This is a genomic window from Haladaptatus caseinilyticus, assembly GCF_026248685.1.
GTDB classification, from domain to species: domain Archaea; phylum Halobacteriota; class Halobacteria; order Halobacteriales; family Haladaptataceae; genus Haladaptatus; species Haladaptatus caseinilyticus.
In genome coordinates this window covers 343,904-401,574 of the sequence record NZ_CP111041.1, presented here as the reverse complement: position 1 = coordinate 401,574, position 57,671 = coordinate 343,904, and the positions used below count along the sequence as shown (strand labels likewise).

At 53.5% G+C, this 57,671-nt stretch carries 50 protein-coding genes (2 of these 50 running past the window's edge); 18 read left to right on the top strand and 32 right to left on the bottom strand.

Features of this window, described 5'->3' with window-relative positions:
- The 4 genes from OOF89_RS21915 to OOF89_RS21900 form a co-directional block, all read left to right on the top strand.
- On the top strand, nt 1-148 hold the final stretch of the coding sequence (locus OOF89_RS21915; RefSeq protein WP_407661680.1) for an SDR family NAD(P)-dependent oxidoreductase. The gene continues 623 nt to the left of window position 1, outside the view; only the last 148 of its 771 coding nucleotides appear in the window; the start codon falls outside the window, past its left edge; the stop codon is at nt 146-148.
- An 861-nt stretch (nt 149-1,009) separates the two neighbouring features.
- Nucleotides 1,010-1,576 carry a pyridoxamine 5'-phosphate oxidase family protein gene (locus OOF89_RS21910; protein ID WP_266082037.1) on the top strand — a complete coding sequence of 189 codons (567 nt, stop codon included), beginning with the start codon at nt 1,010-1,012 and terminating at the stop codon, nt 1,574-1,576.
- Between the two features lie 235 nt (nt 1,577-1,811).
- Nucleotides 1,812-3,194 carry an Nramp family divalent metal transporter gene (locus tag OOF89_RS21905; protein WP_266082035.1) on the top strand — a complete coding sequence of 461 codons (1,383 nt, stop codon included), beginning with the start codon at nt 1,812-1,814 and terminating at the stop codon, nt 3,192-3,194.
- A 144-nt stretch (nt 3,195-3,338) separates the two neighbouring features.
- Nucleotides 3,339-4,436 (top strand): TrmB family transcriptional regulator, encoded by a 1,098-nt coding sequence (locus OOF89_RS21900; protein ID WP_266082033.1) that lies wholly within the window; start codon nt 3,339-3,341, stop codon nt 4,434-4,436.
- 7 nt (nt 4,437-4,443) lie between these two features.
- Here OOF89_RS21900 and OOF89_RS21895 read toward each other — a convergent pair whose 3' ends face one another.
- The 3 genes from OOF89_RS21895 to OOF89_RS21885 all read right to left on the bottom strand — a co-directional run bounded on the left by OOF89_RS21895 (nt 4,444) and on the right by OOF89_RS21885 (nt 9,127).
- Nucleotides 4,444-5,631 carry an MFS transporter gene (locus OOF89_RS21895; RefSeq protein WP_266082031.1) on the bottom strand — a complete coding sequence of 396 codons (1,188 nt, stop codon included), beginning with the start codon at nt 5,629-5,631 and terminating at the stop codon, nt 4,444-4,446.
- A gap of 1,448 nt (nt 5,632-7,079) precedes the next feature.
- A complete protein-coding gene (locus OOF89_RS21890) occupies nt 7,080-8,276 on the bottom strand; it encodes an MFS transporter (protein WP_266082029.1) in 1,197 nt (398 codons plus the stop codon).
- 140 nt (nt 8,277-8,416) lie between these two features.
- Nucleotides 8,417-9,127, bottom strand: coding sequence for a helix-turn-helix domain-containing protein (locus tag OOF89_RS21885; protein ID WP_266082027.1), 711 nt, complete (start codon nt 9,125-9,127; stop codon nt 8,417-8,419).
- A gap of 975 nt (nt 9,128-10,102) precedes the next feature.
- On the opposite strand from OOF89_RS21885, the gene OOF89_RS21880 reads away from it, so the two are divergent.
- On the top strand, nt 10,103-10,507 hold the full coding sequence (locus OOF89_RS21880) for a DUF1801 domain-containing protein (protein WP_266082026.1): 405 nt from the start codon (nt 10,103-10,105) through the stop codon (nt 10,505-10,507).
- A gap of 298 nt (nt 10,508-10,805) precedes the next feature.
- Here OOF89_RS21880 and OOF89_RS21875 read toward each other — a convergent pair whose 3' ends face one another.
- Nucleotides 10,806-11,525 carry a class I SAM-dependent methyltransferase gene (locus OOF89_RS21875; RefSeq protein WP_266082024.1) on the bottom strand — a complete coding sequence of 240 codons (720 nt, stop codon included), beginning with the start codon at nt 11,523-11,525 and terminating at the stop codon, nt 10,806-10,808.
- 235 nt (nt 11,526-11,760) lie between these two features.
- Here OOF89_RS21875 and OOF89_RS21870 point away from each other — a divergent pair, with 235 nt between their 5' ends.
- Both OOF89_RS21870 and OOF89_RS21865 read left to right on the top strand, forming a co-directional pair.
- Nucleotides 11,761-12,402 (top strand): helix-turn-helix domain-containing protein, encoded by a 642-nt coding sequence (locus OOF89_RS21870; RefSeq protein WP_266082022.1) that lies wholly within the window; start codon nt 11,761-11,763, stop codon nt 12,400-12,402.
- Nucleotides 12,403-13,266: 864 nt separating this feature from the next.
- Complete coding sequence (locus OOF89_RS21865) at nt 13,267-13,524, top strand: HalOD1 output domain-containing protein (RefSeq protein ID WP_266082019.1); 258 nt, start codon at nt 13,267-13,269, stop codon at nt 13,522-13,524.
- Between the two features lie 364 nt (nt 13,525-13,888).
- Here the strand turns inward: OOF89_RS21865 and OOF89_RS21860 are convergent, their stop codons facing one another.
- The 3 genes from OOF89_RS21860 to OOF89_RS21850 all read right to left on the bottom strand — a co-directional run bounded on the left by OOF89_RS21860 (nt 13,889) and on the right by OOF89_RS21850 (nt 16,541).
- Nucleotides 13,889-15,247 (bottom strand): sodium:calcium antiporter, encoded by a 1,359-nt coding sequence (locus tag OOF89_RS21860; RefSeq protein WP_266082017.1) that lies wholly within the window; start codon nt 15,245-15,247, stop codon nt 13,889-13,891.
- Between the two features lie 462 nt (nt 15,248-15,709).
- A complete protein-coding gene (locus tag OOF89_RS21855; protein WP_266082016.1) occupies nt 15,710-15,904 on the bottom strand; it encodes an HVO_2922 family protein in 195 nt (64 codons plus the stop codon).
- Nucleotides 15,905-16,229: 325 nt separating this feature from the next.
- On the bottom strand, nt 16,230-16,541 hold the full coding sequence (locus tag OOF89_RS21850; protein ID WP_407661665.1) for a hypothetical protein: 312 nt from the start codon (nt 16,539-16,541) through the stop codon (nt 16,230-16,232).
- Between the two features lie 867 nt (nt 16,542-17,408).
- On the opposite strand from OOF89_RS21850, the gene OOF89_RS21845 reads away from it, so the two are divergent.
- Both OOF89_RS21845 and OOF89_RS21840 read left to right on the top strand, forming a co-directional pair.
- Complete coding sequence (locus tag OOF89_RS21845) at nt 17,409-17,885, top strand: DUF7344 domain-containing protein (RefSeq protein ID WP_266082012.1); 477 nt, start codon at nt 17,409-17,411, stop codon at nt 17,883-17,885.
- A 76-nt stretch (nt 17,886-17,961) separates the two neighbouring features.
- On the top strand, nt 17,962-18,345 hold the full coding sequence (locus OOF89_RS21840; RefSeq protein WP_266082010.1) for a HalOD1 output domain-containing protein: 384 nt from the start codon (nt 17,962-17,964) through the stop codon (nt 18,343-18,345).
- 427 nt (nt 18,346-18,772) lie between these two features.
- Here OOF89_RS21840 and OOF89_RS21835 read toward each other — a convergent pair whose 3' ends face one another.
- Entirely contained in the window at nt 18,773-20,200 is a 1,428-nt protein-coding gene (locus OOF89_RS21835; protein WP_266082008.1) for an amidohydrolase, read from the bottom strand.
- A 242-nt stretch (nt 20,201-20,442) separates the two neighbouring features.
- Between OOF89_RS21835 and OOF89_RS21830 the strand changes: the two genes are divergently transcribed.
- Nucleotides 20,443-20,736 (top strand): GYD domain-containing protein, encoded by a 294-nt coding sequence (locus OOF89_RS21830; RefSeq protein WP_266082006.1) that lies wholly within the window; start codon nt 20,443-20,445, stop codon nt 20,734-20,736.
- Between the two features lie 222 nt (nt 20,737-20,958).
- Here OOF89_RS21830 and OOF89_RS21825 read toward each other — a convergent pair whose 3' ends face one another.
- Together OOF89_RS21825 and OOF89_RS21820 are read right to left on the bottom strand one after the other, a co-directional pair.
- Nucleotides 20,959-21,198, bottom strand: coding sequence for a hypothetical protein (locus OOF89_RS21825; RefSeq protein ID WP_266082004.1), 240 nt, complete (start codon nt 21,196-21,198; stop codon nt 20,959-20,961).
- A gap of 41 nt (nt 21,199-21,239) precedes the next feature.
- Complete coding sequence (locus tag OOF89_RS21820) at nt 21,240-21,881, bottom strand: hypothetical protein (RefSeq protein WP_266082003.1); 642 nt, start codon at nt 21,879-21,881, stop codon at nt 21,240-21,242.
- A 465-nt stretch (nt 21,882-22,346) separates the two neighbouring features.
- Here OOF89_RS21820 and OOF89_RS21815 point away from each other — a divergent pair, with 465 nt between their 5' ends.
- The gene (locus tag OOF89_RS21815; protein ID WP_266082001.1) at nt 22,347-24,086 is read left to right on the top strand and encodes a cation:proton antiporter; all 1,740 of its coding nucleotides are present in this window, start codon (nt 22,347-22,349) and stop codon (nt 24,084-24,086) included.
- A gap of 26 nt (nt 24,087-24,112) precedes the next feature.
- Here the strand turns inward: OOF89_RS21815 and OOF89_RS21810 are convergent, their stop codons facing one another.
- A complete protein-coding gene (locus OOF89_RS21810) occupies nt 24,113-25,825 on the bottom strand; it encodes a SulP family inorganic anion transporter (protein WP_266081999.1) in 1,713 nt (570 codons plus the stop codon).
- A 191-nt stretch (nt 25,826-26,016) separates the two neighbouring features.
- On the opposite strand from OOF89_RS21810, the gene OOF89_RS21805 reads away from it, so the two are divergent.
- A complete protein-coding gene (locus tag OOF89_RS21805) occupies nt 26,017-26,475 on the top strand; it encodes an SRPBCC family protein (RefSeq protein ID WP_266081997.1) in 459 nt (152 codons plus the stop codon).
- A gap of 770 nt (nt 26,476-27,245) precedes the next feature.
- Here OOF89_RS21805 and OOF89_RS21800 read toward each other — a convergent pair.
- The 10 genes from OOF89_RS21800 to OOF89_RS21755 form a co-directional block, all read right to left on the bottom strand.
- Nucleotides 27,246-27,944, bottom strand: a complete 699-nt coding sequence (locus OOF89_RS21800; RefSeq protein ID WP_266081996.1) for a glycerophosphodiester phosphodiesterase — start codon at nt 27,942-27,944, stop codon at nt 27,246-27,248.
- Nucleotides 27,945-28,008: 64 nt separating this feature from the next.
- Nucleotides 28,009-28,680 (bottom strand): NTP transferase domain-containing protein, encoded by a 672-nt coding sequence (locus OOF89_RS21795; RefSeq protein WP_266081995.1) that lies wholly within the window; start codon nt 28,678-28,680, stop codon nt 28,009-28,011.
- The gene (locus tag OOF89_RS21790; RefSeq protein WP_266081993.1) at nt 28,668-29,624 is read right to left on the bottom strand and encodes a CDP-glycerol glycerophosphotransferase family protein; all 957 of its coding nucleotides are present in this window, start codon (nt 29,622-29,624) and stop codon (nt 28,668-28,670) included. The genes OOF89_RS21795 and OOF89_RS21790 overlap by 13 nt, the downstream gene beginning before the upstream one ends.
- A 326-nt stretch (nt 29,625-29,950) precedes the next feature.
- Nucleotides 29,951-30,790, bottom strand: coding sequence for an ABC transporter permease (locus tag OOF89_RS21785; protein WP_266081991.1), 840 nt, complete (start codon nt 30,788-30,790; stop codon nt 29,951-29,953).
- Nucleotides 30,787-31,749 carry an ATP-binding cassette domain-containing protein gene (locus OOF89_RS21780; RefSeq protein ID WP_266081989.1) on the bottom strand — a complete coding sequence of 321 codons (963 nt, stop codon included), beginning with the start codon at nt 31,747-31,749 and terminating at the stop codon, nt 30,787-30,789. The genes OOF89_RS21785 and OOF89_RS21780 overlap by 4 nt, the downstream gene beginning before the upstream one ends.
- Nucleotides 31,750-32,786: 1,037 nt before the next feature.
- A complete protein-coding gene (locus OOF89_RS21775; RefSeq protein WP_266081987.1) occupies nt 32,787-33,620 on the bottom strand; it encodes an alpha/beta fold hydrolase in 834 nt (277 codons plus the stop codon).
- 316 nt (nt 33,621-33,936) lie between these two features.
- Complete coding sequence (locus OOF89_RS21770; protein ID WP_266081985.1) at nt 33,937-34,362, bottom strand: nitrile hydratase accessory protein; 426 nt, start codon at nt 34,360-34,362, stop codon at nt 33,937-33,939.
- Nucleotides 34,359-34,976 carry a nitrile hydratase subunit alpha gene (nthA, locus tag OOF89_RS21765; RefSeq protein ID WP_266081983.1) on the bottom strand — a complete coding sequence of 206 codons (618 nt, stop codon included), beginning with the start codon at nt 34,974-34,976 and terminating at the stop codon, nt 34,359-34,361. Before nthA ends, OOF89_RS21770 begins: the two co-directional genes overlap by 4 nt.
- Nucleotides 34,973-35,644 (bottom strand): nitrile hydratase subunit beta, encoded by a 672-nt coding sequence (nthB, locus tag OOF89_RS21760; protein ID WP_266081981.1) that lies wholly within the window; start codon nt 35,642-35,644, stop codon nt 34,973-34,975. The genes nthA and nthB overlap by 4 nt, the downstream gene beginning before the upstream one ends.
- Before the next feature lie 950 nt (nt 35,645-36,594).
- Nucleotides 36,595-37,521: a M23 family metallopeptidase gene (locus tag OOF89_RS21755; protein ID WP_266081979.1), complete on the bottom strand. Its 927-nt coding sequence runs from the start codon at nt 37,519-37,521 to the stop codon at nt 36,595-36,597.
- Between the two features lie 198 nt (nt 37,522-37,719).
- On the opposite strand from OOF89_RS21755, the gene OOF89_RS21750 reads away from it, so the two are divergent.
- Both OOF89_RS21750 and OOF89_RS21745 read left to right on the top strand, forming a co-directional pair.
- The gene (locus OOF89_RS21750; RefSeq protein ID WP_266081977.1) at nt 37,720-38,607 is read left to right on the top strand and encodes a DUF7351 domain-containing protein; all 888 of its coding nucleotides are present in this window, start codon (nt 37,720-37,722) and stop codon (nt 38,605-38,607) included.
- Between the two features lie 314 nt (nt 38,608-38,921).
- Nucleotides 38,922-39,314, top strand: coding sequence for a cupin domain-containing protein (locus OOF89_RS21745; RefSeq protein ID WP_266081975.1), 393 nt, complete (start codon nt 38,922-38,924; stop codon nt 39,312-39,314).
- A gap of 49 nt (nt 39,315-39,363) precedes the next feature.
- Here the strand turns inward: OOF89_RS21745 and OOF89_RS21740 are convergent, their stop codons facing one another.
- From OOF89_RS21740 to OOF89_RS21730, 3 genes are all read right to left on the bottom strand, one after another.
- Entirely contained in the window at nt 39,364-39,768 is a 405-nt protein-coding gene (locus OOF89_RS21740) for a nuclear transport factor 2 family protein (protein WP_266081974.1), read from the bottom strand.
- Between the two features lie 161 nt (nt 39,769-39,929).
- Nucleotides 39,930-40,274, bottom strand: a complete 345-nt coding sequence (locus OOF89_RS21735) for a DUF7344 domain-containing protein (protein WP_266081972.1) — start codon at nt 40,272-40,274, stop codon at nt 39,930-39,932.
- 46 nt (nt 40,275-40,320) lie between these two features.
- Nucleotides 40,321-42,798, bottom strand: a complete 2,478-nt coding sequence (locus OOF89_RS21730; RefSeq protein ID WP_266081970.1) for a PAS domain S-box protein — start codon at nt 42,796-42,798, stop codon at nt 40,321-40,323.
- A gap of 361 nt (nt 42,799-43,159) precedes the next feature.
- Here OOF89_RS21730 and OOF89_RS21725 point away from each other — a divergent pair, with 361 nt between their 5' ends.
- From OOF89_RS21725 to OOF89_RS21715, 3 genes are all read left to right on the top strand, one after another.
- Nucleotides 43,160-43,390: a ribbon-helix-helix domain-containing protein gene (locus OOF89_RS21725; RefSeq protein ID WP_266081968.1), complete on the top strand. Its 231-nt coding sequence runs from the start codon at nt 43,160-43,162 to the stop codon at nt 43,388-43,390.
- A 434-nt stretch (nt 43,391-43,824) separates the two neighbouring features.
- Complete coding sequence (locus OOF89_RS21720) at nt 43,825-45,168, top strand: glutamine synthetase family protein (protein WP_266081966.1); 1,344 nt, start codon at nt 43,825-43,827, stop codon at nt 45,166-45,168.
- Nucleotides 45,169-45,260: 92 nt separating this feature from the next.
- A complete protein-coding gene (locus OOF89_RS21715) occupies nt 45,261-46,361 on the top strand; it encodes an amidohydrolase family protein (protein ID WP_266081964.1) in 1,101 nt (366 codons plus the stop codon).
- A gap of 32 nt (nt 46,362-46,393) precedes the next feature.
- Here OOF89_RS21715 and OOF89_RS21710 read toward each other — a convergent pair whose 3' ends face one another.
- The 8 genes from OOF89_RS21710 to OOF89_RS21675 all read right to left on the bottom strand — a co-directional run bounded on the left by OOF89_RS21710 (nt 46,394) and on the right by OOF89_RS21675 (nt 56,751).
- Nucleotides 46,394-47,785 carry an APC family permease gene (locus OOF89_RS21710; protein ID WP_266081963.1) on the bottom strand — a complete coding sequence of 464 codons (1,392 nt, stop codon included), beginning with the start codon at nt 47,783-47,785 and terminating at the stop codon, nt 46,394-46,396.
- A 114-nt stretch (nt 47,786-47,899) separates the two neighbouring features.
- Complete coding sequence (locus OOF89_RS21705) at nt 47,900-49,423, bottom strand: M20 family metallopeptidase (RefSeq protein WP_266081961.1); 1,524 nt, start codon at nt 49,421-49,423, stop codon at nt 47,900-47,902.
- On the bottom strand, nt 49,416-50,357 hold the full coding sequence (locus OOF89_RS21700) for a DUF6885 family protein (RefSeq protein WP_266081959.1): 942 nt from the start codon (nt 50,355-50,357) through the stop codon (nt 49,416-49,418). The genes OOF89_RS21705 and OOF89_RS21700 overlap by 8 nt, the downstream gene beginning before the upstream one ends.
- The gene (gene glnA2 / locus OOF89_RS21695; protein ID WP_266081957.1) at nt 50,357-51,703 is read right to left on the bottom strand and encodes a gamma-glutamylputrescine synthetase; all 1,347 of its coding nucleotides are present in this window, start codon (nt 51,701-51,703) and stop codon (nt 50,357-50,359) included. Before glnA2 ends, OOF89_RS21700 begins: the two co-directional genes overlap by 1 nt.
- Nucleotides 51,704-51,946: 243 nt before the next feature.
- On the bottom strand, nt 51,947-52,444 hold the full coding sequence (locus OOF89_RS21690; protein ID WP_266081955.1) for a hypothetical protein: 498 nt from the start codon (nt 52,442-52,444) through the stop codon (nt 51,947-51,949).
- A gap of 1,250 nt (nt 52,445-53,694) precedes the next feature.
- Nucleotides 53,695-54,792, bottom strand: coding sequence for a LeuA family protein (locus OOF89_RS21685; RefSeq protein ID WP_266081953.1), 1,098 nt, complete (start codon nt 54,790-54,792; stop codon nt 53,695-53,697).
- 1 nt (nt 54,793) lies between these two features.
- Nucleotides 54,794-56,008: a CaiB/BaiF CoA transferase family protein gene (locus tag OOF89_RS21680; protein WP_266081951.1), complete on the bottom strand. Its 1,215-nt coding sequence runs from the start codon at nt 56,006-56,008 to the stop codon at nt 54,794-54,796.
- Nucleotides 56,009-56,121: 113 nt separating this feature from the next.
- Nucleotides 56,122-56,751 carry a helix-turn-helix domain-containing protein gene (locus tag OOF89_RS21675; RefSeq protein WP_266081949.1) on the bottom strand — a complete coding sequence of 210 codons (630 nt, stop codon included), beginning with the start codon at nt 56,749-56,751 and terminating at the stop codon, nt 56,122-56,124.
- A gap of 318 nt (nt 56,752-57,069) precedes the next feature.
- Here OOF89_RS21675 and OOF89_RS21670 point away from each other — a divergent pair, with 318 nt between their 5' ends.
- On the top strand, nt 57,070-57,671 hold the beginning of the coding sequence (locus OOF89_RS21670) for a sodium:solute symporter family protein (protein WP_266081947.1). It continues 1,186 nt past the right edge of the window; 602 of the gene's 1,788 nt are visible here — the first part of the coding sequence; its start codon is at nt 57,070-57,072; its stop codon lies off the right edge, out of view.

Here is a 57,671-nt window from a genome sequence, read left to right as displayed (position 1 = left end):
CGACCGAACCCCACTCGGTCGGTTCGGTACCCCCGAGGAAGTCGCGAACTGCGCAGCCTTCCTCGCTGAGCGGGAGCATTTCATGACCGGCGAAATTCTCCACCCGGACGGGGGGTGGCTCTCGTTCGGTTGGGGTAGCAAGTCCTGAGCTGATCACGCCGAATCGAATCTATATCGTTTCGTCTTCGGATTCTCGTGTATCGGTTCTCGCATCACGGACGTACGCGTACAATCGATTCTCGACGCATCCTCCCCCCTGAGATTCCCATATTCACCGACGAGTAGACCTTTCACCCGTCGGCGTCTTATTCCGAGGTATTTTCAGGCTATTCGTATCCATTACACCGCAAGAAATCGCGTGACTACGAACTTCCGCACTCGTCAACGACAGTGGTGGAGACACTACGATCCACCAGATCGGTCGAATCGAACACGTACTCACAGCCATCTGTGTTTTTCGTTCTCCCGGATAGAAATCCCAGTCCGAGAGGGCTACTCCGCGGGCATGGTTGCGGGATCATGCCCACGAATCGGTCGGACTGGGAGATACTGTAGGTTGGATGGTAGGTGGGCAGCTGATGTGAACTGAGCGGACAGCTCACGACCCTATCGACGGCTGATGTGCCTCTGACTTCACTTCGATAGGGGGGTGGTGGCCGAGTTTCCTCGAGCCAATTCAACCAATGGACGTACCGGGAAAAGAAATTATGACCAATCTCTCAAAATCAAACTACAACTACGATTCTCTCCGGCGCAAATCGATCGGAACCTCATAGACAGACGACGCGTCCCCCGGTTCTTCCGCAACTGAATCATGATTACGGGTTCAAGTGGCTGCATAACAGCGAGTATAACACTTACTCGCTTGCGAGCGGGATATTGAAGATCTCCTCGCCGTGATTTCTCGGATTGGATCCGTTCCGAAAGAGCTGTCAGACCAGTGGCCGAAATTGATAATTTCGAAGATCTTTCAAAACCATTTTTACCGTCGCTGTCTGCTACAGTAGAGATGACCCAGAACGACCCAAGAAACGTCACCGATTCGATCCGTTATCAAGGAAAGGCAATCGACGATCCGGCATGGATACCTGAGTTTCTTGCCGAGCAGGAAACGGGTGTGCTCGGTCTTATCGATGATGACATCCCTCATCTTGTGACACAACTCTTCGTCTACGATCGAGATGAGGGTGTGATTTACCTCCACGGTGCACAGGCGGGACGTGCCCACGATCTCATCGAGCGCAACGACGATCCGCGTGCTTCCTTCACCACGAGCGAGAAAGGGCGATATATCCCGGCCGATGAGCCGGTAAACTTCACCGTCGAATACTCGAGTGTGGTCGCTTACGGAGCCATCGATCTGCTTGCTGCCAGCGCGGAGAAACGAGCGGTTCTTGAGCAGTTCATGGAGAAGTTTGCACCGCAATTGACCGAAGGCGAGGATTATGAGCGAATCGCTCAGGAGTCAGTCGATCGGACTGCCGTCTACCGTCTTGATGTCGAATCATGGAGTGGTAAAGAAGGCTGGAAGGACCCTGATCATCCAGGAGCGTACAGTCTCGACTCTACCCGGTGAGTACAATCCTTTTATCGACACTCCCTTTAACCATCGGAGAGCCCTTCGGCCCAATGAGCGGATGTTCACCTACTCTCGAGCGTATCCGCTCCTTGGTGATCACGATAGGGACCCCGACCCATAAACATAATACGAATCACATTATACCCGGTCTCATCGTTTACGAGCATCTTTTCTCAGGCTATCGATTAGTATTTATAATACTGTGTATTGGTGTGTTATAACGTGTCAAGGTATGTCAGCAGACACCTCAAATCTCCAGGAGACGAAACCGCAAGCGGAGGACTCAGAACATGCAACACTCGAACTCGAATATCCTGCCGAAAGCTGGGTCGCGTTCATGCGCGAACATTTCGGCCCCTCGATGCTATGGGCCCTTACTGCCATTGGATCGAGTCATATTATTCTCGCACCGACGATTGGAGGTCTCTACGGCGTATTTGGTATTTGGATCGCAGCCGTGATCTTTCTCGTGAAATATGGCGGTTGGGAGCTTGGTGTCCGCTATAGCTATGGTGTTGGACGCAACCCTGTCAAGGGCTATGGGGAATTGCCGGGCCCCAATCACTGGGCACAATGGGTCGCCCTATTTATCATTGTACTCCCCCAAACGATCATTACAGGTGCAGTTGGCACGGGTGCTGCCAGTTTCACTGCGGCTCTCATTCCGGGCCTCAACATGCTTACTGCATACGTCTTACTCATTGGCATTGCAACCGTTCTTGTACTCTTCTCGAGTTATTCTGCTCTCGAAACGATACTCAAACTATTCGTCGTATCCCTTGGGTTATTGGCATTTCTGGGGACCTTTGTCGCACCACCATCACCAAACATCATCGCAGAAACGTCGTTCAAAACGCCCGACTTTGGGTCGACGGTATTTCTCGGTCTTTTCGCCGCAATGGCAGGCTTTGCCCCCACTGGCCTCGGTACTACTATCACTCTTGGAAGCTGGTCCATTGCAAAGAAGCAGGGGGCCCGTGCACTCCGAACCGAAGGACTCGATCCGAACGACGATCGGTATCATGACTATATCGCCGCTTGGATTCGAACCGGACGTCGAGACTTCAACATTGCATACGGGTTTACTTTCATCCTCATCGTCGCAATGATTCTGCTGGCTGCAAACGTCCTCTATCCCAACCCACCAACGAACGAAAATCTCGCTATTGTAACGGGGCAACTACTCCAAAATTCCTTCGGGGCATGGGCGTACTGGGCGATGATTATCGGTGGCTTCGCCGCACTTTATTCGACTGTTATTACACTTCTCGATGGTGCCCCACGAGTTGCCAGTGATATTCTTCCGATGGTTCTCGAACGTGACATGGACACCGAACGGACTCGAAAGATGTTCGTGCTATTTATGGCCGTCGTCAGTCTCGTCCCCGTACTCGCTATTGGTTCACTGCCAGTCACCCTCGTCGTTGGCGCTGCGGTGATGGTCGCAGTTTTCCAGTTCTTTTATTATATCGCGAACTACTACATCGTTCGCAAACATCTCCCTGAGCCGTTCCAACCTGGAACAGCTGCTACGTCTTACTACGCCATCGCGACGCTTCTTGTATTCGTCTTTGGCCTACTCGGAGCGGCTGCTCGATTGGGTATCATCGGTTGAACCGTGATTGTTATCTCTGGAATTGAAACAGTACTTTCGACGTGACAATTGCGACCCAATCTGCCTCGTCGAAAATAGCAAGCGATCGATATCGGCAAAGCCGATGGCGCAGACATAAGTCGAGAGCCGCCGAACGTTGGACCGATGGAGACGAACGAACTTCTTACGATTCTCGAAGAAGCTGGGTTCTCCCCATATCAAGCCAGCGCATACGCGACGCTGCTAGAACTCGGATCCGCATCTGCAAGCGAGATCGCTACGGCTAGCGACGTGCCTCAACCGCGAATCTACGATATACTCAGAGACTTGGAAAACGACGGCTATGTGACCACCTATGATCGTGATCGACTGTATGCTCAAGTGAACGATCCATCGGACGCACTTTCCGGACTGCGGACGACGATAAATCAGTACGAGAACGCGATTTCGGAGATAAAAACGAGATATCAAACACCCGATGTCCAAGATGGTGACGTAAATCTCGTCCGTGGGGTTCGGACCGTTCTCGAACATGCCCAGGAGACGATCGAAGCGGCGACCGACCATATTCAGTTCGCCGCGACACCGGATCAGTTCCGGAGACTCCGCACAGAGCTTCGAAATGCCCACAAACGCGACGTTCACGTTCAGCTCTCGCTCCACGTTTCACCCGACGAGGAACTGCCGTTCGACTCCTCCGACTTCGAGGGTGTCTGTACCGAAGTGCGACGACGTGATCTTCCCGGGCCGTTTCTATTACTGGCCGACCGCCAGCAAGCATGCTATGCGACACACAACCAACTGTCGTCCGAGTACGGCGTTCTCGTCGACGACTACACGTTGGCGTATGTCTTCCATTGGTACTATCTGACTCGATTGTGGGAAGTTTACGAATCGATCTTCGACGGTCGCAGCGATCGGCCACCCTATACATTCGTCGAGATCACTGAATGTATCCGCGGCATCGAACCGGCACTCAACGATGGTGCGATCATCACCGGTCGCATCGAGGGTGAGTTCGTCCGTACCGGCCGCGAATGTATGCTCTCGGGTCGGTTCGGTGGCGTTGAATATACCGGTTCTCGTCCGGACGAAACATCCGCGTCGTTACTCGAACTAGCCGCGGAAGCGAGAATTCGGTTCGAGACTGCCGACGGCAGCTACACTATTGGTGGCCGTGGAGCACTCACCGAAGACGTTGCCGCCAAGCGATTCACGATCAAGCGGATCGACGAATCGTCAGTTGATATCCTACCGTCCTGATGGGCCGTTAGTCCGAAACCTGCGCAGTCGATTCGTCACCGTATGTGGTGTTGCTGACCGTTGGAACGACCGTGAGTAGCGCGATGAGGATGGTGAGTGCGAACGCCGAAACGAATGCCAAGCGCAGTGTCGTTGCCTCGGCGATGCTCCCGATCGCTACCGGTCCGACTGCAAACCCTCCGTAGCCAGCAGTCGAGACGGCGGCGACGGCTGATTCGGTCGGTGTCTCGGGGTCGGCGTTCGCCGCTAAACTGAACGTGACCGGCATGATGCCCGCGAGACCGATCCCCAGTAGACCAAAGCCGACGATCGAGAGCGCGGTTTGAGCGATCAGCGTCAGCGCAACGCCGATCGCAGCGACCCCAGCGGCGATGCGGATGAATCGGTGGGACCCAACTAGTTCGACCACGTGATCGGCCGAGAACCGCCCGACCATCATCATCAGCGAGAACGCTGCGAATCCGAGCGCGGCGATACTCGCACTCGCACCGGTGTAATCTTCGAGGAAGACGGCACTCCAATCGTTGACGACGCCTTCGATGAACAAGGCGGAGAACCCGATGACACAGAACCCCGCTAACTTTCGAGAGGGAAGTGCGAAGGTCCGTCCAGTACCTGTCGTTGCGCCGATTGGGCCGTCGGTCGGGAGTAACCATCGACTCGTCAGAAGTCCAATGGTGAGCGATGTGACACTGACGATCGCGAAGTGGGATTCGACAGAGAGTCCGATATCCGTAGCGACCGCACCGAGTCCCGACCCGACCAATCCTCCGCCACTGAACATCGCGTGGATACTCCCCATTATTTGGCCTGAATACGCAGTTTCGATCCGTACACCTTGCGTATTGGCGGCGACATCGATGAGCCCTTTTCCGAAGCCAAAGAGGAACAATAGACCGACGAGCATGGCAAGCCCGCTGCTGAGTGCGACCAACGGAAGCGATAGACAGTAGATACACAGTCCAGCCCGGATTACGTTTCGACTGCCAAACCGTGAGACGAGAATCCCGCTCAATGGGAGTCCGACGAGGCTGCCACACGCCAACCCGACGAGTGCCACCGCGATGTCACCCGATGAAAGATCGAGCGTGGCGCTTATTGCAGGGATGCGGACCGCCCACGTCCCGAATAGTACTCCGAGGATTCCGAATACGAGGGTGTCGGTGAAACGGGCACGTCGAGCTGTTGTGCTCATTGGCTTGGAAGGGTCGTGTCGGCGAGTGATCGGCGTCCCGAATCGACACGAACGGAGCCGAATTCGGTGTCCGGCGGGTTTCTTCGCCTAGCAACTGTGAGATAGTCCCACGTGTTCATCGATCGCTAGTGGCCACCGAAACCGGATAAAAATTGTCAACGAAAGTAACAATATCTGTTGTAAAGTGGGTATCCGTAAACGTCCACTCACCGTAAAACCGCAGTATTGCGACCGATAATAGTTCAATTTAAATAGAGAAGTGAGCGAACTGAAATGAGACGGAAATCGAACACCAAGTGCGCAGAGACCGTTATATCTCCAGAAAGCTGAATTTACGTCTGGGCGCGTATTTACCTCGTAGCCAGTGATTATCATTTAGAAGGATGTGTATAACAACTTATGATGGTACTATACGGATACTATGGACCACTGGGAAATGCAAGCTGAGCAGCAGAGTATCCTTGATTGCCGCTGGTCGAAGCAGAATGCACCTCCAGCAGATGTTTCACACCACCAATATCGGACGTTCTGGAAGGGTCTGATCATTGCGGCCGTGTTCGTATTCCTGCTTTGGATCGCGTTGTTTTTCTGGTTTGGTGTATAGCGAGTGAGTACAGGTCACGAAACCGCGTCTTTCCCAAGGTTACTACACTATACCCATCGGGACGTGGACAGCGAACACACGACCGTCGTCGAAACTGCGATGGACGACACGCTGACGGCACTCCTGTCCATATGCTGGAAGGCCCAACGAATACTGAACGAATTCCAATAACGCAGTTCCCGTGATACAGAGTCGACACGAGGATGATTCGCACGGGTTGTTGACTGCAGCTTGCGTTCTCACTATTGCTCCTCCTTCATGCTGGAAGTAGTGTCGCTGCATTTTGCATTTCAAGACTTCATGAAATTTATAAACTTTAGTGTAAGGCGATAACCGACTTACTCAAAACCTATCTTGCAACAGTGAATAATTATTATAATTGATGGCGTACTACTAGATTGAGTGAAGCCCAATGACAGTTCCACATTACCCGTCGGACGAACCAGAGGAGGAGTCTCAGCCAGATATCGATGGTATTATTCAGCGCATTCTGGGTCCAAAGCGCCGGTCGTCCCCGCCTCCGGTTCGAATCTGACTCCGGTTTTCTAGTCACGTACTGTTGGCATTCGGACGCTGCAATTCGGCAAGCGATCGCGTAGGAACTTTCGTACGGAGAACTGTGGGCATATTCGCCAATTACGACCGTACTATCATTTGTCGATGATTATACCGTTGTAATCGGATAGGATCGCATTCTCGACCCCATCCGTTTCGCAAAAAACCCACACTTTATCGTTCGATCCATTGCTATCGAGGGTCACCGGTAATACAATGTGCATTTCGAGTGCTGTTGTGGCCAAAATGAGGACTTCGTAAAGCCACTGCGATTAGCGGACGGGGGTTGTCACGGATCGGAAACTGCTATTTGTGATATCCGGGTACTCCGAACGAACAGCCAACTGACCCCGATAAACAACGACATTGCACCACCGATCAACAGTGCTTGCGTGTAGCTGAAAAATGCAGCAACCCCAACGAAGAGGGGTGGCCCGATGGTAGTTCCAAGTCGAAGCACACTGGTTCGAATACTCATAATACTCCCTCGAAATTCATCGGGTGCCAGTTCGTTGAGTGCAGTGTCTGTGATCGGTTCAGCGAGCCCTTGACCCAGTCCAAACAACAAAAGGGCAACGACGATCAGATACACGGAATCAGCGACCGATATCGCGACGAGACCGATACCATAGCTCATGAATCCGAGTGCAATAGATTGGAAGCTCGAAAAGAACTGAAGCAGTCGGTCTCCTTGTACAGCTGTCAGACCCATTGCTACTGCTGGCAAGCCGAGAAGAATCCCGATCGTTCCTGACGAGTACTGGTAGGAATTGGCAAGAATGAAGGGGACTACCGTGAGCTGGGCACCATAGAGAACAAGAAAAATACCGAATATGGCGGTGTAGAGTACGAGGTAGGGTTTCATTGACGTTGAACTGGTCATGAATTCCCAGATATCACTGTCCGTATTTTCGTCGGTGGAGGAAGGCTCTTCCAAAAAGATTAGACCGGGGAAAGCGACAACTACTCCAAGAAAGAAGCAGACAAAAGGTGCCATCCAGGAAACCGTCGCAAGTGCACCTCCAAGTAGTGGATACCCGGCCGCACCCACCGCGAGGATTGCAGCATTCATCCCAATCAGAGTTCGCCGCTTTTCACCGGTGTAGAGGTCACCAAGCAACGTGACTGTAAGTGTCGCAATCGCGCTACTGGCTGCACCTTGGATTGCACGGAGAAAGAGTATTGTCTCGAAATTCGAGAACAGGACGACTCCGGATCCGCAAATCCCGAAGACAACGAGCGATGGGATGAGAATTCGCTTGCGACCGATTCGATCCGCGAGTATTCCGATTGGAATTGTTAAAAATACTCCTGGGAGGGTAAATGCAGAGAGTAACAGACTTGCTTGTGCCTCTGTAATATTCCATGCTTCTTGAACTTCGGGGAGTACAGGACTGATGAGTGACACACCCATGACTGCGACGAGTGTGCTAGCAAATATGACCGTCGTTGCGAGGGACTCTTGGAGGATTTGAAACCGTTTCATCTAGCGTAGGTGGAAATATTTGCGATAGAATGTGGAGAGGGTTTCGGTCTCGGCAATCGTCAGACAGGAACTCCCCTTTGTATCGCTATCTCAGTTTCGCGATAGCATCAGATAGTGACTGATATCCACGATACTCACTGCTACTCGGCCATCGTATCCTCGCCGGATTCGCCAGTGGTCAGTTCCGGTGGCTCCCGGGTTCCGGTACTTTCAACGAATACTTGATCGACGAGATTGCCGTGGGCACGTCGAAGTCGTTCAGAGAGCGCCTGATGTGTGATTCCCAACTCCTCGGCCAAATCATCGGCGGTACTATCGCGAGGCACGGAATAGTATCCGCGTTCAGCAGCAAGCTGTAATGCTCGTTGCTGTGTCTCGGTGAGATCGAACCGGTTTCGATGATCGGTGTTGAACTCGAGGATATTATTGACCGTAAAGTCCAACCCGTTATTCTCGCAGTATTCGGTAGTGTTTCTTACTGCATCGTGATCGGCAAATAGGAGGCGGAGATGCCACGTATCGTCTTGGCCGGTTGCAGCTAGTACGGTTCCGTTCTCCTCGACGAGGATGCGAATGAGATGGTCGATACGAGCCACCCATTCGAGTTGATATAAACACTCCGTGTCCAATTCGGCAATCAGTTGAAAGTCAGCGACGCTCTCATCGTTGGTTAATGCCTCCTCGATGGCGGTGCGTTCGTCCGTTTCGATCCACGCGAAGGGCATCAAGCTGTCCCGATTGGTAGCGACCATTTGCTTGATTTCGAGCGTCACTGTCTCAAGTTCGCCGAGCGTGTGTTCAAGCGCGAACTGTTCGGCAGGGATTGTCACCTCCACGATCGTGCCAGTCATCGGGAAGTGTGTATACGATAGATCTATATCTATCTTACTCAAATCGCCAGCAAGAGTTGGGTTGTAATTTGATACAGGGGCGCCGCTTCGATATCGCAGCGACCAAAGAATGGCGATATTCGGGTGTCGGCGGATCAGTGACTTCCTTTCTCAAGAGGTGTGTTCTGATGGGAATTGTTAGCGGTCGCTGACGACGCCGCCGTTCCCGAGCTGATGTTCTGTTCGACGAGACTAACTGATGTTTTTTGATGCTTCGGACACACGAAAAACCTCAGGACAACGCCTGTGAAAGTGACGCGAGAAGCGTCCTCTCGCCAGTTATCCCGTCCCTGAAGCGGTCGGCTAACCACTTTCACCACGGTGTTCGCTCATGATTATGACGCCCTCAAACGAATGGTTTCTATGATCCGTGCATCGGAGATAGATGTCGTAGAATTCCCTCTCCTCGGGGTCGCATTCGCCAACGAAACTGGTGGGAGAACACACAGTGTCGCTAACAGAGGGGAGAATACGGAACCGGACGAATGTGATTGTGCTGAGCTCGAAGGGCTCCCATGTTGGGAATGTGTGCGGACGGGACGGAAAGGCCTGCCGAACGATTCCGAGTGAGGTGTTTCTTCTTGCCTACATCGCATATCGTCGAGGTGCGGCATGTATCCCTTCAGGAGGGGGAGAACACCCGTCGTCGACGATAAAGCCACCTCAAGTGTTAGGCAGCATTCGTATTCTCGTGCGTCTCCTGAGTAGCTGTGAGTAGTATGAACCAACGAACTACTTCGACAGCGACCGATGAGAGCGGGGGTTACGGACGTAAGGCGCTCCATGAACTGAGCGATACGTCACTCCGCACCCGGGCGTTTTCCCGATCGGCGACGTGGCGCGAGTCGCTGAGAAAATTCCATTCCGGTACACAACTCAGCTATTCAGCATCCCGATTCAACGAAGACGGCTCGAGACTCCGAGAGGAGAGAAGTCATGGCAGGTGATGCCCCGGAGACTGACGAATCCCCCTCCGAGCTCATCGACGCGAGAATCGAGGAGCTGTCCGACTGGCGGGGTACAACGCTTTCCCAGATGCGTGGTCTCATCAAAGAAGCCGACCCGGATGTCGTCGAGGAAGTAAAATGGAGAAAGCCATCCAACCCACAGGGTGTCCCGGTGTGGACCCACAGCGGGAATATCTGTACCGGCGAAACGTACAAGAAGAAGGTGAAATTGACCTTCGCTAAGGGTGCTTCCCTGGAGGATCCGGCAAGTCTCTTCAACGCTAGCCTGAACGCCAAAGTCAGTCGCGCCATAGATATTCACGAGGGGTACGAGATAGACGAGAAGGCATTCAAGTCGCTTGTCCGCGACGCGGTGGCCCTGAACGAGTCGTAAACACGCGATCGACCCAGGGAGATGGCTTCCTTTTCCCATGATTGTGGTGAGGACTCCAAGGGGAGCATCATCGACGTACGCGTCTCAGCCCCGCCGAGACGATGACTATTCCGGCGAAGAGTGCTATCACGCCGATAACCGTCCACTGCACTGATTTTCCAGTGATCGGTTCGCAATCTACGGTGCACAGAATGGGATCTATCTGTATGATTCCGAGACCCTGAACTGACCATACTATACCGAGAAGCGCCACGATGGTGCCGAGAATCATCAATCCGGTCGCTTTCGTCTGCATGTTTCAGTGCGATTCCCGAAATCGTTCATCACTTGACGACTTCAAGGTGACCGAAGGGTCACGTTCGTTTCTCTCGATTCGGCTGTCATTCTCGGTTTGGCTCACTGGCGTGGCACTTCCACGCACGAAGGATCTCGACGGACTAACACCAATGCTCAGCGTTTCGTTTTCTTCGAGGGCGAAGGGACCAGCTGTGATCCACTCGTCCGTTCGACGGTTGAGGTGACAGCCGTTGTCGATTCGCTTCCAGAGTGGTGTTATCATATCCTGAATGTAACCCCACAGACCGTCCGACCGAACGTGTTCGAGAAAACGGAATTCGCCATCCGGCTTCACGACGCGGTGGACTTCTTCGAGGGCCTGTACAGGGTCCTGAACCGTACAGAACACCGCGAAGGCGATGACCACGTCGAACATATCGTCCGCAAAAGGCAAGGATTCAGCCTGTCCTGATCGCAGATCGATGTTCAGATCGTACCTGCTAGCTGTTCGCTTTGCCTGCCTTCGCCTGCCGGGATCCGGTTCGATTCCATACACGTCGAGTGCTGATTCGCGCTGGGTTGCTGTCTGTAGGTACGGAAACATTGCACCGTTTCCCGCGCCGAGATCTAGTACCACCCCTTCAAGATCACGAGCGAAATATCGTCGATGTTCAGCGACGTCAAAGCGCTCGGAAACCGCCGCGGCGATCGACTGACCGGGAATCGGTGGTTTCGTTTCCATTCGGTTCGGGGTGTCTCTTTTGTATTTTCTGTTCGGCATGCGTCGGTGAGATAGACGATCCAGCGATGCATGCCAATAGCGCCGCACATCTGAGGTGGGTTTAAACATGTATACCGCATACTCTCCCTCCGATGCGCGTTCACTCGAGACAGGTGTCCCGCAAAGCTCGGTACATAATTGCGTGATCGAGTTCAGTCGTCCTGGGGATACTGAACACAAAAGCCGGATAGATAGCATGAGATATGTTACGATCGTCATCGCTCAGATCGCTGACGAACGCTGTTCTACCGGTGAGTACGCTACCGATTCAGCGGTGGAAGGGGAAGCGATTCATTACATCAACCTCCTGGATGACGGAACTGGCGTGGCACTGTATCAACTCCGTGGTGACCTCGACCGGAACGAAAAAGCACTGGAGGCGGACCCAGCGGTACTATCTGTCGAACGGTCAGTCGCATCGGACGGGCTCGTCTATCTCCATTTTCGAGCAGATACCCTCATGACCGAGCTTCTCAGTATATTCCGACGGTACGAGGTCGTCGTCGATTGGCCGATGGAATACACCGATCAGGGTGGACTTCGAATAACCATGCTTGGAGGGGATAAGAAGATTCGAGAGGCAATCGCTGAAATCCCCGACGGGATTCGGATTACGCTCGAAGGGACCGGCGAGTATCGGCCGGATATGCGCCAACTCGCGTCGCTGCTGACAGATCGCCAGCGAGAGCTGTTGGAACTGGCGGTCGAAGAGGGTTATTATGACCTGCCGCGGCGTGCGACCCTGAGTGACCTTGCGGAGCAAGTGGATATCTCTGCAGGGACGGTTGGTGAGCATCTGCGGAAAATCGAGTCGACGGTCCTTATGAGACTCGTCTAATTCAACAACCAGTACGTCGGTCGTCGCAATTATAGATGGACGGATAGATCGACGATGAACCACTTACGGACCTACTCGAGCCGAAATCTGTGCCGAAAGCTGAGACCGTCTTTTTAAGAATTCATTTGATAAATAAAAACGGAGGCTGCTATACTATGTACTCGAGCGGGCCATCAGTGACTTCCACTGCATATTGGCTTCAACTATCTCATCGCCAGCAACTTCTCATTTTTCGGCACTACTGCTTCCACCCTTCGCCTGTATCATCAAACCGTGTATCAAGTCGCTCCGCCGCCGATGCGATACGCTCCAATGCACGAACTGCTCGCCACACTAGATAGAATGTCAACGCTGAAGACGCCATCCCGACCCATAGCAACGGCGAGCCTGCAATCAGAACACTGTATAGGAACGTGACTATCGCAACAACGGTGAGGCCAATTTTGTATGTCGATCTTCGAGTCTTCACGGACATGTTGTGGCTGATGTTATAAAATTTATACTGTTTTCGACAATATCGAGATGATTATTTGACTGGTAGGATTTAGTGTGAACTCGAAAACGCGAGATTCACACCAGTAGAAGGAGTTGGAAGAAAGAGACACACGTTCACTCCACGCGATGAGCGAATTGCGAATACTTCGACCGGAAAATGTGGACAAATGACTACGTAGTAGTCGACGAGGGAAGACACTGATACTGGGACCTTACTCAAGAGCAGATCCGACGATGGTCGGTGGGAGTTGGATTAGTACAGTTATCGAGAAGAAGGGAAGTCTTCCCACAGAGGTCGATCGAAACACGTGCGATACGTTACCAATAGACCCCCAAAAACTATTAGCGCACCTTCCATGGTCAGAGCATATGGAAAACGCGTCGTCTTTGCAGCCAACGATACGAACGAAACTTACGGACGCCGAGTCGATCACCACCGCCATCGTGACTGCAGTGACTGAAGCGAATGGAACGAAGCCTGCAACACCGCTCTACGAGGCGATCAATCCTGATGCCCTCGAAGAACTCTATGAGCATGGCTCACCGAAAGTGAACTTTGAATATATCGGCTACCGCGTTACGATTCATTCTGATCGCACGGTTTCCGTCTCCGACTTGGATCCGTAGAACGCTGCCGGTCGCAGTTGACCTCGTTCTATCTGGTACAGTAGTGCTCCATGTTCTGGTGGTCTTCGGAAAAATCGCAGGATGACTCGTGAGGGGTGGTGCCACCAACGCTTAGACCATGTAGTGAATCGAGGCTGCGGAATTCGCGCGATATACGCGTGTCTTTCCGTTCTCAGTGGTACCAGCTTTACTCGACACGCCAATTCGAAATCCGCCGTACGCTTGTTATTCCCTCATATTGTGAAATATGGACATTTCCCAGCGTTTTCGTGAAGTCTTCGACGCTAACTGTCGGGGTTGGTTTGGGCTCGCTGTGCACTGATGACGCACTTGTGGTATCGGAAGAGGGAGAATCAACTTGGGATTAATATGATCTAAACAGCACATTCTGGACGCTTGAAGTCGTGTGGTTAATGAGTTCGCGGAAACTCCGCTGGCGCTTGATGAACAGCCCGACACCGAGGAGGATATAGACCGCAGTGTAGGCATACAGGATACTAAGACTCAATTTCACCGCAGTCGGGTCGGCATACGTCTGAATGATAACGAACTCCGCAATGACCTGTGAAACGAATAACACGAGCAGCGCGACTGCTTCGCGGATACTGATTTCGAAGTTCGTGAGGATGGCAAGAGCGAACAAGCTCTGAGCGGCGGTGATCCAAATTTCAGCGGCTTGTTTTTGATCGAACGAGAGTGTGCCAAGATGACCGGCGGCGATAGAATACACGAGGGCGAGCGTGCCGATGAGGAGCGTCCATTGGTTGAGTTTCGAGGAGATCAGAGCATTGAAGCCAGCGGTTGAGCGTGCCTTGTTCACGAGATAGGCGACGACGATGAGTTCAGGACTCTCACTCGCAAGCGGCGCGAGCCACTGAATCATGAAGAACGGCGGGACACCAAGAGAGGTTCCGAGCTCTTCGAGACCCAACGCGAATGGGTGAACTGCTTCGAAGATGATCAAACCAGAATATATGAACAAGAAGAGGACGACCGCGATGCGTCGCCTCTTCGAATACCCTTGGAAGTATGCGGGAACCCCGACGTGCGCTCCACCTTCCTCGACATCTCCCCGAATAACGATCCCAATATAGAGACCATACAGACCCACCAGAATGATCGTATCAAAAATACCGATTCCACCACCAAACGGAACGAAAAACGCGTACGCCGTCGCAACGAGCAAAAACCCGATCTCGAGAGAGATATCTCGATCGATCGTAACAGCGTCCGTGAGAAACCCTGCACGTTTAGTGACCGCTGGGTCGTTGGAGCGCTTCGCTCGATAGATCGTGAATAGTGCAATCCCAGACCAGCCAATCCCGATCAAGATTCGATTCGCTCCTGTCATATTTGCGATGGCGAGGTTGGCTGCGTCCGCCCCCTGCTGGGTTCCTTCGAACGCCCCGGCATTCCAGGCGTACAACGCGTCGACAGCGTACTCAGGAGCGACGGCAAGCACCGCGAGGACGGCGATCGCAAATGCGGTTGGAACGTCCTTTTCGGCGGTTTCTGCCCCCCACGCGAGTAAAAACGCTGCCCCAAGAATAGCGAGTCCCCCGACGAGAACCGCCATACCAGGTGCAATATTCGCACCCGGATCCTCCGGCGTCGACGCCGGATCAAGGTGATAACCGTGCGTAACGAACAGCAGGACAAACGGAAGCGTCAACAGCAGTGCTATCGCGACGGCAACAAGCGGATGACGGAAGCGGCCTTTCATTGTTCTATTACGGAGGAAGCGGGAAATTGTTCGCTCGTTGTCCCATCCGTTATGCAGGACGTTGATTCTTCATCATTGTATGTTGATAAACTTACGGCTGAAGGAAGGTGAAGTGTCGAGGGTGGGGACCGAGGACGCGATTCCGACTGCCACCCTACTATGAATCGGGATGTTCGGTACTTGGTGAATCGTTTCCCTATCCCAATTTTGTGTTTTTCCATGGTCTGTAGTGTACCCACGAGCGGATACATCAAAAACCACAAGATAGAGCGCTAGATGCCGATATCTACGGAGAAACCGGGACGAGAAGGCAATATCAGTGGTTCAGCGGTGAATCACGTATATGCCGTTGTTAGACCTCGCCGGACGGTTTCCAGCCGTTTTTAGGTTTAGCGAGCCCGATGACCCACTGTCCGTCGTCTTAGGAGATGTACATGTAGTGTGGGACCTCGAACAATCGGTTTACGATTGATCCGACTCGATAACTTGGGCGTTCGAGGCGCTTTTTTTCACACTTTGAATTCCGCGCTTAGCGCCTTGTTTTGACGTATATCCTTCGCCGCTATCCGCGATGATATTCCCATTCGTAGCGACTAGTCGCCAACGCCATTCATCAGCGGTATCTTGGTACAACTCAAATCTCGGTTTTCTAGGCATGAAACGTACTCAATGTTTTGTCGTGGTAATGATTTCGGAACGGTACCTGACTCTGTATCGCGTTTTATCAAGGAGCATTGTTTCAAAGCGAGCGTTCTGAACTCGCTATCTGCCCCCTGTGCATAGCCTGATCGGGGCAACTAGATGTTATCTAACCAACTGCCTATTGGCTTACTTACTACAAACCAAGCGACTCCTCCATGTGGGTTTATTCACATACCATCACAAATCCTATGAACGACTGTTACAGCGAATATAGCGATTCCCTTGAACTGAGACACCTAACGGTTTGCGATCATGGTTTGGTACTACTTCCATATTCTCTTCAGGGGACCAATTCCCGTAGAGACGGTGCGATCCCTCCGACGATGAGACCCTCTACAGTAAATAAGGGGATAATCATCAATCCTACGACGACCGAGACGTAGGCTCCGATTGCCCCTGCAGCGTTTACATCTCCGGTCGAGAGAACGACATTGAGAGCTCCCAATCCTACGACAACTGCAAGGGTCAAGATACCGCCAAGAAGTCCAGCGAGCCCCCCATTATAGAGTCCATCAGCCGTTGTGTTTGCTGTCCATCCAGCGACCAACCCGCCGAGAACACCCCACGGAGCAAGGGCACTGCTACCACTCACAACGCCGATTACGCCCCCGACAACTGCTGAGAGTAGCGCCCCGTAATAAACATATTTATTAACCATTATGAATTATTTGTTGTCTATCACTATAGTATTTGCCCCTGTATAACTTATCCAATTAACTATTTTGGCGCTCGTTTTGTCCGTATATTCCGTTTATGCGGATGAATGTATCTATCACCACTCAATGAGAGCGAGACAGACACGGAAAGTGTAGCGGGAGCGATAAGGTCCTTAAAACGAGAGATGAACCATACGACGAGGAACGAGCTGGTCGACAGTACCGACAGCAAGACGTGCAGCCGTGCGAGAGGACGACGCAGAGTCTGCCAAAGTAGGGGAGTGCCAATAGAAGAAATACCGAGGTTTCAATGAAGGTAAGAGTAGCTGGTAGTGAAGAGTACTACGGAACCGTCCACCGGCGATGACGAGGTACTGATGGGTGAGATTGATGAATTCCGGACTGTTCGGCTCTAACCTGTAAAACAGAAGGGTGTAGTCTTACCCCCCGTGGGACTATCATTGGGAGTAAGATAGTAGGACTGTCCGTGAGATCGAAGATAATTGTGGAAGGAGAGAGCGTTTCCCGATAGTGTATAGGCGATTTACTCCGGATCTATAGTGTGGTAGTAGTGGACAGTCGGGGGGCCTGTTTCTTTCCGGCCGACTATCCACAGATAGGACACACCGGCGGTTTTAACCACTACTGCTGGTCAGTATCGAGTCGTTCCAAATAGTCGCACTGAAAACATGCCAGTATCCATGAGCAGTGCAATACGGCGACGAGGTTCGAATCTGCTCAATATAGTCGAGGTACACACTTTTCACCATGCTTTTAATACCTTCCACGCCAGACCATCGACTATGGCGGGTGAGAATCAACCTCCTGACGAGTGGGAGACACACCCCGGTCGAACCACCGAGGAGAGCGCCGCCGAGCGCGATCTCGACGTCGATGTTTCGAAATCCATCCTCGAATTACAACCCGTCTTCGAGGCGATTGCGCATCCACGACGACGCTACCTCGTCTACACCCTCGCCGAAGAGACCAAATGGTCGTTAGAGGACCTCGCGACCAAACTCGCTGCTTGGGAGACCGATACTGAAGAGGAGAACATCGCGACGCTTACGCGCGAAGAGATGTATACGTCGCTCTATCACTCCCACGTACCAAAACTCGTTGACTTGGACGTGATCGAGTTCGACGCTACTACCGAGACTATCACCCCTGGTCCGCATGCGATACAGGTGTTGACCGCGTTGGAGGGCGCAGGTGGCAGTCTCGACAATCGGCAAGAAGAGCATGCTCGCAGCGAGTTCGACCGGGAGGATACGCGGTAATCTATGGCTCGGCAAAGAGGGATCACTGCCTCGGCAATGATCTAACAGTAGAACACTTTCACACGGAGGACGACAGATGACCTCAAGTAATGACCACACCGATGATGGCACCAAACTTGCACAGGACGGAACCGAACCCGACGATACCGATATGACGTTTGTGGCGCAGGCTCACTACGAACGAGAGAGCCACCGCGATCTCACTACCGAAATAATCTTTGCAATCGCGGACGCCGCAGACGTCGCTCCCGTAGATATCAAGGATCCCCCGTTATACGAGGCTGTGGATATTGCTGCGATCGAAGACGGCTTCTTCGGTCCGAAGGTCGCCGGAAAGACCCGCGATAGTGAGGGAAGTGTTACATTCCGGTATAATCAGTATCACGTCGAGGTTGGCAGTGATGGATGGATTACGGTGTCCGAGCCTGCTGAGTATGAAGACCTTCCGGACCCGGAGTGACGGTATTCGTTCTATCCACAGCAGTCGTGTTCGATTCCCTGCCAGACCTTAATGTACGTGTTGTGTGGTAATCTTTGACTGAGAAGCAAGAGCACCCTGTGTATCCGGTTCCACGGTCTGGAAACGAACTTTTCAGAAACAGTCTGACTGTTTCACATGCCGTATGTGGGGTGCTTTCTATAGTTAGCACTTCTCGCAACCTACCATGACAAAGCATACTCCCTCGTCTGATGAGATCAACAATGCAGATTTGCGGTTAGCGTTGCGGTGGGCGTAGTGGGGGACACGTACCCTCTCAGTCACATTATCGATGGAGACCACGTATTGGTTTTCTGCACGGTTCTCGTAGCTCTCGTCAATGACTTATATTTGAATCCGAACAGCAATTGCGATCCTGTTTGTCACAAAGAAGCCTAAGACCTCCAAGTTAGCGGTTCACGAGTTTGTATGGATCTGCTCCTTCGGGAAGCGGGCTCTCGTATTCATGAGTGGCTGATCGTTCTTCGAACTCCGCGCGTGCCTGCTGGCGGAGTTGGGGATCTTCGAGCAGATCTGCGAGTGTCGCCGCGATTGTTTTTGCAGCGAACTCCATCCCGACTGTTCCCAAATCCTTTCCTGCCGCAACGGCTTGCCAAGAGTGAGCGGGCGTCCCGACAGGCCATGTCGCAGCCCTGAACCGCCCGAGCGGGACATTCCACGAGACATCACCTGAGTCCGTCGAATATGAGCCAGTTTGCCCCTCATCAGGCGCGTTGATGGGTCGGGAGAACATTGCCACATCACGAGCGGCTTCGCGCTCAGACGCAGGAATATACTGAAGCGAATCCTCTACGTCACCAAGGGTATCACGAAGCTCTGCAGCGAATTTCGCCTGCTCGTCATCGAGGGGAAAATCGGCATGATCCATGTTTCTACGGATTGCGTCGGCGAGAGTATGGTTCGGTAAGACACCATACATTCCGGAGGTTTTCGTCGTAGCAAGGTCAGTTCGACTCATCTGAGCAGCTGCCGAAGCGATGTCACAAACCCATTCGGAGATGCGCTCGACCTCCACACGCTCGGGCGCGCGCACGAGGTACTCTACACTTGCTTCGCCTGGGACAACGTTAGCTGCGGAGCCGCCGTTTTGGATAACGTAGTGGATGCGGGCGGCATCTGGTATGTGTTCGCGCATGAATTCGACGCCCATGTTCAGAAGCTGTACCGCATCAAGCGCAGATCGTCCGGAGTCTGGTGAGGCTGCGGCGTGAGAGGTCTCTCCTCGAAAAGTGAAATCGAACGCATCGACAGCAAGACACGACCCCTTTCCGGGTGCGTTGTACCAACCTGGATGCCATGAAATGATCGCGTCTACATCGTCGAAGGCGCCGTCACGAACCATATACACTTTCCCACCACCAGCTTCCTCAGCTGGCGTGCCGAAGAAGACAACCGACCCAGACAGATCATTGTGTTCTATCGAACGCTTGATGGCGATGGCTGCAGCGAGGCTGCCTACGCCGAAGAGGTTGTGTCCACATCCATGGCCAGGCGCACCAACCTCCACTGGTTCACGTTCAGCTTTCGCTTGCTGGCTCATCCCTGGCAAAGCATCGAATTCGCCCATGGTGCCGACGATGGGATTTTCGTCTCCGTATCGGGCAACAAAGGCGGTTTCAATGCCGCCAACACCAGTCGTTATTTCGAATCCTTCCTCGTGTAGGACAGACTGGAGCCGTTCGCTTGATTCGGACTCTTGTAGGGCCACCTCGGGGTTCTCCCAGATCTCCCGCGCGATCATCTTCAGTCGATCACGTTCGGCCTCGATGGTATCGAACAGTGTCCGTTTCACGGACTCGGATTCTTGTTCTGCCATATGTTACCATCCATAGAAGGCGCTAAAAGGGTTCGCTCACCGGCAGTCGAATCGAGGTCAATTGAGACATAAAGGTAGCCAAGTCACTCCGTCTGCCTTGGTTGTGTGTTTGAGCGAAAATCCACGGCATAATAGTAAACGAGGGGAACTGTCGGTACCCTCAAAGCAATCATTAACCTTCTGCCGATCGTACCTAGCGTGCCCCAGTCAACTGAGGGGATAGAACCTGAGGGGGTGGAACGATGGCAACATACATTTGCTTATTCGACTATACACAGCAAGGGATCCAGAACATCGAACAGAGTCCAGCGCGACTCGACTCGTTCAAAGAGGTCGTCGACGAAGAGGGTGGTGAACTGAAGGGATTTTACCTCACGATGGGACGACACGACTTAGTGGCTGTCCTTGAGCTTCCCGACGATCAAACAGCGGCACGAGTGATTCTTCGACTCGGAAGCTTAGGAAATGTAACGACAGAGACTCTCAAAGCATTTCCTGAAGAAGAATTTAGGGAGGTCATCGACGGCCTCCCATGAAAATAGGCATTTATTTCGACCTGATGCTATAATAGCTGCACTCCTGTGGTCACTCGTGTGAGCGCAAAAGTCGTCTCCCTGCAATCCGGAACAACTCACTTTTGCTGAGAGTCGTCAAACGATGAAAAGGAGGTTCGAGTGAGGTTAGTTCGGCAGGCTCTTTCGACCGGTGCGTACCACTCCCAGCGCGGGAACCCATCGTGGCCGTCACAGTCGCAGCTTTCAGGTTCGGCATCGTCTTCGTCGCCTTTCCGATGGGAACGCCTCGTGTGTGCCGTCGTCAGTTTCGGGTTCGACAGCAGCCATGTGCTTGCACCCAGCGTTGCAGTGGACGTAGTGCGGACAGATGTAGGCTATCTCGTCTTCGGTCACGTGATCCGGTGTGACAACGTACTGGTACTCATTCGGGTTGTCGTTGCTCTTATTGATACCGTCGATGAGTCCCGTGATTTCTAACAGCATCAATAAAAATAGATGCGAGAATCCTATTCCGAATGGAAAATTTATAGAGAACTGATATTCAACCGATTGACCTCCACACATCGATTGTTTGGACTTTGTGTTGGAAGGTTGTTAAAGAAGTCTGCAACTGAGCCTGCCCCAAATGGCTCATCGCATGAGACCTTGATCTCTACACCAACATCATACGTAGTAGACCCGGAGAGTTCAAAGCCTGCTGTTTGGGTCGTAGTGCCGACCGTTTTCCCACTGGGTGATTCGACTTGATCGCGTTTGATTCCTTGGCCGTCTCCGCGGACGAAAAGGGAAATATCCGCTGTGGCACTTCCCGAACCACCAGTATAGGTTCGTCCCGCTCGATAATACTCCGCTGTGACGTCATAGGAACCATTACTACTTGGATTAAATCGGCCGTATAATCGGGCAGTCGCAGAACCGTTTCCGATACCTGAGGCATTTGCAAGGGCCCCCATCTCGTTATCATTTGGACGCGCATAAGATCCGACACGCGTGTTGCCACTACCGCTTTTACTACTGTCGCCTTTTGTTATGCCGATACTCGTCGCCGCTGCAGTGGAATCGGCCATGCTCCCGATTCCTGCGAGGGAAACACCGACGGTACCAATTCGTTTGAGTGCTGTTCGACGCGTCGTCTGATCGACGTTTGTCGAGTTGTTTTCCGCCATCGCATTATGAATATAAATCTTAGAAATAAATAAAGTTATTCTAATTTAAATTATATTCGAATAAGAATGTAAGATCTAATCATTAGTGATCTACAATTCGGTGAGCAGACCACTTTCAGTTGGGGCCGGAACACAAATCGAATCGGTAGACGAGCACTCGAGCGTATGGGATTCGCGCTAGGACAGACGGGTTGGTACTTGGAGAAACCATCGTGTCGAGAGCCCAGAACAGTAGGAATGGACTGCCACGAGCAGTGAAATCAGCGCATATCCAGTAGCCGAGTGGCACCTTGTAGGACGAGCAGAAATCGAAGATATACTGCGTCGACATAATCACAGAGTTCGTGACTTGGGCTTTCCCCGTGAGCGACTGCGACAGCGGTGGTATTTTCGCTAGATCCGGGAATTCATGGCCTGTCGATCGACGGGTGCAAGAATAATGATGTTGGGAGTGATATATCACATATGGGTGGGATTGAAGAGCAACTTATCGTCATTCTGTATCTCTTCGCGATTGCCGGTGTCGTCGGCATCGTCGTCGCGAAATATACCCAACTGCAGTACACGACGGGTCTTCTCGTCGCGGGTTTAGTCATCTCTATCCTCGGTTCACCAGTCGAAGTCGACCCGTCGTCCGAGTTCATCTTGCTCGCCTTGCTTCCGGCGCTGATTTTCAACGACGCGATCAACATCAACGTCGAAGCGTTTCGCCAGAATCTGATCCCTATTCTCGTCCTCGCCATTCTGGGAATGCTCCTTTCCATCGCTATAATTGCCGTTGTCGGGCAGTTCGCGTTCGGCTTCTCGCTTGCGGTTGCTATCCTCTTCGGTGCTATCATCATGCCAACCGATCCCGTCTCGGTCCTCGCAGTCTTCGAGAACCTCGGTGTCCCCGAACGTCTCAACATCCTCGTCGAGGGCGAGAGCCTCCTGAACGACGGCGTCTCAATCGTTGTCTACTCGTCGATTTTGGCGGTCATTATCGAGGCAGAATCGCAGGATTTGGCGACCCAAGAGTTCGTCATTCCAAGCGCGTTTCTCTTCGACGTCGGTGTCGGCATCCTCGTCGCACTCGTCGGTGGCGCGCTCGTCGGTGCCGCGGTCGGGTATCTCTCGTACGAACTGATCGCCTTCGTGGATGACAGTCAAACAGCGGTGGTCGTCACGTTGGTCGCCGCCTATGGTGTCTACCTGTTTCTCGATGTTCTCGGAACCAGTGGTGTCATCGGAACGCTCACCGCCGGTATCTTCCTCGCATCCCGTGCCGACCGAACGGATATCTCCCCGGAGACGCATTTCAGCGTCGAAGCTATCTGGGAGTACGCGGATTTCATCGCAAACACGCTGATTTTCGTGGTCGTCGGCATCATTACCCCATTCGACCTCCTCGTCGAATACGGCGTCCAGATCGTCATCGCCATCGTCATCGTCTTCCTCGCACGCGCCGTCGTTATTTATCCGCTGGTCGGTCTCCTCAATCGATGGCAGGCAAGGCCGATTCCACGTTCCTACCAACACGTCCTGACCTGGAGCGGTATCCATGCGTCGGTCTCGATTGCGCTCGCACTGAGTATCGCCGAAACGTTTCCTGGCCGAGCAGAACGGCTTTCCGCGCTCGTTTTCGGTGTCGCTGCGTTCACCCTCCTCGTCAACAGTCCGACGATGGGACGACTCATCACCCGAGTCGGAATCCGACAGCAGACGCCAGCACAGCAACTCTACGAGGCACTCATCGGACGTCTCAACGCTGTTTCTGCTGCTCTTACCTCCGCAGAACGCCTCCTGGACCGTGATGAGATACCGACGAGCGCCTACGAGGACCTGACCACGGTTTCCAAACGGGAACGTGCGAAACTCGAGGCTGCAATCAAGTCGTTACTCGATCAACATCCCGAGATCGAACGCCACGAAGAACGACTCGGACAGCACCGAATCCTCGTAGCGGAACACGACGCCATCGAGGACGCGATACAGCGGGGCGAGATAAGCAAAGACGTTGGTGAACGCCTACTAGCGGACGTCGAAGTCGAACTCGACCGCGTTCAAGCCGACCGGTGGACCGTGGAGGAACCGACACCGCCGGGCTTTACGCCGTACTGGCGCAAGCAACTCGGGAAGGTGGACCTCGGCGACGGTGCGGCCACCCAGACGGGTACGTCTCAGCCAGAAGACCGCTCGCGAGAGGGTGGTCGCTCCGAGCGGTGAGTGGAGCGTCATTGTCGTCCCGTCTTTCACCGAGTCGGGTTTTTCACCGTATCGATGATCGACGCCACCGTCTCTTCCTCGTGGATATCACCGAGTGTCTCGTCTAAGGACGCTGCCTCGAACATTTCCAGTACTTGTTCGTTCACCCCCGCCAAACGGAGGTCGATTCCACGCGGCTCGAGTGTCCGGTGCAAGTCTTCAAACATCTCCACGGACGCAAGATCCACCATGGGTGAAGAGGACAAGTCGAAGACGATGAGGTCGACCGGCGTCTCGTGCTCCTCGATTCTCTCGAGGAGGTCGTCCTGAACACTATTCGTGTTCGCGTAAAACAACCCGGCATCCACGCGGTACACGAGGACGCCCGGTTCCTCTATCGCTTCCGAGTGTTGCTCTCGGCTGGCGAAATGGTCGGTCCCAGGAATTCGCGCGAGCACCTCTTTCTTGGGATTACTCGCTCGTGAGATGGCGATCGCGAGCGAGAGAAAGACACCGATGAACACGCCCCAGAGCATCCCGAGGGCGAGCACACCGAGCAACGCCGCCAATGCGATGATGAATTCGTTCTGGCTGATGGAACGGAGTCGCTGCATCCCATCAACATCGATGATGCCAAGGACAGCAACAGTAACCACGGCTCCCAACGTAGCATCCGGGAGCGTCGTGAACAACCCGGTCAGAAACAAGAGGACGACGACGAGAACGCCGACGACCACCGCGCTGACGAGCTGCGATTTCCCATCCATCGAGTCGTTGAGTGCCGACCTCGACATGCTCCCTCCGACGACGAATCCACCGAACAATCCGGCACCGACGTTCGCAGCCCCATCAGCGAGGAGTTCTTGGTCGGGGTCTGCCCGGTAGTTGTTTCGACGTGCAAACGTTTGAACAGCCCCGATTCCTTGCACATATGAGAGGATAAAGAGTGCCAAGGCCACCGGGACGAGCGACTCGACGACGCCGATCGACGGAATTAGGGGGGCCGTGACCGGGGGGAGACCACTCTGGATTTGGCCGACGATCGTGACACCCTGTGCTTGAAGGTTCAGGATCGACGATACAGCGATGGCGAGCAGAACGACGAGGAGCGCAGTCGGTGCGCGCGGTAAAAATCGTTTTCCAAGTAATAATAGGACGATGGAGATGAGTCCGACGGCGACCGTCGTGAACTGTGCCTCGTTCAGGTGAGTGATGATAAACCCGACGCGCTGAAAGAAGGTACCCGAGGAGCCCGAGATACCGAAAAGTTTCCCGAGTTGCGTGGAAATGATGTAGAGACCGGCACCGGACGCGAAGCCGGTGAGTACGGACCCGGAAATGAAGTTCACGAGGTCGCCGAGTCTGAATATCCAGGCGAACACGCAAATGATTCCAACCATGATCGTCGTCGTGGTGACGAGAGATATGTATTCCATCGCACTCCCGGCTGCGATGGGGCCCACTTCCGTGAGGAGCAACACAGCGAGCGGTGACGTCGGGCCGACGATTACCTGTCGAGATGAGGCGAAAATCACGTACGTAAGAGCACCCATTAGGGCGGCGTACAGCCCTGTCTGAGGAGGCAATCCAGCGAGCGAGGCGTATGCTAAACCGCCGGGAATGACCGCCGCTGAGACTGTGAGACCCGATACGATGTCGGTTCGGAGCCACGCTCGGTCGTACTCTGGAAGCCACTTCGTCACGGGGAGATCCGACTGGAGTCCCTGTGTGATCCGTTGTGAAAGACTGTTGTTTGCCATGATTTTCTCCCCAGATATCGAACCCGAACGGAGTACGTCGTTTGAGGACAAAAATATTACACATATATTCTATCTCTAGTGGGATTTTGCTATTTAGGTCGTGTTGAGTCAATAATTATCCGAGTCATCAAGTGAGACTTCCTTCTTGAACAAACAGCTATCATCTGCGGAGACAATTATAGGGGACAGCGATGATCTTAGAAGAAACCACCCGAGTGACCGCATCTCCGGAGGAGGTCTATCACTTCTTCGAAACGATGGATGTGAACTATCGACGGTGGCATCCCGATCATATCCAGTTCCGATGGAATACTGGAGATGGGTTAGAACAAGGAGCGATCGCTTACTTCGAGGAACAAATCGCAGGAAAGAGGCAGAAAAAGACGGTCCAGTTCACGGAGGTCGTTCCTGACCGATATATCGAGTTCAAACCCACCTCACGGCTAGTCGGGATACTTATGCCATCGATTAGCTTCAAGATCGATCCCCACGAGAGCGGCTGTGACCTCACTCAACGAATCAAGGTACGAACCGGCCCGGTCGGTGCGTGGCTCAACCGGCGAGAATTCGATGCCGTCCGGATGCATATGAGAGAAGAGGGCGGGAATCTGAAGACCATCCTTGAAACCGACGAAGTGCGTCCTCTCTAAAAGCTTCGCGAAAGCCAGCGCCGGACAAACCCCCAATTCAGCCGCTCGCTCCAGTGCCGCCACACTCCGCGTCGATTGCGTGTAGTCCTCTCGCTTCTTTGAACCACGGTTTGTAATCACCAATGCACTTGATTCGACCATTCCACGCTCGATGCGTTCCACCCATGACCGTAGTTCCTCACAAATCGTTTCCGGATCACGGTACTCACTCACCACTCGAATCGATCCTTTTTGCACTGCATCGATATACGACGTCGAACTTCGCTGGCGACATCCGATATCGCGATACCTGTACTCATCTTCACAAGAGATGAATGACGGGACCACCCGTCGTGCCAATATCCGCTTGTTCGCTTTCGACGGTCTTTTTCTCGTCATTGGTATCGATCGCTGCGTGCCGTTGTACTCAGACAAAGAGGACCATCGGTATCTCGGGTGTATCGTCAGTCGCAGCATTCGCACTTTCCATGAGCGTTCGTTGGTCGGTGAGATCCGAGAACGACAATCGGCGTGCTATGGGAAAAGAGCGAAGCGATAGTCAGCTCGGCAGTTCCTTCTGGCCTGCTTGCACGCATGGCTAGCACGGAAAGCTGTTTGAGGGCGACATTGGAGAATCGGGCCAGACTATGAAGAAAGCATCAGTGAGAAAGCGTTACGGTCATAATCATCTCCACTACTTTTTCTGCTCAATCGTTAGCGATCTGTTTTGACTCGTAGTACTCGGTAAAGAGGGGCATGAGAATTTCAGGGTGGTTATCGTGAAGAGCGTTTTAGTCTGCAACCAATGGGTTGGTCTCTTCCTGTGTAATCGGCATGTATCGGTCGGCGGTGGCGGCGTCGACGCCGGCCATGTGAAGCTCACGAACAGTCATTTCGTCGCTGGCCCCCCACGCGATCACGTCGAATTCGTTTTCGTGAGCGAAATCGACGATTTCCGTTTGGATACATTGCCGCGAATGGGGGTGGAGCGAGTCACAATCGAGGGCGAGTGCGGTTTGAATACCGGCGGTGATGCCAACCTTCTCACCGAACAGGTACCCACGCGCCATTCCCGGGTCGTGTTCCCGAACTTCGGTTAATGCGCTCGGGAGAAACGAAGTGACACGTGCATTCACGCCGATGTTTTCAATTTGCCGTAGCACATCGGCCGCGATTCCCGTCTGTTTAAGTTCTATCTGAACATGCACACCCGAGGGAATTGCAGTAAGCGCTTCGGATAGTAGCGGAATTCGTTCGCCGGAGTTTAGGATTTCGAGTTCTCGTAGTTGGTTCCACTCCATTCTAGCGATCGAGCCACTTCCGTCGGTCACGCGCTCGAGGATTTTGTCGTGAAAGACAACGATTTCTCCCGATCGGCACCGACGGACGTCTATCTCGATGGTCGAAAAACGAGCCGATGCTTGCTCAACCGCGTAGACGGTATTCTCTGGATATTGTTCTGCGCACCCTCGATGGGCGATGAGTTCCATGACTTACGGGTTTCATAGGGCAATTTAAAATAAGTCTACCGCTTTGAAGTTGTGTTAGTGAACGTCAGTATTCGAGGGAAGGCATCCGATCGTGGGCTACTCTGAGGTCTTTCGGCCTGTTGATTTCTATATGGCTGGTAGGGGAAATGAATAGTCCCTTCGTTGGAAGTTTATGGTAAATGTGCGGATACCATTCAGTTTGATTTTGAGCGAGGAAATCCATCGCTTCATGTCGATACCGTTGACTAACGATTCCGACGCCGGCATGTCGATATCCGGGTATCATTCCGTAGCCGATAACGGTCCCTGTTTCATCACATTGAATCGCAGTGTGGTCATTCTGGATACCCGGCAGACAGACCACGACGTTGTACCGGCCGTTCAACGCCGCATACCGTCGCAGTAATCGGTCGAGAACTGACGGTGCGACCACGACGTCACCGTTCAGCACGAGAACGTCGTCATTGATGCGTTCGAGAGCACATCGAAGCGATTCGGCGTTTTCGTACTCTTCCCACTGCTCCAAGACGATAGCTTCGACTGCGGTAAGATCGTCGACAATGTTTTCGTATTGATACCCAAGTACGATCGTAAGTCCGTCAACGCGGTCGCGAAGCGCTGTTCGTTGGCGATCGAAAAGCGTCCGACCGTGAATCTCGAGGAATGCCTTTGGAATGTCTGCCGTCGAGTCTCCCATTCGACTCCCACAACCGGCCGCCAAGATTACCGCGTGCATGCGATTACCTCCGTAGCGGCACGTTCACCGGCATGCCCGTCCATTGGGATCCCGAGTTCCGCGCGAAACGCTGCTTCGCGTTTGGCGACCGGTTTCGATGAGCCATGGTTGTAGAGATCGTCAATAACCGAAACGTCGAAGTCAGCGATACTCATCACATTACCGATTTCGGGGACGGTATTATCCTCAGCAGCGATGTCGGTAAACTGTATTAGCGGACGTCCAGTGTGTAGCCATTCGGCGACGATTCCGGAATAATCGGAGATGAGTATATCGGCATTCAGCATACTCTCACCCGGCGTCGAGTGTTCGTCGAAGATCACGTTTGGAAGGGACGCGATTCGTTCCCTGCAGGCTTGTGTGAGCGAACGACCCGGCTCCTCTGTCTGGTCCATCGGATGGGGCCGAAAGAGAAGCTCGTATTCGGTGTCTGCAAACGTATCGAGGACCGTTTCCGCAGTGGCGAGGTACGAACCGCCGCCGTAGTTGTGATTGGTTGGAGCGTATAGCACCCGTTTTTGACGGGGTGATTCCGCGGCAACCAAGTCGTCGGCTTCCGGAATACCAACGACCGCGACGCGAACGTCGTCGGGAAACGCTTCTCGATATCGCCGCGCCCACCGCTCACCCGGCGCAAGGGCGACATCGATAGCGTGACCGATCGATGCGACAGTTACGTCTACTTCTCCGCGTCCAATGGATGCACCGTGGCGGATATGGACGAGAGGGTACTCGTCGTAAAAATCGATATCCTCGATTCGATAACGATGGTTGTACACGACAACCGCCGGATCAATGTCGCGTACGTTTCGGTCGATATCCATCACCTCATCGACGTCTATCTGTGGAATACTATCGCTGCAATCGCGAGCTTCCGGATGGACTGGCATATATGCCGACGAGACGTCGACGTGCCTGTCGATCGATTCGAACGTTTTCCGCATGAATTTTTGCTCTATAACATATAGTATTTGAACCATAATTTCTACCCCCACCTAACTCTAACTGCGATACTAAACGGACCAATCGTGTACAAATGGTAGTATCGCAGCCGTTTCTCGCTTGCTCTATCACCTAGGCGATGTACCTATTTAATCGTGTTCTTTACTATGGGATGGGCGATCTACACATCTGAAAATTGACATAAACCTTCCAAACAAAAATAAATACAATAGCTACCAATCGCCAGCTAGTTCATGATTTCTTGTGTACCACCTCGTGCCCGGCGAGCCAACAGAGTCGTAGGAAGTGATCTCGCCCGGAATCGAAGCTACCGCTCCTCGCGGTACTTCCGGAGCGAAAGCGGTGCGAAGACAGCGACAATCACAGCGGAGGCGGCAAGTACCCATGCAATATCCACAAACTCAACGCCGCCATGCATGAGACCACGGGTAGCGTCCGCGAGATGTGTAACCGGGTTGATGTCGACCACGATCTGAAGCCACCCCGGCATGGTCGCGGGGTCGACAAAGATGTTAGATACGAACGTGAGCGGGAATAGGAGGAGGAAGCTCATAGTCATGACTGACTCTGGCTTTTCGACGGTCAACCCGACGACGATCCAGATCCAAGAGAGGCTGAACGCGAACACGAGGACGAGCACCATCGCGAGTAGCACGCCCACAATACCGGCCCCTGGCCTGAAGCCGAGTATGACGCCGAGCCCGATGACCATTGCCGCAGCGATGGAGTAGCGCATGACGTCGCCTAAGAGAGCGCCAACGATAGGTGCGGGTTGCCAGATTGGGAGCGACTGAAAGCGGTCGAACAGGCCGTTATCGATGTCCGTATTGAGCCCAAATCCAGTGTAGACTGTAATGAAGACGATGGACTGTACGAGGATACCTGGTAAGAGAAACTGGATATACTCGCGTGGCGACCCCGCGAGAGCGCCACCAAAGAGGAAGGTGAACAGCAGCGTGAACATAAGCGGGAACGCCGTGACGTCGAACAACTGAAATGGGACATGCTTGATCTTCAAGAGGGCTCTCCACCCGAGTGTCACCGATGCAGAGACGGGGCCAGCACGTGGCGGACGTTCATCGTGTGAGAGGACATCAGCCAGATCCTCCTCCGTAATGACCGACGTCTCCCTGGTCTCGGTGCTCATGCTGCTACCTCTTCGGTTTGGTTCTTCGCGGGATGCCCAGTCAGGGCAAGGAACACCTCGTCTAAACTAGCCTGTCCAAGGGAGAACTCAGCGACACGTACCTCGGCGTGCGCAAGCGCCGGGAGCACCGCTGCCGCGCTCTCGTCATCCATGACGCTGGCAGAAAGCGTGTCACGGTCGTCTCCGTCGAGAATCTCCACGCCGAGAAGATCCGTAAGAATGGTCTTAGCCTCCGCCTGCTGTTCCGGGTTGTGCAGACGTATGTGGAGCGTGCTTGCGCCTATGGCAGCTTTCAGCTCGCGGCTCGTTCCCTCGGCGATAACTCGCCCGTTGTCGATCACGGCGAGCCGGTCTGCCAACCGATCCGCCTCGTCCAGATACTGCGTAGTAAGGAGTACGGTCGTTCCCTCGGCGGCAATGGCACGGATGATCGCCCAGACTTGGTTCCGGCTACGGGGGTCGAGACCCGTCGTCGGTTCGTCCAAAAAAAGCACTTCGGGAGTGACGACTAAACTCGCAGCGACGTCGAGTCGGCGCTTCATGCCGCCGGAGTACGTCCGCACCTGGCGTCCGGCGGCCTCGGTGAGGCCGAAGGAGGCGAGTAGCTCGTCGGCGCGCTTACTGGCGCTGCGCCACGAAAAACCGAGCAGGCGCCCGACGAGGACAAGATTTTCGTGCCCAGTCAGCTCCTCGTCGATGGAAGCATACTGGCCAGTGAGGCTTACTTTCCCGCGAACCGCAGCCGCATCCTGTACGACGTCGTGTCCAAGAACGGTTGCGGTGCCCGAATCTGGGCGGAGCAGCGTCGCGAGCATTCGAATCGTCGTCGTTTTTCCAGCACCATTGGGACCGAGGAGACCGAACACGGTTCCACGGGGTATCTGGAGGTCGATGCAATCTACGGCGAGTGTATCCCCGAATGACTTGCGCAGACCGGAGGTCTCAATTGCGTACGTCATTTCGTCGTCCTCATCTGTATCGTATCTATTATACAATCCTGAAGGTTCAGCGGGGCGGACGGCGCCATTTCGACCGGTCGCACGTGGTTTAATGCGTTCTGGGCTATCTCTTCATCCTCCGCAAGCCGTTCTCGTGGCCTGACTCTACTTTCCGAGTGCGCCCGCCATGCCCAAGCGGCAGGTTTCACTCGCGTTTCTGGAACGGTAGTTATCTCTCTCGACCTTTTTTTGTTACTCATGCTATGTGCCCCTTTCGGAGGCCAGTCCTCCACTATAGCCTAGGTTCGCAGTGAAGAAATAGTAGCGCCAAGTGGAGTGTAAGTGAAGATGTTTCATCAAACCCACCGATGGGAAATAATTTTTACTGGGCTGGTGACAGCCATTCGGTAAAATTCGAGAAACCGAATGAACGATGGTTAGTTCAGCAAATCCGTCCTTTTCTCCGCACGATCTGCGCGGGATGTCACCGAGGCCATCGCAATCGCAGTCTTCTGGATCGACTCGTCCTCGGATGGACGCGTCGAGCGTCCCGACGATTTGATACTTCCGTGTTCGAATATCGTCCTTTGTGTTTATACTGACCACGCCTGTCTCATCTGTTCGTAACCAAGGACGAAATCCGCCGGTCATGTAATGAATGCCATCATTCTCCCTACTTCGGCAACGCCACCACTCGATATTCACACTGCATTGCCGATGGCACATGGTAGTGGTAATCGATTAGTTACAGTGGAATGCGTCTTTTTCTGCGAGAGAGGGGACGATCCTTCGATTCGCCTCTATTACAACGGTGTGATCGATATCTCTCGATCGGAATCGTTGAGAGCGGTTTGCTTGAGAACGTGCAGAAGTGTTCTGAGTTGACGACCCAGCTGTTGGACGTTTCCGCTGGTAATCTGGCAAGAAAAGTACATCAGATATCAACCCGAATTCATCGCGACGGAGTGGTCTATTCGCGGTACCTATTCTCGACCATCTATACTAGATTTACTTGTCAAATCGATGTCGAAACGAGGAGACGATCGATCACCGAAACGTTAGTCCGAGTCACGGATAAACGTGAGTACCTCCTCGATAAAGCGGTCTGGCGCGGTGTTCATCGGCTCGTGTGATTGCCCGTCGAACCTAATGAGCTGACTATTCGGGAGTGCCTCGGTGACTGCTTCCGTCGCATGCTTGTAGAATGGGGGACTTTCGCCACCGCCCAACACTAGGGTCGGCGTGGTCACGTCCGCAAACCGAGCAGGATTGAACTCGTACTCCGCGATCGCTTGCCACTCGCGGGGCAACGTATGAGCTGCGTCTACCATATCCTGCCAGATCGGAGCCGAGCGAGCCACGTCGATTTCGTTCGGTGTAAGGTGGGCTTCTGCCTGCAGGAACAGCATGAGCGCTTGCTCATTTTTACCGTCGTCCAACAACCGATTCATTTCATCGACCACCTCTTTGACCTCAAGTTCCTGTTCGCTGATCTGTATTGGTGGTTCATTTACAACGAGTTTGCGTAGGTTGTCGGTTCGCAGGGCCGCTTCCAGCGAATAGAGGGCGCCACCGGAATGGCCAAGCAGAACTACTGGTTCGCTGATCGAATCGACGACCGCAACTACGTCCTCAGCTTCCCGTGCCAGGTCGTACTCGGTGGCGTCGCCGCTTTCACCGCGACCACGTCGATCAAGTGCGTAGACCGTGAAGTGTTCTGCAAAGGCAGATCGAACGCCGGTCAAGTCCCAGAACTCGTGAACATGGGTAACCCCGTGCACGAGTACGAGCGGTGGACCGTTCCCCGTTCGTTCGAATGCAATTGGCGTACTATCCGCTGAGATTACGATTTCCGTCTCTCCACCTGAATGTGGTAGTGTTGTGTCTGCCATCGGATGATTCACCCCCGTTTATTCTCTATGCTACACAGTGGCTTAGCATCGTTGTCGGAGAAACCGAACAGTTAGAACTGGACGTGCGACGTGTACTTTCAGGCTGGCTAATGTTGATCTCTTTCCACTGTCGGAACCACTTGAAGGACGGGGTGTTTGACGTCGAGGTGGGTACCCTGTTTCTGCAGGCTGACTGTTCTCCTAGCGAATATAGACCGACTGTCCATCGGTCGGGCATACTAGCAGGTTTTGCGGCCCCAGTAATACCGTTCCCACCCGACCCGTCCTCGGAGAGTAGAACATCGTGACCTGAACTTCAGTGTGGCTGCCTATCGCTTTTATTCGCGGTAATTTCGTGGTCGTGATGATTTCCTTCGGCGTGGCCATCTGGCAGGCGGTCTGCATGAGCGTGGGGGTCCCCTTCGACGAACTCGTGGCCGTCTCGGTCACCGTTTTCGAACGCCGCGACGCGGGCCGCGAGATCACCGTAGTCGAGAATCCCTCGTTCGACCAACGACCGTTCGAGCGCGGTTAACCATTGGCGGTAGTAGACCGTATTCGGTTCGCCGTTCTCCCGGTCGGCGTTCACTTCCTCGATGAGACGAGTCTGGAACTCCTCCCAGGTGAGGGTCTCATCGCCGAGTTCGTCGGTGAGGGCAACTGCGAGGGCGAACGCACGTGCCTGCCACGGGGCGTCGAACGTCGGTGCCTCGTCACCGGGTTCTGGCGTGGAATCAGTCATACGAGCCGCTCCACCCCCAACATGGCGTTGCGCGTCACGATGTCCCGGAGTTCGGTTTCGCTCAGCTGATCGGTTCCGGGTGGGCGTTGGGGTAACACCATATACCGAATCTCGGAGTTACTGTCCCACACTTCCAACTCGACATCGCCGGGAATCTCGGTATCGAACTCCTCGCGAAGCAGCGCTCGGGGTTCGTCGACGGCCCGCGAGCGGTAAGCCGGTGTTTTATACCAGGTGGGGGGAAGTCCAAGGACCGCCCACGGATAACACGAGCAAAGCGTACAAACCACGAGATTGTGCGTCTTGGGTGTATTCTCGACGACTCGCAGTTCCATCACCTCGTCGCTGACCGCCACGTCAAGGTGGGCCACTGCCTCGATTCCGTTCTCGAGGAGACGCTCTTTGAAGTCTGGGCCGGTCCAAGCCCGCGCGACTACTTTTGCGCCGATCAACGGGCCGACCGCTTCCTCATACGTAGAAATCACGTCGTCTACGGCATCGGTGCTCAACAATCCCTTCTCAGTCAGCAGTGATTGGAGTGCCCTGGCTCGGGCCTCGGGGTCGTGGTCATGAAGGTCGTTCGTCTCGGTGGTGGAATCTGATGTGTCTGTCATGGTTTGCTAAGGTAACTTTCCCAGAGTTCGATGTGGACGGCGTCGGCATCGGTATGGTTGGCACCCCAAACGTTGGCGGCGTCGAATTTGACGTTGTAGAGTGGTTCCGCACGGTCCTCTCCGTGGGCACTCGCGTCCGGTAGGACGTGAGTTCCTCGATGGGCATGAATCGTTCCCCGGATGCCACGGATGTACCTCGGACACCGGGTGTGGCCCTTCGGATGGTCATTTCGGACTTCGACCTCGTCACCGGGTTCAAACACAGGGGTTTCCCGTACGCGTCCCGATTGGTAGACCTTAGCGACTCCTTCGGTGAGTTCGTCCAGAGACGGGCCGGGTTTGTCGGAAATCTCGGCCTCTCCACACTCGAACGCTGTTACTCGGTCTGCGAGTTCGCCACGGTCGATGACGCCAGCGTCGAGGAGGAGCGATTCAATGCCTGTGAGCCAGCGCTCGTAGTACGACCTTTCCAGATAAAATTCGGGATTGTGCTGTTCGAGCGTGTAGCGGAACTCGTCTAGATTGAACGCACCACTGGCGATACCGGTGACGAACAGTGCGTAGACGCGTCCCTCCCAGTCTTGGTGAAACGGTGATGCATCGTCGGGTTCGTCTGGTGGGAGGTCGTCGAACCCGTCCATCCCACCGAGGTCGTGGATGCCATCCATAACCCCTCCACGATGTCGGCGGAGAAAAACCCCTATCCAATAATAACAGGGATCAACCATGCCGAACCCTCATTACGACTTTCACTCCTCCGTTTATTACTTTGCGACTACGCCGACTTACTCGGCCTGACAGCCTCGCTCTCCAGGGATGTCGGTCATGTCGGCGCGCGCCCTTAGTGAGGGGGCATTAGAGCAGGTACAATCGAAGGCAGCTTTGACGGCTGGAAAAGTACTTTAAAATAGAATTTCGATCGATGGGTGCAAATTGATATGTAGTAATACAAAAATATTGTTCAGCGAGGATTACCGGATTCTGATGCGGTTTCGGATATTCGAGTCAATAGGATGACGCTGATGACCGCTACACTCACGTGCATTCCTGCCAAGACCATGCTTACTGAGGCTGGTTCGTTCTTCAAAACTGGTGGTGGCACTATGAACGACCCGACTCTTCATCCGGGAATTCTATAGAGGCAGCGGCCAGCCGGTCCTGTGACACAGCGGCGTTGATTTTGAGCTGTATACGTGGCATCGTATGTGGGCATTGATTCCGAGCGAATATCTACTTAAGTGCCTGTATCGACACCGTCTTCAGATCGCGAGAGATTTTTGCCGAAACTAGCGGATGTGTATCGCGTTATTTCGTTGAGTTGCCACCACAGTCGGATACCTCGGATTCGATACCGAGCGTCGGAGTACTCTCTCATGAGAGTTTACACTCGATCGCTTCAGTCTGACAGTGATATAGTGGTCGTCCCTAGTGAGGACTACTGACAGACGGTACTTTGCAGCAAAACGGTTACTGCGGTGGTTAGTTCGGCAAGTCGGTGTCCGTCTGCACGAACGGCCACCGCGGGAAACCGTTGCGGCCATTATAGTTGGACTCTGTTGGTTCAGTATCGGTATTCATCGGGGGAATACCCCACGTGCGCATCAATTATGGGCAGACGCTACTTTGTGGCTCCTACTCGGTCACTGGCAAACAAATAAACGCCCTCGTTCGAGTCATGGGTGGGCTCATAACTGACCGCTTTCTCATCGTCGCGGTCGATATCGACGTCAATGAAGCGTGGGACCAGCCCGGCGGCCGTCCAGAAATTCTTGGTGTCCTGTAACTGATAGTGCAAGTGTGGTTCGGTCGAATGTCCAGAGTTCCCGCACTGGCCAATTACGTCCCCTGTCGTAACGGAATCGTCCTCGGAAACAGTCGTACTTCCCGCCTTGAGGTGCGCGAGGAACGAGAATTCACCAGCTTCGTGTTCGATCGTAACGTGATTGCCTGCGATGTCCCACGTGCGCCACTCGATCCGCGCACTCTCCGGGTGGGGGAAGTCACGGCGTCGGTCACTCACTGCGACTACGGTACCATCCGCAGGCGCACGGATTGGTTTTCCGAAAGCGTAGTAATCGTCTAATTCCTCGCCGTTGTCAGTATGGGTGTTACCATCCTCATCGGTGATGACAAAATCGTATGCATAGCGCTGGGAGAGTATCTCCCATGAGTGTGACGTGTCTTTGGTGATACCGCCGTTGACGACGGTCCACTCACCATCGAAAGGGAGATTGAGCGCCGTCTCAGGTGTATGAATCTCTGGACTCGGTTTCCCGCCTCGGTACCGGGCATAGGCAACGAGTTGTCCACCAAGCTGGAGGATTTGAGTGAGAACGCCCCAGGGTGTAACCGACCAAGAAAGGACGGAAAGTACATAGACAGCCCGTTCTCGGTTCGTAATCTCGTATTCGGTATCATCCTCTTCAATAGAAACGGTTTGGAGAACGATCGGAAGGATTCCCGCGAGGAGGAAACAAAGAAATCCGAGCCACCAGGGTCCACCGAGATAATGCGAGAGCCCCCCGAGTGTGAACCAGAAACCCATTAGCATCCAAATATTCACATTAGTCAGACGAATGAGTAAGCGTCGCGGGAGGGATCTGACTGCTGAGGCAGGACCGTCGCTTGTATCCACCGCATGTTCTTCCATGGTGCCGGATGGATAATGCAGGGTATATTCTTTTTGTGAAACACAGTTCACAGACCCACACACTCATTGATTCACGCCAAGAATCTAAACCCCATGACGGCCGATGACTTGGCTGCTCCTCGAGCAGCGTTTTCCGTTCTTTCCCATGAAGTCCGTTTAGACATTCTTTTATCTTTGTTCGAAAAGTGGGAGGGCGAATGGACGGAACCACGGGGTTACGCCGAGTTGATGCAGACCGTTGGCATCGAAGACAGCGGCCAGTTCAACTATCATCTCAACGAGTTACGCGGCAGTTACATCCGACGCGTTGATGATGGCTATGTTCCGACAGCGGCCGCGACGGCTCTCTACCGGGCAGTGCTAGCGAACCGACCGATGGAGGATGCTGACCGGACGCTCCACGTCGATTTCTCGTGCCCGACGTGTGATGGCAAACTGATTGTCGAGTATCGAAGAGGCTTCCTTTCAGTGCAATGTTCGAGCTGCGAATCGCCGGCAAGCAGATACACCTATCCATTCCCAGCGAACGGCCTCACAGATCGAAGTGATACAGACGTTTTGTTGACGTTCCATCGACGCCTGCGTTCGCATCTCGCTCTCGCGCGAGACGGACAATGTCCTTTCTGTACTGCCCGGACTACCCGTGACCTCGTTACTGGAACACCCAGTATTCTCAGCCAGAGCGACAGCCAAACCGATGTGTTTGCGAAAATAGAATGTTTGAAATGTACATTCCAAGTTGCAATCGATCCGCTCGTCGCCATCAGGGACGATGTACGGATTGTGTGTGCTCTTCGTACGTTAGAGATTGCAACTGTCGATACATTCGATTGGGAGCTTCCAACACCCGACTACACGGTTCACGAGTGCCCTTTCCAAATTGAACTGGTGGTCGAGTCCGATGAGGGGACACTGCTCGCCACTGTTGATGATTCGCTTTCTGTGTTGTCAATCCAGAGTGAAGCAGACTGTTCAATGTAAATACAGTACTCGTGTCACATCAAATCCATCCACGGTATGAACACTATTTCCGAACGGCCACAGTGTCCTCTCTACCGAATCACGTGACTGCAACGGTGGTGTTTTCCGGAAACGATCACACGATTGAAATCCGGAGGTCGTCGGAAAACGGCGAGCGTTTTGCCCAAGGATCAGTCGTGGCCATCCTGAAGATGATCTGGCGAGCGATCAGTAATCGTGTGGTTCTGAGTTAGTATACAATACTAACGTAGTACCGACTCGGGATCAAGCTACTAGTCCGAGCATTTAAACACGCACCACTGTCAGCGATAGGTATGGGATATCATCTCATCGACCCGACCGACCTCGACCAGTGGGACGACCGTCCGACCGATGTCCGGTCGCTCAGTGTTGCCGCAGGATACGACTATCAGAACTCGAAACTCGGTCTCCGGGTCTACGAACTCTCGCCCGGTGAGCAGTCCGGGCTGAGCTACCACATCCACGACGAGCAAGTCGAGGCATTCTACGTTCTCGACGGGACGCTTCACGTCGAAACTCCCGACGAGACGTATGTTGTGGAATCCGATCAAGTCCTGTTCGTCGACCCCGGGAGCCCGCAGCGAGCGTTCAATCCCGAAACCGCCGAAACGGCCACACGTATCCTCGCGATCGGGGCACCATCAGTTGACGACGCGCACCCGTACGACCCAACTGACGCCGCGTAACCCGTCTCTCCAGTGTCCGAGCGAGAAGGTGCAACGGGAACGTGAGGGACTATTCCTCTCGCGTCTGTTGGGAGAGTGCGGTATCCTCGTAGTTGGCAAATCGCGTGATCTTCCCGTCCCGCACGTCACACACGTGGGCAAACGGGAGTTCGAACGGTGTTCCCGCCTTGGATGTGCCCGTGAATATACCTTCCACGACGACGGTGTCACCGCCGTCGATAAAGCGCTCCGGGGTAACCGTAAAGTCGTCGTATTCTTCGACTGCTGGGATGAACACGTGTGTTCGAACATCGTCGGGTGTGCGGTAGGTGCCGCCAAAGAGTGGATCCCCTTCGGGTTCGATCCACGTCACATCGTCGGCCATCCTGGCCAGCACATCGTCGAGATCACCCTGATTGAAGGATTCGTAGATTCCCCGAACGAGTTCGACGTTGTCGGTTGCTGTAGCTGCCATGTTGATTCCCCGTTGTACCTGACGCTCCGAAATATGATAACGTTTCAGTAATACAACCAGACACGAGAGACGTGAGTGATTGGTCACCCCGTGGAAAAGCGATACGAAGCTACAAACCGCGCTCATAGACGCAGAAGAGAAAAACAGCCGGTTTCGACTCTCTATTCGGCATTGTTGGCCGTCTCGAGGATCGATTCAAATCGAGAATCTCCCCAATAGCGAACCGTCTCACTTCGCTGATCGTATTCAAGCACATCAGCATCCGCTAGCCTCGGCAGGTGATTGTGGAGTAAGCCAATTGCAACCTGCTCACGGCGCTCATCTAACGTTGTTTCTCTCTTCGACCCCGAAGAGATGATACATTCAACGAGGTCGCCAAAGCTGGCGCAATCGATCGGTTTCTGGTCGAGATACGTGATGATTGCACGACGGTGTTCATGTCGCAGTAGGTCTACTGCCTCCTCTTCGGAAGGGTGTCCCGAATTCGTCGATTTCCCGGTTTTCATGGATCCACATTGTAAACCACTCTTAAAAAGCAGTTGCCCTAAACAGTTAGGAACGATTCGACTCCATCGCTTTTGCTTTCCCGAAGAACACTGCTAACAGTTTGCGTTCGCTGGCTCTCAGATGCTGGTGGAACGTGGGTGCCGAAACCCCGAGTGAATCTGCGACCTCTTCACCAGTACTCTCACGCGGCCACTCGAAGAATCCGGCATTATAAGCTGCGGTCAAGGACGCTTGCTGGCGGTCAGTTAACTGACTCCTGAGGCGCGCATGTTGCCTTCGGAGCGGCTGGACAGAACGCTTAACTTCTTGTTTCATCGTGAGGCGAGCGTTTGGATGAACCGATTGTACAGCATCGGTGAGCGTTCGGATATCAGCATCAGCCGGGGCTTCAGCGACGAACGCCCCTCTTCCGTCCACCACCTCCGCGTGTTTGATGCGGGCACCCCGTTCGATGAGCACTTGTGGGGAAGTCGATGCTCCCACAAACACGATTTCAAGCAAACTGGCCTCCGATTCGGTACTGATACAGCGGGCCTTTTTAACGATCGGTTGTCGGCGTGCCAACTCGAGAAATGAGTCGACTGGGGCATTCTCTAGCGTGATATAGTAGAGCAGTTCTTTGTTCGTGGATGGAACGAGGTCTTCGAGCGTGATCGAGCACTGCAAATCAGCGGATGCAGTGATAAAGAACGCTGACGTTTCGGTAAGGTCGAATGTGAGTTCGTAGTGACTATCCGTATGGAGTAGCTTCTTACTCTCCGCGGCATGGATCGCGTATCCAATCGTCTCACCTAGTTCCTCGAAGACTGCTTGTTCTCGCTCGCTGAATGCATCAGACCGAGATGCAGGGACAACCAACACCCCATACGTTGTTTCGCCATAGACGAGTGGAATACACAGCACGGAACAAAAGCCACGTGCAAGTGCTTCGTCTCGCAATGAGTCGGGAAATCGGGGATCGGATTCGACCGAGGTGATTAGTTGAAGTTCTTGCGTTCGTAGTGCTTCGGCAGCACCGCCGGTGCTCGTCTCGGCCGAATCCGTCCTGCTAAGTCGGGCAATGTAGTCCGAATCGACGTTTGCACTGGTGCGGGGTTCAATTCCGCCACTCGGTAACGACTGTTCACCGATGAACACGTCCTGATAGAGATCGGACGCAGCGAGCCGTTCGCAGACGCTGGCCTCGATTTCGTCCCGCGTCGTCGTTCGAACGAGCGTTTGGTTGATTTCGCGAATGAGTCGGTTGATTCGATTGAGCGTTTCGAGGCGGTCACGGTGCTCTTCGATAGCGCTTTCACGTTCTTTTCGCTCAGAGATATCCTCGCCAATGAGAACTATGTATTCGAGTTCATCATCTAGGGACCTGAGCGGAGCAGCATGTAATGAAATCCAATACCGCTCTCCGTCGGGTCGCTCGAGCAGCGCTTCATAATCATAGATAGGGTTCCCCGTATCGATGACTTCTGCGATTAAACCGTCGCTTGGATCTATGGGTCGATTTTCGGTATCGTACAGGGTAAACACCTCATCCAAGGTAGAGAGACTCGTCAACTGATCGACTGACAACCCAAGGATCTCTTCGACTTGTTCGTTCGCGCGAACGAGTTGCCTATCTGGTGTGAAGACGCCAACTGCAATCGGACTTGTTTCGAGAATACGTTCGGTGAGATCTCGCTCCTGTCGGAGCTCTTCTTCCCGCTCTTGTCGTTTAGAGATATCTCGGAAGATCCCCTGTATGACTGTTTTCCCGTCTAATTCTGTGATACCGGAGCTAACTTCGACAGGGAGGCGAGACCCGTCGTCGTGGGCAATGTGATGATTCATATCGTGGCGAATCACACCTGTCGAATCACCGGGGACGCTACCACGCTTGACGAGCTCTTGGAAGTTTTCCGTATATTGGTTGGCCTGTTCTGAGGGATGCAACTCCGACAGATGCAGTTCACAGAGTTCTCCACGTGATTTGCCCGTGAGTGATACTGCAGCCTGATTGACGTCCTCGATCGTTCCTGTTTCGGCGTCTGCGATGAAGATCGCATCAGGAGCTGTTTCGACGAGTTTTTTGTACTTCTCCTTGGTATTCTCGAGTTCTCTTTCTCGCTGCTTTCGCTCCGTGATGTCACGGATAATCGCCGTGAAAAGTTGCTGTCCATCATACTCGTATTCAAAGAATGAGAACGCCAACGAGAGCTCAGATCCGTCTGCATGTAACCCGACTCGTTCGACGTACTCGCGATCTACCTCCCGCGTACCATCACCCACGCGTCGATAAAACGAGTCAAAATACGCTTCCCGATGACGCTCCGGAAACAATTTCAGTATCGATTGACCGACAAGACCATCGTCAAACCATCCAAAAAGACGTTCAGCCGCGCGATTTGAGAATACGATGGTTCCATCCGGATCGAGGGTGAGAAATCCATCGAGTGCATGTTCGACGAGGTCACGAAAGAAGGTGGTCTCAGTACCGATGTGTGCTGCAAACTCCTCAGCATTTGTGTCGTGATCAGGCTGGTGGGTCATAGTGGTATGTGGTGACGTAACACCGTTCGTTGAAGAGAATGAAGAGCGAGAATCGATAAAACACTTCGGATGAATAGACCCGATGCTGAGATGTTGAGAGTGAACATCTCGCCCTTTAGTTCGTTCAGTGGTGTGTAAGGTGGAGCCTATAACTGGGATTGGCTTGCAATCGGAGTATGGGACTTTGACGCGTCGTCCACCTCTTGATCAGTGTGATAATCGAATCTGTCCGTACGCAGCCCCGTGAACCGTCTCAAGGTCACGCCTCGAGACACTCGGGGCGCCCTGTCCGTAGAATGGCACGACTCCGTGGTGTGCGGGTAATGCAAGACTTAATCAATCTACAGAAAATATTGTGCATATGGCTACGTTTGAGGTAACACTGCCCGACCGTATCGAGAGTAATATCGACCGCCTCGTCGAGCAGGGTGATTTTCTGAACCGAGAACAAGCGATCGAGGAACTCCTTACACTCGGTATTTCGGCCCAAGAAACGGGAGATGGATCCGAAAATGAACTATCCGAAGATCTGTTTACGCAGGCAATCGATGACCAGCAGGATCCGGCCGGCCAATACGAAGACTCGCTCTAAGTCGTACAACGGATCATCGAATCGTTCGAACAATTTGTGAGGAACGATAGTGCGGAGGAGCTTAGGTGGACACGTCGAACGACATATGAGGTTTTGAATGAGATTGTGAACGATGATGATGCTCAAAAGAACTTACGGAGAAACCCGTTATCTGGATGATTTAGTTGTCTCTCCTTCATCCTCCGGGTAGCGCCAATCGTCGATCTGCTCGTTCCTATCGTTGGACCGGTTGTAGATGTGGATAGTTTGCGTTTTGTCGTCCATCGACTTCTCGTTGTAGGTGTTGAGCGCTCGCGAACCGTTTTAGGAATCAATCTTCCCGAATTGGCGGTCATCGAGGAAAGCAAGTATAGATAGTATTCGAAAGTCAGCTGGGTAGACTTTCGTAGAGAAAATAATGATATGGTTCGTTACCGTTCTCTTCGGGAGGTAGCATGCCCAACAAATCAGAAGTCATCGAAAAATGTGAGCGCCACGATGTCGAGCTAGTTCGTCTCTTCTGGGTTGACAATGCGGGCGTCGAACGTGGACGAGTCGTCAACGCGAACGATATTGAGAGTGTGTTCGCCAATGGTGCCAACATCGCACAGGCACAGCAGGCATTTACCGACACCGACTATCCGACGGAAAACGCCCCGCTTAGCCGTGTCGGAGAAGTCAGACTCATCCCCGACCCCGAGACGTTCCGGCTTCTTCCATATGCAGACCGTGGGGCCGCGATGATGTGTGACCTCTATCAACTCGATCAAACGCCGTGGCCAATCGATCCTCGATCACGCCTACAAACGTTCCTCGACACGTTCGAGTCTCAAACGCGTGCTGCATTCGAGCCGGAATGGTATCTCGTCCGTAAGACGGAAGACGGATTCGAACCATTCGATCGGAGCGGTTGTTATACGGCAGATGGCATACAGAATGCGCATGATATCATTCTCGAGATTGTCAACGGCCTCTCTGCTCAAGGCATGGAGACATCGGTCTATTACCCTGAATACAGTCCTGGACAGCAGGAAATTGCAATCAAGCATGGCGATGGGCTCACGCCAGGTGACAATCAGACGTTTTACAAACAGACAGTAAAAGCAGTCGCCAAAAATCACAACCTTCGAGCGACGTTCTCTCCGAAGCCGTTTCCGGAGCACGCAGGCAGTGGTTGTCATCTCCACCTTTCACTCTGGCATGGAGACGAAAACAGGTTCTACGATTCGGATAGCACGTCCAACTACAGTATCTCTGAGACGTGCCGACAGTTCATTGGAGGTGTCCTTGACCATGCGAGAGCGCTCGTTGCACTAACAGCACCGTCCGTCGTTTCATACAAGCGACTCCAGCCCGATGCGTGGGCATCGGCTTACACGGCATGGGGATACGACAATCGCGAGGCGATGGTTCGAATCCCCTCATCTCAGTGGACGACACCGGCCGAGACTACACGAATCGAACTCAAAGCTGCTGATAACACGGCGAATCCCTACTTGACGCTCCTCGGAACTCTGGCTGCCGGTCACGATGGAATCGAGCGTGAACTCGATCCCGGCAAGCCAGTCGATGTCAATCCTGGTGACCTTTCTCAATCGGAGCGGAGCCGCCGTAATATCGAGCGTCTCCCACAGTCGCTCGGCGAGGCGCTTGACGAACTCGAAAACGATGCCGTCCTCAAGCAGGCAATGGGGAGCGAACTCCATCGAACGTACCTCGCGGTGAAACGAGCAACCTGGCAAGACGCAATGAGCGCAGTAACTGACTGGGACGTTGAGACCTATACTCGATTGTACTAGATACAGGACGAACTCGATATTGTCGTTCAATTAGGCTCTACTATCCTCGAAGTGGTACGAATGCTTATCTAGACGGCCGTTCCACGTCCGGCATGCCAATTCGGGAGACTGTCGAATCCACGCCACTCATCGACAATCACGCACACGCCGTTGAACCACTCTCACATGAAACAGTCACCCAGTCGTTTGCGAGCTTCTTTACCGAGGGCAATCTCTCACAGGAGAATGCTCGCCATACGCTGAACTACCGGTCAGTACTCGATCTCCTTGGTGAACAGTTCGATGGAAAGGACGAGGAAACACTGCTTGAATGCAGAGCGGACGTCGACCTCGGGGAGTACACACAGGCACTTCTCTCACAGACGAATACGGAGTACATCCTCGTAGACGATGGATTCCCGGATGTCTCACCCTCGGAATTTGCGACGTACACGGACGTTGCGATCAAACCCATTCATCGGATCGAGAACGCCGCCGAAGCGATGATTCCGAATTACAATTCGGTCGACTCGTTCGAAGATGCGTTCGTAGCTCATTTGGACGACGTCCTCAGTGAAGAATTCGTCGCGCTGAAAACGGTCGTCGCGTATCGCACGGGCCTTGATATACACGAACATGATCGTGATGCGCTTCGAACTGCATACGAAAATGTCCGTAAGAAATGGAGTGGGCGACTTGAACACCCTGTCCTCAACGACTACATCGTCCATCTCGCAGCAGAGGCCGCTGCACGCCACGATGTACCGCTGCAGTTTCACACTGGATTCGGTGACGCCGATGCCAACCCCAGATTCGTCGACCCGACCTACCTTTACGAGTTCCTCCGAACGCATGCGGATACACCGATAGTCCTCCTCCATGGTGGCTACCCGTACACCCGGGCAGCCGGATACGTCACCGCAACACTTGACAACGTCTACCTCGACCTCTCACTCGCCACGCCGTTCATCCAGCACGGTGTAGAACCGCTCATCTCACAAGCGCTCGAACTGGCACCGACGACGAAGTTACTCTACGCTTCGGACGCGTTTTCCGTCCCGGAACTCTACTTGCTTGCGGAACGTCGGTTCCGTGCTGACCTCACGAGTGTTCTCGAACGACTCCACCAAGACGGCTTTATGACCGAAGAATATGCCGAAAAAGTGGCTCGTAGTATTCTCCGTGAGAACGCCGTTCGGCTCTACGACCTCTGACAGCAATCAAAAGCAGAAATCCGAAAATCGGTTCAGTCGTCTGCACTCGGTTGGGCGTCAGTATCGAGTACCGTCGGGATCTGAGCCTCGTCCATTCGTTGACGACCGTAGAAGTAGTAGATAGCAGAGATACCGATCAGGAAGGCGATTCCGAGTCCGAACGATTCTACGGCACCTTTGAACGTGCCATAGAGGATGAAGAGGACACCAATGATTCCAAGCAACGGGAACAAGGGGAAGAGTGGCTGTTTCCAGCTTTGGTCGTTGACGTGCCCGGTATGGTCACGACGGTATTTGATGGCTGCAATGATCGCAATGCCCCACGTGATTTCCCACGCGAATACTAACAGCAGCGAAAGTTGACCGTAGTCGAGCAGTTCGAAGTGAGCGATAAGGAGGAGACAAACACTGCACGCCCAGACAAACAGTGTCGAGAAAAGTGGAACACGGGTTTCTCGATACACCTGCCCAAAGATGTCTGGGAGGACTTTCATCTCACCCATTTTGTAAAGCATTCGGGGTGCGGAATACATCGTTCCCATGAACAAGCTAGTGAACGCAGCGATCCACGCCGCGAAGTTGATGATGAGCGCTGCGTTTGACCCCCAGACCATCTGTGCAGTCGTAGTGAACGGCGATTCGAGCGAGGTAAACTGTTCGTATCCCATCAGACCGATCATACCCACCATTGCGAGCGTGTAGATAAAGAGGAAGGTGAGACAGGCGACGACGAGTGCCCGGGGGATGTCACTAACGTTTTTTGCCTCGTCACCACCCGTCGTGAGGGTAAGTGGTCCCATGTAGGCATACATGCCAAACGCCATTGCGGCCCAAACGCTTCCGACCCCATTGGGGAAGAATGGTGTGAATCGTTGGCTGGAGAAATCGCCGCTCACGATGGTGCTGACGCCGAATATCAGCACGATTGCGACCAATATGAGGACAGTCCCGAGTTGGATTCTGCTTGAAAAGAACACACCGCCCAGCTGGATGACCGCGAAGATCGATACGAAGATGATCCCCCACATGGCAGCCGGGATGCCGAGACCCGGTACGAAAAACTGTGTGATTCGGCCCATCGCAAGTCCGACGCTACCACCAGCAATGATCCACCCGATAGCATACGAGAGTCCGCTAATGAATCCTGCATAATCGCCGAGAAGCTCGCGACCCCAAATCCACATCGCTCCTGCGCTCGGGAGACCGACCGCAAGGTCGCTAACTGCAAGCGCAATGAAGAGCATAAACAGGCCGGCAAGCACGTACGCTAGTAGTGCGGCAGGACCTGCGGTGGCGATGCCGTCCCCCAGAAGTAGAAAGATCCCATCCCCGACTACAGAGCCGACACCGATTGCCCACAGATGCCAGAACCCGAGTTGTTTTGCCAGTCCTTTCGATTCAGCAATATCCGTTTCTGTTGACATTGTATCCCTCTGTGTGTCACAATCTCAAGCACATATAGTTAAATATTCTGCTGGATTTTGCTGCTCAGAGACGCACTTTCCGATTAGTGTACCCTCACAAGGCCCCGGTCGGCCCTATCGTTGTTCTGCTAGTCCGACCTCTGCAACGGCGAACTTGAGCATTGCCTTTGCACCTGCAATTACCTGCTCGCGCTCGACGAACTCTAACGATTCGTGTGAGAGTGCACCGGCTGGCCCGTACTCGACGAGTGTCGGAATGTGTGTTCCATTATAGACGAACGCAGCATCGGTTACTCCCGGTGCAACGTCAATTCCGGGGTCATATCCTACTGTGTCCGTGGCCGCCCATGCCGCGGTCCGAACGAGCGAGTGGTCAGCAGTAGCCTCCTGGTCTGTGGCGAGTGCTACTGGCGGGAAGAATTCGTGTTCCCCGATTGTAACCTCGAATTTCACATCGGGGGCAACGGTGGTCGCACGTCGTTCGATCTCTTCGCAAAGCGTTTCTTGGAGATCGTTTACCCCGTCGGGGAATCCCTCCCAACGCGGAATCCGGATATCGAACGTCGCCTCACACCAGTCCGGGATGGTGTTCACACCGCCACGGTCGATTTCCCCTGTTTTGTGGTCAACGTGTTCGATACCGCCACCGACGATAGTTGTCCCCGGTGCCACGGTAAGGTCACCGAGGAGAGGGTCGTCGATGAACAGATCGGCGATACTCTCATGATACACATCGGTCTCCGTCTCCGTAAGTGCCTTTGCCATCCCGAGTACAGCGTTTCGACCGAGTTCGGGCGTTGATGCATGCGCGGACTCGCCACGAGCACGTAGCGTTACCCACACAAGTCCACGATGGCCGACTACCGGTACGAAGCCATACGAGCCCTCGAGGACCGCCGCAGTCCAATCATCGTAGGAATCGTAGCGCTCGCCGAGCCAGTTTTCTCCCGCACCCCAGCCAACCATGTTTTTCGCCCCTACCTGGTAGACCTCTTCACCCACGAGATGGCCATGAACAACGTCTCCGCCGAGTGACGACGGTGTCTCACTGAGTGCGGTATCGAGGCCGAGTACGCTCCCGACGAGACAAACGATGGATGCCTTGTTGTCGTAGACGCCTCGCCCAACCAGCGCATCTACCTCGTCGATACCGCGCAGTTTCCAGATGCGGTCCATCCGATCACGGATGGTTCGTTCTTCAACGCAGTCACCAACGGTAACCTCAACCGTACAGTCACCAGTGCGCCGAACGACAGCGTCGCGCATCGTCCATGGATCGCCTTCCGGCCAGTCGTCATCTGACCCTGGGGGAACCACATCCGTGTGACTAGTAGCGACAAAGCCGGAATCTCCTTCCCCAGTGAGGGTCGTATAGACGTTCTCTCGTGTGTCCTGCCGGTAGTCACTCGTGGATGGAATCGGCTGGGTAGCGACGTCGAACGTGTCGGCACGGTCGGCGAGAAACGACCAGAGATGACCGACGGTCGTTTCATCGTCGTCGTGGACTCCTTCGCTGCCAGAGAGGCTTGGACGTGCGACGAGATCACCTAGGAGTTCGATGAGTACGTCCGCATTGTCGTCGATCCACGAACAGCCGGCCTCGACGACCGCTCGTTCACTGCTGGTCAGTTCAGTCATCGTTTTCCCCGGTGTATGCACTCCCATTGTCCCAGAGTCCAGGTTCGAGATCGTGTGCAGCAAGCCAATCACGAACGTCATCACTGTCCTCTGCGGGAGTTACCAAGAGGACACCACCGTCCCTATGGTCATCGGCTCGGACGAGGCCCTGTCGGATGTACGACTCTGGCTGGAGATGATAGCCATCCCATCCGAACGTCTTGTAGGAATCTCGGATCGCGAGATACCGTTCCTCGCTGCCGCTCCGTGTTATACGTCCGGCGATCGTTGTGAAGTGCCCGACATCCCAGTCCAGCGTTCGGAAGTACGATGGATCGTCCCACTGTGTAAGCAAGGCCACGAGATTGTATTTGTGTCCGAGAAGCCCACCTGGTGCGAGCGTATGGCCGAGGTTGTAGTTACAGATGGGCTGTACGGGAAGGTCGCCCCCCATCATCGCATCCAAGAGGGATTCGAAGCGACTAGCGTTCAGTTGGACTGCGTTATCGTGAACGGCCGGCACAGGAATCGCTTCGATTTTCCCTTCGGAAACGGCTTTGCATGCCACGACGAGACCGTCGGGACTCGTTCCTCCTTCGTCTTCGACGACGGAGAGGTTGGTATCGAAGTAGTCGTGCATGAACCAAGTGGACGCACGGTCAGCCGGAATTTCATCCGTCGAGATTAGCTCTTCGACTCGGTTTTGGCGCTCGGCGTTATGCGGTTCGAGTGCAGTACCGGCTGCCTCGGCCACGTGGTCAACCGTCAGATAGTCGAAGTCAGTTCCACGACTGGTGATACCGTGGGCTCGAAGCAGGTATGTGAGCGCATAGGCGCCACAGACCATGTCCTTCTGGTCGCGAAGCACCCGATAGGCTTCATGGACGTCCGGAAACCCTGGTAGTACCGACACGTCGAAGTCGAATCCGTCGAACAGCGGTGGAAGGTCAGTCATTAGAACGATCGAGTGAGCGTTTCACGTTCCCACTCAGTAACTGTCCCTGTAAATTCGTCCCACTGGCTGCGCTTGACTTCGAGGTACGATTGAAAGAGGGTCTCTCCAAAGGCGCTCGCGAGTACGTCGTCAGCCGCAAGTTCGGTGATGGCTTCACCCAGCGTTTCGGGAAGTCGCCGAATCCCTCGGCTCTCTCGTTCGTCGGGAGCCATCTCGGCCGGGTCTTCGTTTACTGGATCACCTGGATCGAGTTTACGTTGGACTCCATCCATCCCGGCGGCGAGCAAACCGAGTTCTGCGAGATACGGATTGGCTGTGTTGTCCGCAGGCTTGAATTCCAACCGTGTCGTCTCGCTCGGATCGTCCCACTGAGAGGACGGTACGCGGACGATCGCTTCACGGTTGTCCTGTCCCCAGCAGGTGAATGCTGATGCCCACATGTGCGGGCGCAGTCGGCGGTAGGAAGTGATGGTCGCGGCCGTGAGAGCAACGAGTGCAGGTGCGTGATCGAGCACTCCACCGATGAAATGGCGAGCCGTTTCACTGAGGCCATACTGTCCATCGCTGTCAGGGTCATAGAACGCGTTTTCCCCGTCATCCCACAGAGAGACGTGTATGTGGCATCCGGAACCAGCGGCATCCGGCAAGGGTTTCGGAAGAAACGTGGCGTCAACACCATGATTTGACGCGACGCCATTGATCGTCTGCTTATACAGAACGTGATTGTCGGCGGCTCGCAGTCCGGGTGCGTGCTTGACAACGAGTTCCTGTTGGCCGGGACCGTACTCTGGGTAGTACGCCACGATGTCCATATCTTGGGCTTTCAGCGCATCGGTCATGTCGAGGATGATGTCGTTTGTGTTCTGCATTCCGTCCGCGCCGAAACAGACGCTCTGATCGAAGGGGATCATCTCGCCGTCATCCGACTCTCGCGTGAGATAAAACTCGCTTTCGAATGCAGCATTTACATCGTAGGGTATTTCGTCGAGAAACGATGTGAGGGCATTCCGCGGATCAGCGTTCCACGGACTCTGGTCGAGATCGTAGAGGTCACAAAGCATGACTGCTGCCCGGTCTGCATACGGAAGTACCCGAAACGTCTCCGGGTCAGGTACCATCCGGACTTCACCTGCAGCGCCAAACATACCACCCGGCGCGAGGTGGTCGAGTGAATTGAACGACTGCATCGCAGATGAGAGATTTATTCCGCCAGCGAGTGTCGATTCGATTTGATCGGCATCCACGACACGACCGCGGGGAACACCGTCGTTTCCAACGTAAAGCAATCGTACCAGCTCGACATCGGTTGAAGAACAAGTTTCGATCACCTCGTCATGTGTTGACATGGATACGCAATGGGGCGAGATTATTAAGAATGTTTCCTGCGGATGGGCTCAGGTAAGTAGATAGTTCAGCGGCCGAAGCATCACACGACGGGAGCTCATTGTATACATTGACGTACGCCTTCGTAAATCGCCAAATCTGTATATCGGGTGCTATCCGATTCTAACGAATTGTCTTTGCTGCATGGTCCTACCCTTGTCCCCCGTTTAAACCCCCAGCGGTAGGCAGGTAATTTGAAATGCCGATTAGGTTTGTTGCACGGAGATGCCTCCGGTTCGAATACTGATTCCGGCTAAATCTCCATTTGTTGGCACCGTGATTGCAGTTGGTTCGATGTACACCGCGACACCACCATAGCCCGGAACGGGTACGTTCACCCCACCACTACCGGCAACGGTGACCGTCGTATCACCGTCAATTACGGTAACATCCCCATCGACTCCCGATTGAGGCACGACCGGGGCAACCGGGACATCCCCTAGATCGGGCGTTGCAAGTGCGCCTAACCAGACACCTCCCATGAAGAGGAGGAACAATATCCCGATCGCAAGTATCGCTACGAGCAGGAAACTAAGCAGTGACAAGAGGATACCGATTACTGCTTTCAATCCATTTCGTCGCTTTTCGTACGGTCGGTTTCGTTCGTAGAATTCACGCTCCTGTTCTACTCCCGCATCGAATCCCCTGTCGAACTCAGACCGGGGATCTTCCGCTGGAGAATCGTCGTTTCGTCTGTTTTCCATTGCTATCACCTCGTCGTACTTATTCGATCAAAGACATCGAATTCGGTTTCATATCCTTTCTCACTAAACGGAGTACAAGCGTTCGTGAGCGTATACAGATCGTGGGTACGTGCCGGAATTGCCCTTGAATTCCGGCTTGTGGTCGTCGCCCGCCTGTCATTGCCAGTAACCACATTGTGGTGTGACTCCTCTGGGATTGGTTCCACCCTCAAATCGCTCATCGGCACACCCCCTTTACGAGACTGTCCGCCTCCCGATTCACCTGTCAATTATAGGAGTTGTAGAAGACTTCGTCCTCGCTTCTCCTCCCATACATGTACGACCACAATCATAATAAAGATATGTAGTTTATGGTGAGATTCATGAGAGGGAAAGGAAGTAGATATCATAACGAGACCTACTGTGAGATCGGATGGAATCATGTCCAAGGCCGCAGTGAACGAGAGTTTCGAACCAACGGGTGATGGAAAGATGGTGTTCGACGCCTTCGACAAAGGTTGCGGTACCGACCAACCATGGTGACGCCATACTCCACGGTCTGTTCCCGCGGATACGGGCATTACCAGGGGGAATGGGGAGTTTTATCTGCGAGAATTGACCAGCCCAGGCTGGATTCGCTGGTATACTCGTGGTTTGTAATGAGTTCGTCTTGGTTCCTTGTGATGACGAATTTTATGGAAAATCTGATCAAGCAACGAGGCTGATTCGGTAACAGTACTCTCTACGTGCTTAGCAAGCTAAGCAAGTTTACGCTTAGAGAGTGGCTCAATAGTAATATGCTGCGCTTCAGCCGTGTAGAATATACTCGCTGTCACGGTTCTTTCCGGGAAGTATTCTATGAGTACATGATGGTACTTACTGATCACATTGGGTTCGAGCAGAATATATTCGAAATCGTTCGTTCTACAACGAGGATTGTAGCGGCTTGTATATTGTATACATATTCAGTATTCATATGATGTCTTCATTCGAGGGGGTCATAACTGATCACCTGTCCTGGCGCTGGTTTCCTGCGCTTTTGGGACACTCCCCGCTTCGAGTTTCTACATAGACAGAAACTATTTGCTAACGCATTAACCGTGAATACCGAGAGAAGTTGGTCACGTTATGCAGCTGCGATAGAATTGTTCTCGAAGCCGTGAAGAACATCGGTGGTGTGTCAACCGAATTGAGGGCGACGAGCTCATCGGTGACGAGTATGATCTTGTGTTAGTCGTATTGGGAACTCCTTCGCTCAATCTCCGGGGCCATCACTCTTCCATGCTCGATCGGGCAAGCGCCAGCGCCTCTGCTTCATTCATCGGCCCTTTTTCGGCGAGGAGCGCGAGAAATCGTTCAACACGTTGGTCCGTCGGTTCGATGTTAGCACGAGATAACAACGTCGAAGCGCCAGAGGCACCGGTTCCCCTACCAAATAACAATTCACGGTGCCCACCGAATACATAGGGATTGAATGGTTCGAAAACACTCGGTTCATGGAGCATGGCTGCTGTGTGGATCCCCGATTCGTGTTCCGTCACTTCCGACCCGAGTATTGCTTTCCGCGGGCCAGCAGCGTCGGCTTCCTCCAGAATATCGAGAACCGATCGACACGTCGGAATAAGCTTGTCCTCGGTAACACCAAATGATACATCGTGTTCGACAACCCCACTGGCGACGACTTCTTCGAGGGCTGCATTGCCCGCTCGTTCACCCAAGGAGGCAACACTAACGTCTGCCTTCCCAACACCGACTTCGTAAGCCGCTAATGCGTTCGCGGTTGCGACTCCCATATCATCGTGAAAGTGAACGCCAATCGTAGAAAGCGCAACGTCCTCCTGCAGTGTGGATAGCAGATCACGAACTGAGACGGGCGTCCGAGCGCCAACGGTGTCAGCAAGGGTCACGAAATCTACGTCATTGAATCGTGTTGCTACTTCGCTGAGATGCTCCGGTTCCGTACGAAACGCATCGATGAGTGTGAGATGTGGCACGAGACCATGCTCCGTCGCCAGGTCGATTGCTTCTCGCGCCAATCTAAGGACTTCGTTTCGTGGCTTTTTGAGACTGTATTCGAGCTGAAGATCCGATATTGGGATAATCACTTCAGCGACGTCCGCCTCTGCGACGGCTGCAGCTTCGATGTCGTCCTCGACGGCCCGTGCAAGTGCGACGATTTGGGCATCGGTGGTCGACGCGAGTCGGCGAATAGCCGTCCGATCTTTCTCGCCAGTGATCGGGAACCCGGGTTGGATGAACGCAAGGCCAAGTTCATCGAGTTTCTTCCCTGCGGTGACCTTCTGTTCGACTGAATAGTTCCGACCGGGCATCTGGTCACCCTCTCGGAGTGTAACATCGGAAAGTATCATCTTAGATCACGTTTTCGGTGACGAGTTGTTCGAACGTTTCTGTCGGAAGGTCTAGCTCTTCACAGTATACTTCCCGATTATCTTTCCCGTGTGAAGGCCCAGTATGACGAACGCTACCGGGTGTTCGGGAGAATTTTGGAATGGGTGCGTGTGTCTTCAGTGATCCAAAGTCGCTATCGTCTACTTCGATGATGTCATTCCGAGCTCGATACTGTTCATCTTCAAAAATATCACTGATGGTGTGGACGGGACCAACGATCGCATCCGCAGTTTCCATTTCCTCGAGTGCCCGAGCAGTCGTCCGTTGGCGAGTCCACTCTTCGATTATCCTGTCGAGCGCTTCGGCATTCTCGACGCGGTTCTCGTTGGTCGAAAACCGTGGATCGCTAATCAAATCCGGTCGATCGATCGCTTGCATCACGTTTTCGAAAATCGACTGGGAGGAGGCAGAGAGCGTTATGTGCCCGTCTTCGGTTTCAAAAATGTTGCGCGGCGCGGCATTGGGATGACGATTTCCGGTCCGTTCTCGAACCTTGTCTTTGAATTCGAATGCTTCAACATCGCCGATGAACAGCCGAAAGAGCGGTTCGTAGAGACTGACATCGATTACCTGACCATCGCCACTCCCCCCGTGGCCGATATCCCGTTCGAAAAGTGCGAACATTGCTGACTGTACCGCGAACTGTGCAGCAGTCAGATCGGCTAGACTGATGGGTGGGAGCAACGGTCCACGGTCGGGATATCCGTTTGCGTGTGCCCACCCGGAAATCCCTTCAGCGACGGTCCCGAATCCTGGCTTTGTCGATCTCGGACCGGTTTGGCCATAGCCGGAAAGGCGAACGATGATCAGCTCCGAATTGACTTCGTGTAACGATGGTGGGTCGATATTCCACCGCTCAAGCGTTCCCGGACGGAAATTTTCGAAAAAGAGATCCGCATCTTCAACGAGTTCGTGGAGGAGTGCAGCACCTTCCTCGGTACTCAAATCGAGCGTCACACATCGTTTGTTGCGACCGATCGATTTCCACCAGAGCGAGACATCATCCTCAAATGGTGGCCATTCTCGAAGCGGATCCGGATGATCGGGGTGTTCAACCATGATCACGTCAGCGCCGAAATCGGCTAGCTGACACGTCGCGAATCCACCACTGATCATTCCAGAGCAGTCGATAACCCGCAATCCGTCCAGCGGTCCAGTTGTAGTTGTCGAAGCCATAATGTTCAGTTTCCGAGTATGTAGTATCGGGGAGTGTGATGGAAAGTAGGTTGCTCCATCGTGCGTTGGCTGTTTATATACCGCTAATGGAGTACCCACTCAACATATGGAGATCAAGTCGACAGTTGGGGGTCATCGAGGGAATTAACGGCATCACGGAGCAACTTTGCCTGTGCTTTGCGAAGATGCTCGAGACACGTTCCCCGTGTAATACCGAGTTCTGTCGCGAGTTCCTCGCTCGATATTCGGCGAGGCCATTCGAAATATCCGGTATCCAACGCTGTCTCGACCACCTCTCGTTGCCGAGAGGTGAGCGCGGGATCAGCACCTGGGAATTGTGAGAGTGCATCGACGGTAACCGTCCCAAACGACTGAAAGTCCTTGATGATGTTTGTGATGTCTTCGTGTTGAAAGGCGAGAATATGGTACACGCGACTACGTTTATCGATTCGATTCTGCCGTCGAAGGACGCCGTTGTTTCGATGAATTGCGGGATATGCACCACAAGACGATTTCGTCACCAGTATCGCTTCACTGCCGAGTAATTCGACATGCTCGACCTGCTCTGCTTCAGAGAGTGTCTCGTAGTAGTCTCTAGCGTGTTCTTTCGCTTGAACGATTAGCGTCACCAATTCATCGTGAAGCTCCAACACCTCGATATCGATCGTGTCATCTGTTTTTGACGCCAGTTCTGAAAGCACGCAGTCCCCTTCGAGCTGAAGATGAAGCGTTGCCTCGTACATTGTTATACACTATCGATAGTGATGATGATAAGCGTTAGCGCAATCCGAGTTGGTGCTAAACGGAACACAAATTGGGTTAGAGGCCATTGATCGTCCTCTTATCACTCGATAAGCAACAGCGAGTGTTTCACCAGGTCGTACTGATTCGTTGTCCGATGTATTTAAACACCCAATTAGCGGTGGGACAACACTCTTTGAGATATGTTCGCAATCCACTTTCGGATCCATGGGACGAAATAACAGTTACAAAAAAAGACGGAGCACTACAAACCCGAGATCTAGAACGAGTCATCGGCCAATGAGAATGGTGGTAAAACGATGGCAATAGAACCACAAACGGTGTCTTTAGGGTGGGAAATGGTGGTTCTGACTATTCTTGGGCTAGGAGCAATGGCAGTGGTTGGTTGGTACTCCTACAGTAAACGAATCGGTGTCGACGTTGATGATTTCTTCTCCGCAAGCAAATCACTCGGATTCGTGATTATCGCACTCACGATATTTGCGGATTCGTACAGTGGAAACTCCTTCCTCGGATATGCAGCGAAGACCTATCGATCCGGTGCGTGGTTCTTGGTATATCCCCAATTCATGGTCGCTGGAGTAATCGGATCACTCATAATTGCGCCACCGCTCATAAATCTCGGGAAAAAATGGGAGTATACATCTCCAATCGATTATCTCGAACATCGATTTAACTCCACGGTGGCGCTCCTCGCAGTCTGCTTTCTCTTGTGGGGTACGTTCGTTCAGTTCACAGAACAATTCTTCGCAATGGGATATCTAGGACACGTTGCCTCCGGCGGAGTACTTCCCTATCAGGCGGTGATCATCCTCTTTGCCCTCATCATTTTACTCTATGTCGGCATTGGTGGGTTCAGAGGGACGGCGCTGACCGCGGCGCTCCAAGGAGCGTTAATGAT

What these genes read in the sequence shown, in the direction of transcription:
- OOF89_RS21705 (WP_266081961.1), bottom strand. Translation starts at nt 49,423, where the DNA reads ATGACTGAACTGACCAGCAGTGAACGAGCGGTCGTCGAGGCCGGCTGT.
- OOF89_RS21675 (WP_266081949.1), bottom strand. Translation starts at nt 56,751, where the DNA reads ATGTACGAGGCAACGCTTCATCTTCAGCTCGAAGGGGACTGCGTGCTT.
- OOF89_RS21740 (WP_266081974.1), bottom strand. Translation starts at nt 39,768, where the DNA reads ATGGCAGCTACAGCAACCGACAACGTCGAACTCGTTCGGGGAATCTAC.
- glnA2 (WP_266081957.1), bottom strand. Translation starts at nt 51,703, where the DNA reads ATGTCAACACATGACGAGGTGATCGAAACTTGTTCTTCAACCGATGTC.
- OOF89_RS21745 (WP_266081975.1), top strand. Translation starts at nt 38,922, where the DNA reads ATGGGATATCATCTCATCGACCCGACCGACCTCGACCAGTGGGACGAC.
- OOF89_RS21805 (WP_266081997.1), top strand. Translation starts at nt 26,017, where the DNA reads ATGATCTTAGAAGAAACCACCCGAGTGACCGCATCTCCGGAGGAGGTC.
- OOF89_RS21885 (WP_266082027.1), bottom strand. Translation starts at nt 9,127, where the DNA reads ATGACTGGCACGATCGTGGAGGTGACAATCCCTGCCGAACAGTTCGCG.
- OOF89_RS21790 (WP_266081993.1), bottom strand. Translation starts at nt 29,624, where the DNA reads ATGCGGAAAACGTTCGAATCGATCGACAGGCACGTCGACGTCTCGTCG.
- OOF89_RS21770 (WP_266081985.1), bottom strand. Translation starts at nt 34,362, where the DNA reads ATGACTGATTCCACGCCAGAACCCGGTGACGAGGCACCGACGTTCGAC.
- OOF89_RS21875 (WP_266082024.1), bottom strand. Translation starts at nt 11,525, where the DNA reads ATGGAAACGAAACCACCGATTCCCGGTCAGTCGATCGCCGCGGCGGTT.
- OOF89_RS21820 (WP_266082003.1), bottom strand. Translation starts at nt 21,881, where the DNA reads ATGGCGGAAAACAACTCGACAAACGTCGATCAGACGACGCGTCGAACA.
- OOF89_RS21730 (WP_266081970.1), bottom strand. Translation starts at nt 42,798, where the DNA reads ATGACCCACCAGCCTGATCACGACACAAATGCTGAGGAGTTTGCAGCA.
- OOF89_RS21680 (WP_266081951.1), bottom strand. Translation starts at nt 56,008, where the DNA reads ATGGCTTCGACAACTACAACTGGACCGCTGGACGGATTGCGGGTTATC.
- OOF89_RS21735 (WP_266081972.1), bottom strand. Translation starts at nt 40,274, where the DNA reads ATGAAAACCGGGAAATCGACGAATTCGGGACACCCTTCCGAAGAGGAG.
- nthB (WP_266081981.1), bottom strand. Translation starts at nt 35,644, where the DNA reads ATGGATGGCATCCACGACCTCGGTGGGATGGACGGGTTCGACGACCTC.
- OOF89_RS21725 (WP_266081968.1), top strand. Translation starts at nt 43,160, where the DNA reads ATGGCTACGTTTGAGGTAACACTGCCCGACCGTATCGAGAGTAATATC.
- OOF89_RS21685 (WP_266081953.1), bottom strand. Translation starts at nt 54,792, where the DNA reads ATGATACTTTCCGATGTTACACTCCGAGAGGGTGACCAGATGCCCGGT.
- OOF89_RS21775 (WP_266081987.1), bottom strand. Translation starts at nt 33,620, where the DNA reads ATGGCAGACACAACACTACCACATTCAGGTGGAGAGACGGAAATCGTA.
- OOF89_RS21860 (WP_266082017.1), bottom strand. Translation starts at nt 15,247, where the DNA reads ATGAAAGGCCGCTTCCGTCATCCGCTTGTTGCCGTCGCGATAGCACTG.
- OOF89_RS21855 (WP_266082016.1), bottom strand. Translation starts at nt 15,904, where the DNA reads ATGCCTAGAAAACCGAGATTTGAGTTGTACCAAGATACCGCTGATGAA.
- OOF89_RS21690 (WP_266081955.1), bottom strand. Translation starts at nt 52,444, where the DNA reads ATGGAAAACAGACGAAACGACGATTCTCCAGCGGAAGATCCCCGGTCT.
- OOF89_RS21825 (WP_266082004.1), bottom strand. Translation starts at nt 21,198, where the DNA reads ATGCTGTTAGAAATCACGGGACTCATCGACGGTATCAATAAGAGCAAC.
- OOF89_RS21870 (WP_266082022.1), top strand. Translation starts at nt 11,761, where the DNA reads ATGAGATATGTTACGATCGTCATCGCTCAGATCGCTGACGAACGCTGT.
- OOF89_RS21845 (WP_266082012.1), top strand. Translation starts at nt 17,409, where the DNA reads ATGGCGGGTGAGAATCAACCTCCTGACGAGTGGGAGACACACCCCGGT.
- OOF89_RS21785 (WP_266081991.1), bottom strand. Translation starts at nt 30,790, where the DNA reads ATGAGCACCGAGACCAGGGAGACGTCGGTCATTACGGAGGAGGATCTG.
- OOF89_RS21750 (WP_266081977.1), top strand. Translation starts at nt 37,720, where the DNA reads ATGACGGCCGATGACTTGGCTGCTCCTCGAGCAGCGTTTTCCGTTCTT.
- OOF89_RS21715 (WP_266081964.1), top strand. Translation starts at nt 45,261, where the DNA reads ATGCCAATTCGGGAGACTGTCGAATCCACGCCACTCATCGACAATCAC.
- OOF89_RS21795 (WP_266081995.1), bottom strand. Translation starts at nt 28,680, where the DNA reads ATGCACGCGGTAATCTTGGCGGCCGGTTGTGGGAGTCGAATGGGAGAC.
- OOF89_RS21865 (WP_266082019.1), top strand. Translation starts at nt 13,267, where the DNA reads ATGGAAAACGCGTCGTCTTTGCAGCCAACGATACGAACGAAACTTACG.
- OOF89_RS21910 (WP_266082037.1), top strand. Translation starts at nt 1,010, where the DNA reads ATGACCCAGAACGACCCAAGAAACGTCACCGATTCGATCCGTTATCAA.
- OOF89_RS21900 (WP_266082033.1), top strand. Translation starts at nt 3,339, where the DNA reads ATGGAGACGAACGAACTTCTTACGATTCTCGAAGAAGCTGGGTTCTCC.
- OOF89_RS21895 (WP_266082031.1), bottom strand. Translation starts at nt 5,631, where the DNA reads ATGAGCACAACAGCTCGACGTGCCCGTTTCACCGACACCCTCGTATTC.
- OOF89_RS21840 (WP_266082010.1), top strand. Translation starts at nt 17,962, where the DNA reads ATGACCTCAAGTAATGACCACACCGATGATGGCACCAAACTTGCACAG.
- OOF89_RS21755 (WP_266081979.1), bottom strand. Translation starts at nt 37,521, where the DNA reads ATGGGTTTCTGGTTCACACTCGGGGGGCTCTCGCATTATCTCGGTGGA.
- OOF89_RS21905 (WP_266082035.1), top strand. Translation starts at nt 1,812, where the DNA reads ATGTCAGCAGACACCTCAAATCTCCAGGAGACGAAACCGCAAGCGGAG.
- OOF89_RS21780 (WP_266081989.1), bottom strand. Translation starts at nt 31,749, where the DNA reads ATGACGTACGCAATTGAGACCTCCGGTCTGCGCAAGTCATTCGGGGAT.
- OOF89_RS21830 (WP_266082006.1), top strand. Translation starts at nt 20,443, where the DNA reads ATGGCAACATACATTTGCTTATTCGACTATACACAGCAAGGGATCCAG.
- nthA (WP_266081983.1), bottom strand. Translation starts at nt 34,976, where the DNA reads ATGACAGACACATCAGATTCCACCACCGAGACGAACGACCTTCATGAC.
- OOF89_RS21835 (WP_266082008.1), bottom strand. Translation starts at nt 20,200, where the DNA reads ATGGCAGAACAAGAATCCGAGTCCGTGAAACGGACACTGTTCGATACC.
- OOF89_RS21880 (WP_266082026.1), top strand. Translation starts at nt 10,103, where the DNA reads ATGGCAGGTGATGCCCCGGAGACTGACGAATCCCCCTCCGAGCTCATC.
- OOF89_RS21710 (WP_266081963.1), bottom strand. Translation starts at nt 47,785, where the DNA reads ATGTCAACAGAAACGGATATTGCTGAATCGAAAGGACTGGCAAAACAA.
- OOF89_RS21890 (WP_266082029.1), bottom strand. Translation starts at nt 8,276, where the DNA reads ATGAAACGGTTTCAAATCCTCCAAGAGTCCCTCGCAACGACGGTCATA.
- OOF89_RS21700 (WP_266081959.1), bottom strand. Translation starts at nt 50,357, where the DNA reads ATGACTGACCTTCCACCGCTGTTCGACGGATTCGACTTCGACGTGTCG.
- OOF89_RS21815 (WP_266082001.1), top strand. Translation starts at nt 22,347, where the DNA reads ATGGGTGGGATTGAAGAGCAACTTATCGTCATTCTGTATCTCTTCGCG.
- OOF89_RS21800 (WP_266081996.1), bottom strand. Translation starts at nt 27,944, where the DNA reads ATGGAACTCATCGCCCATCGAGGGTGCGCAGAACAATATCCAGAGAAT.
- OOF89_RS21810 (WP_266081999.1), bottom strand. Translation starts at nt 25,825, where the DNA reads ATGGCAAACAACAGTCTTTCACAACGGATCACACAGGGACTCCAGTCG.
- OOF89_RS21720 (WP_266081966.1), top strand. Translation starts at nt 43,825, where the DNA reads ATGCCCAACAAATCAGAAGTCATCGAAAAATGTGAGCGCCACGATGTC.